This window comes from Burkholderia catarinensis (assembly GCF_001883705.2).
GTDB classification, from domain to species: domain Bacteria; phylum Pseudomonadota; class Gammaproteobacteria; order Burkholderiales; family Burkholderiaceae; genus Burkholderia; species Burkholderia catarinensis.
Genome location: NZ_MDEQ02000036.1, coordinates 1 through 57,671 on the forward strand (window position 1 = coordinate 1; position 57,671 = coordinate 57,671).

Annotated in this window: 44 protein-coding genes and 2 pseudogenes (1 of these 46 running past the window's edge); 20 read left to right on the forward strand and 26 right to left on the reverse strand. The window is 60.5% G+C overall.

All coding sequences use genetic code 11. From position 1 onward, the window contains the following. A pseudogene (locus BFF94_RS33825) lies at window positions 1-385 on the reverse strand (L-dopachrome tautomerase-related protein); the annotation flags it as partial. A gap of 777 nt (window positions 386-1,162) precedes the next feature. Then, a complete protein-coding gene (locus BFF94_RS33830) occupies window positions 1,163-1,720 on the reverse strand; it encodes a TetR/AcrR family transcriptional regulator (protein ID WP_246637475.1) in 558 nt (185 codons plus the stop codon). 166 nt (window positions 1,721-1,886) lie between these two features. Between BFF94_RS33830 and BFF94_RS33835 the strand changes: the two genes are divergently transcribed. From BFF94_RS33835 to BFF94_RS33855, 6 genes are all read left to right on the forward strand, one after another. Beyond that, on the forward strand, window positions 1,887-5,078 hold the full coding sequence (locus BFF94_RS33835) for a bifunctional cytochrome P450/NADPH--P450 reductase (RefSeq protein WP_219140336.1): 3,192 nt from the start codon (window positions 1,887-1,889) through the stop codon (window positions 5,076-5,078). Window positions 5,079-6,049: 971 nt separating this feature from the next. Further along, window positions 6,050-6,925 carry a phytanoyl-CoA dioxygenase family protein gene (locus BFF94_RS33840; RefSeq protein WP_128841944.1) on the forward strand — a complete coding sequence of 292 codons (876 nt, stop codon included), beginning with the start codon at window positions 6,050-6,052 and terminating at the stop codon, window positions 6,923-6,925. 103 nt (window positions 6,926-7,028) lie between these two features. Then, on the forward strand, window positions 7,029-8,006 hold the full coding sequence (locus BFF94_RS33845; protein ID WP_128841943.1) for an SDR family NAD(P)-dependent oxidoreductase: 978 nt from the start codon (window positions 7,029-7,031) through the stop codon (window positions 8,004-8,006). Between the two features lie 5 nt (window positions 8,007-8,011). Then, entirely contained in the window at window positions 8,012-8,146 is a 135-nt protein-coding gene (locus BFF94_RS38255; protein ID WP_281426430.1) for a hotdog family protein, read from the forward strand. A gap of 92 nt (window positions 8,147-8,238) precedes the next feature. After that, the gene (locus BFF94_RS33850) at window positions 8,239-10,062 is read left to right on the forward strand and encodes an acyl-CoA dehydrogenase (protein ID WP_128841942.1); all 1,824 of its coding nucleotides are present in this window, start codon (window positions 8,239-8,241) and stop codon (window positions 10,060-10,062) included. A gap of 54 nt (window positions 10,063-10,116) precedes the next feature. Further along, on the forward strand, window positions 10,117-11,301 hold the full coding sequence (locus tag BFF94_RS33855) for an acetyl-CoA C-acyltransferase (RefSeq protein WP_128841941.1): 1,185 nt from the start codon (window positions 10,117-10,119) through the stop codon (window positions 11,299-11,301). A 243-nt stretch (window positions 11,302-11,544) separates the two neighbouring features. Here the strand turns inward: BFF94_RS33855 and BFF94_RS33860 are convergent, their stop codons facing one another. After that, window positions 11,545-11,838: a hypothetical protein gene (locus tag BFF94_RS33860; RefSeq protein WP_128841940.1), complete on the reverse strand. Its 294-nt coding sequence runs from the start codon at window positions 11,836-11,838 to the stop codon at window positions 11,545-11,547. A gap of 470 nt (window positions 11,839-12,308) precedes the next feature. Between BFF94_RS33860 and BFF94_RS33865 the strand changes: the two genes are divergently transcribed. After that, window positions 12,309-13,577 (forward strand): aminotransferase class III-fold pyridoxal phosphate-dependent enzyme, encoded by a 1,269-nt coding sequence (locus BFF94_RS33865; RefSeq protein WP_128841939.1) that lies wholly within the window; start codon window positions 12,309-12,311, stop codon window positions 13,575-13,577. Between the two features lie 406 nt (window positions 13,578-13,983). On the opposite strand, the gene BFF94_RS33870 is transcribed toward BFF94_RS33865, so the two are convergent. The 5 genes from BFF94_RS33870 to BFF94_RS33890 all read right to left on the reverse strand — a co-directional run bounded on the left by BFF94_RS33870 (window position 13,984) and on the right by BFF94_RS33890 (window position 18,763). Continuing rightward, window positions 13,984-14,280, reverse strand: a complete 297-nt coding sequence (locus BFF94_RS33870) for an EthD family reductase (protein WP_128841938.1) — start codon at window positions 14,278-14,280, stop codon at window positions 13,984-13,986. 51 nt (window positions 14,281-14,331) lie between these two features. Next, the gene (locus BFF94_RS33875) at window positions 14,332-15,021 is read right to left on the reverse strand and encodes a hypothetical protein (RefSeq protein ID WP_128841937.1); all 690 of its coding nucleotides are present in this window, start codon (window positions 15,019-15,021) and stop codon (window positions 14,332-14,334) included. Window positions 15,022-15,218: 197 nt separating this feature from the next. Next, a complete protein-coding gene (locus BFF94_RS33880; protein ID WP_246637476.1) occupies window positions 15,219-16,370 on the reverse strand; it encodes an MFS transporter in 1,152 nt (383 codons plus the stop codon). Window positions 16,371-17,006: 636 nt separating this feature from the next. After that, on the reverse strand, window positions 17,007-17,885 hold the full coding sequence (locus BFF94_RS33885; RefSeq protein WP_128841935.1) for a phytanoyl-CoA dioxygenase family protein: 879 nt from the start codon (window positions 17,883-17,885) through the stop codon (window positions 17,007-17,009). A gap of 17 nt (window positions 17,886-17,902) precedes the next feature. After that, window positions 17,903-18,763 (reverse strand): NAD(P)-dependent oxidoreductase, encoded by an 861-nt coding sequence (locus tag BFF94_RS33890; protein ID WP_246637477.1) that lies wholly within the window; start codon window positions 18,761-18,763, stop codon window positions 17,903-17,905. Window positions 18,764-19,623: 860 nt separating this feature from the next. Here BFF94_RS33890 and BFF94_RS33895 point away from each other — a divergent pair. Both BFF94_RS33895 and BFF94_RS33900 read left to right on the forward strand, forming a co-directional pair. Beyond that, entirely contained in the window at window positions 19,624-20,253 is a 630-nt protein-coding gene (locus tag BFF94_RS33895; protein WP_128841933.1) for a TetR/AcrR family transcriptional regulator, read from the forward strand. 593 nt (window positions 20,254-20,846) lie between these two features. Then, window positions 20,847-21,446: a TetR/AcrR family transcriptional regulator gene (locus tag BFF94_RS33900; RefSeq protein ID WP_128841932.1), complete on the forward strand. Its 600-nt coding sequence runs from the start codon at window positions 20,847-20,849 to the stop codon at window positions 21,444-21,446. A gap of 175 nt (window positions 21,447-21,621) precedes the next feature. Here BFF94_RS33900 and BFF94_RS33905 read toward each other — a convergent pair whose 3' ends face one another. Beyond that, complete coding sequence (locus tag BFF94_RS33905) at window positions 21,622-23,082, reverse strand: aldehyde dehydrogenase family protein (protein WP_128841931.1); 1,461 nt, start codon at window positions 23,080-23,082, stop codon at window positions 21,622-21,624. 567 nt (window positions 23,083-23,649) lie between these two features. On the opposite strand from BFF94_RS33905, the gene BFF94_RS33910 reads away from it, so the two are divergent. The 5 genes from BFF94_RS33910 to BFF94_RS33930 all read left to right on the forward strand — a co-directional run bounded on the left by BFF94_RS33910 (window position 23,650) and on the right by BFF94_RS33930 (window position 31,472). Then, entirely contained in the window at window positions 23,650-24,630 is a 981-nt protein-coding gene (locus BFF94_RS33910) for an aminotransferase class IV (RefSeq protein WP_128841930.1), read from the forward strand. Window positions 24,631-24,893: 263 nt separating this feature from the next. After that, window positions 24,894-26,351 (forward strand): DUF1329 domain-containing protein, encoded by a 1,458-nt coding sequence (locus BFF94_RS33915; RefSeq protein ID WP_246637478.1) that lies wholly within the window; start codon window positions 24,894-24,896, stop codon window positions 26,349-26,351. 16 nt (window positions 26,352-26,367) lie between these two features. Continuing rightward, a complete protein-coding gene (locus tag BFF94_RS33920) occupies window positions 26,368-28,074 on the forward strand; it encodes a DUF1302 domain-containing protein (RefSeq protein WP_128841929.1) in 1,707 nt (568 codons plus the stop codon). Between the two features lie 7 nt (window positions 28,075-28,081). Continuing rightward, window positions 28,082-30,481, forward strand: a complete 2,400-nt coding sequence (locus BFF94_RS33925) for an efflux RND transporter permease subunit (RefSeq protein ID WP_128841928.1) — start codon at window positions 28,082-28,084, stop codon at window positions 30,479-30,481. A gap of 16 nt (window positions 30,482-30,497) precedes the next feature. Continuing rightward, the gene (locus BFF94_RS33930; RefSeq protein ID WP_128841927.1) at window positions 30,498-31,472 is read left to right on the forward strand and encodes a WD40/YVTN/BNR-like repeat-containing protein; all 975 of its coding nucleotides are present in this window, start codon (window positions 30,498-30,500) and stop codon (window positions 31,470-31,472) included. Window positions 31,473-31,601: 129 nt separating this feature from the next. Here the strand turns inward: BFF94_RS33930 and BFF94_RS33935 are convergent, their stop codons facing one another. From BFF94_RS33935 to BFF94_RS33970, 8 genes are all read right to left on the reverse strand, one after another. Continuing rightward, the gene (locus BFF94_RS33935; RefSeq protein WP_128841926.1) at window positions 31,602-32,291 is read right to left on the reverse strand and encodes a response regulator transcription factor; all 690 of its coding nucleotides are present in this window, start codon (window positions 32,289-32,291) and stop codon (window positions 31,602-31,604) included. A gap of 351 nt (window positions 32,292-32,642) precedes the next feature. Next, a complete protein-coding gene (locus BFF94_RS33940; RefSeq protein ID WP_128841925.1) occupies window positions 32,643-34,262 on the reverse strand; it encodes a GMC family oxidoreductase in 1,620 nt (539 codons plus the stop codon). A gap of 222 nt (window positions 34,263-34,484) precedes the next feature. Then, window positions 34,485-35,435, reverse strand: a complete 951-nt coding sequence (gene lipP1, locus BFF94_RS33945; protein WP_128841924.1) for a LipP1 family hormone-sensitive lipase — start codon at window positions 35,433-35,435, stop codon at window positions 34,485-34,487. A gap of 33 nt (window positions 35,436-35,468) precedes the next feature. Continuing rightward, complete coding sequence (locus BFF94_RS33950) at window positions 35,469-36,959, reverse strand: flavin-containing monooxygenase (protein ID WP_128841923.1); 1,491 nt, start codon at window positions 36,957-36,959, stop codon at window positions 35,469-35,471. A gap of 526 nt (window positions 36,960-37,485) precedes the next feature. Continuing rightward, the gene (locus BFF94_RS33955) at window positions 37,486-39,108 is read right to left on the reverse strand and encodes a long-chain-fatty-acid--CoA ligase (RefSeq protein ID WP_128841922.1); all 1,623 of its coding nucleotides are present in this window, start codon (window positions 39,106-39,108) and stop codon (window positions 37,486-37,488) included. A 168-nt stretch (window positions 39,109-39,276) separates the two neighbouring features. Continuing rightward, entirely contained in the window at window positions 39,277-40,260 is a 984-nt protein-coding gene (locus tag BFF94_RS33960) for an alpha/beta hydrolase (protein ID WP_128841921.1), read from the reverse strand. 12 nt (window positions 40,261-40,272) lie between these two features. Further along, on the reverse strand, window positions 40,273-41,736 hold the full coding sequence (locus tag BFF94_RS33965; RefSeq protein ID WP_128841920.1) for a flavin-containing monooxygenase: 1,464 nt from the start codon (window positions 41,734-41,736) through the stop codon (window positions 40,273-40,275). 52 nt (window positions 41,737-41,788) lie between these two features. Next, window positions 41,789-42,949, reverse strand: coding sequence for an iron-containing alcohol dehydrogenase (locus BFF94_RS33970; protein ID WP_201260358.1), 1,161 nt, complete (start codon window positions 42,947-42,949; stop codon window positions 41,789-41,791). A 294-nt stretch (window positions 42,950-43,243) separates the two neighbouring features. Between BFF94_RS33970 and BFF94_RS33975 the strand changes: the two genes are divergently transcribed. The 6 genes and pseudogenes from BFF94_RS33975 to BFF94_RS34000 all read left to right on the forward strand — a co-directional run. Then, complete coding sequence (locus BFF94_RS33975; protein ID WP_128841918.1) at window positions 43,244-44,401, forward strand: efflux RND transporter periplasmic adaptor subunit; 1,158 nt, start codon at window positions 43,244-43,246, stop codon at window positions 44,399-44,401. A 20-nt stretch (window positions 44,402-44,421) separates the two neighbouring features. Then, window positions 44,422-47,565 carry a multidrug efflux RND transporter permease subunit gene (locus BFF94_RS33980; protein WP_128841917.1) on the forward strand — a complete coding sequence of 1,048 codons (3,144 nt, stop codon included), beginning with the start codon at window positions 44,422-44,424 and terminating at the stop codon, window positions 47,563-47,565. Window positions 47,566-47,569: 4 nt separating this feature from the next. Next, window positions 47,570-49,012, forward strand: a complete 1,443-nt coding sequence (locus tag BFF94_RS33985; protein ID WP_128841916.1) for an efflux transporter outer membrane subunit — start codon at window positions 47,570-47,572, stop codon at window positions 49,010-49,012. A 113-nt stretch (window positions 49,013-49,125) separates the two neighbouring features. Further along, window positions 49,126-49,815, forward strand: a complete 690-nt coding sequence (locus BFF94_RS33990) for a response regulator (RefSeq protein ID WP_128841946.1) — start codon at window positions 49,126-49,128, stop codon at window positions 49,813-49,815. Continuing rightward, window positions 49,816-50,070: a hypothetical protein gene (locus BFF94_RS33995; protein ID WP_128841915.1), complete on the forward strand. Its 255-nt coding sequence runs from the start codon at window positions 49,816-49,818 to the stop codon at window positions 50,068-50,070. A 368-nt stretch (window positions 50,071-50,438) separates the two neighbouring features. Next, a pseudogene (locus BFF94_RS34000) lies at window positions 50,439-51,050 on the forward strand (integrase arm-type DNA-binding domain-containing protein); the annotation flags it as partial. On the opposite strand, the gene BFF94_RS38050 reads toward BFF94_RS34000, so the two are convergent. The 9 genes from BFF94_RS38050 to BFF94_RS34045 form a co-directional block, all read right to left on the reverse strand. Continuing rightward, complete coding sequence (locus BFF94_RS38050; RefSeq protein WP_246637480.1) at window positions 51,024-51,275, reverse strand: hypothetical protein; 252 nt, start codon at window positions 51,273-51,275, stop codon at window positions 51,024-51,026. The pseudogene BFF94_RS34000 and the gene BFF94_RS38050 sit on opposite strands and share 27 nt — an antisense overlap. 71 nt (window positions 51,276-51,346) lie before the next feature. Then, complete coding sequence (locus BFF94_RS34010) at window positions 51,347-52,489, reverse strand: acyl-CoA dehydrogenase family protein (RefSeq protein WP_128841914.1); 1,143 nt, start codon at window positions 52,487-52,489, stop codon at window positions 51,347-51,349. 12 nt (window positions 52,490-52,501) lie between these two features. Beyond that, window positions 52,502-52,975 (reverse strand): YbaK/EbsC family protein, encoded by a 474-nt coding sequence (locus BFF94_RS34015; protein ID WP_128841913.1) that lies wholly within the window; start codon window positions 52,973-52,975, stop codon window positions 52,502-52,504. Window positions 52,976-52,981: 6 nt separating this feature from the next. Continuing rightward, complete coding sequence (locus tag BFF94_RS34020) at window positions 52,982-54,547, reverse strand: amino acid adenylation domain-containing protein (RefSeq protein ID WP_128841912.1); 1,566 nt, start codon at window positions 54,545-54,547, stop codon at window positions 52,982-52,984. Between the two features lie 4 nt (window positions 54,548-54,551). Beyond that, window positions 54,552-55,325 carry a thioesterase II family protein gene (locus tag BFF94_RS34025; protein ID WP_128841911.1) on the reverse strand — a complete coding sequence of 258 codons (774 nt, stop codon included), beginning with the start codon at window positions 55,323-55,325 and terminating at the stop codon, window positions 54,552-54,554. Continuing rightward, a complete protein-coding gene (locus tag BFF94_RS34030; protein ID WP_128841910.1) occupies window positions 55,322-55,579 on the reverse strand; it encodes a phosphopantetheine-binding protein in 258 nt (85 codons plus the stop codon). Before BFF94_RS34030 ends, BFF94_RS34025 begins: the two co-directional genes overlap by 4 nt. Window positions 55,580-55,599: 20 nt before the next feature. Beyond that, the gene (locus BFF94_RS34035) at window positions 55,600-56,559 is read right to left on the reverse strand and encodes a chlorinating enzyme (protein WP_128841909.1); all 960 of its coding nucleotides are present in this window, start codon (window positions 56,557-56,559) and stop codon (window positions 55,600-55,602) included. Window positions 56,560-56,686: 127 nt separating this feature from the next. Further along, window positions 56,687-56,968 (reverse strand): XRE family transcriptional regulator, encoded by a 282-nt coding sequence (locus BFF94_RS34040; protein WP_372454363.1) that lies wholly within the window; start codon window positions 56,966-56,968, stop codon window positions 56,687-56,689. Window positions 56,969-57,068: 100 nt separating this feature from the next. Beyond that, a protein-coding gene (locus BFF94_RS34045; RefSeq protein WP_128841945.1) for a branched-chain amino acid ABC transporter substrate-binding protein crosses the window boundary here: on the reverse strand, window positions 57,069-57,671 show its 3' portion. 507 nt of this gene lie beyond the right edge of the window; only the last 603 of its 1,110 coding nucleotides appear in the window; its start codon lies off the right edge, out of view — the gene reads right to left on this strand; it ends in the stop codon at window positions 57,069-57,071.

Genomic DNA, 57,671 nt, shown 5'->3' on the forward strand with positions numbered 1-57,671 from the left:
CGCTAATGAAATGCCCCGCGGGCGAATCCGTCGCCGCGCGATTCGTCTGCGCATCCGGGTACGCGACCACCTTGTCGCCGACGATTTCGCCGACCGTGTACGGCACGTCGTCGCCCCAGCGCGGGAAGTTGACGAAGATCCGCCGCGAGTGCGGGTCAACCGCGACGCCCGTCGGCATCGCGCCGGTAAACGAGAAGACCTGTTCAAGTGCGCCGACGCTGCGATCGGCCGCCTGACGCTCGGTCACGTGCGGCGACGCGGCCTCAACCGCTACATCGCTCGTCGCCGGCTGCGCAATGGCTGCGCCGAACGGCAGCGTGGCCAGCGCGGCCGCAAGCAGGACGCGCCGCGTGAGGTACGGCATGTGAATTGAGTCAAATGTCATGAGGATGGATTTCGTATTTTCTGAACGCCTCGCGGCGTGACGGCGGCGGACAACCGCGTATCCGGCTGGTCCCGCGACAACGGACGGGGCCGAGCACCACGCATTGTTCGCCGGGATATGCCAGGACGGAAAACCGGCCCGTTGCCATGCTTGTTGATTATATTAGACCAGTCGTCTATAACGAGGTACAAAAAAACGACGGCACAGGGATACACGTGTCGTCGCAGCTCTCATGCGCTGGGAGCTCAAGCATCCGCCGGGTGGTTGCCATCGCCGCGATGCGCCAACTCTGTCCGCGCATTCAGCGTCCCGCCCTGGAGAAGCTGTTGTCGCGTCGCGTCTGGTCGTCTCGAGAGCAAACGAGATCGCAACAACGCGCTCAACGCCCCTGCAGGAATCGTAGACGCTATCCGAGCGCCCCTGCTTGCGCGCCGCGGACTCGACCATCGAGCCGAACCCGTCCGACAGCGTCGGTCCCGGCAGCGCCGCATTGACCGTCACACCGCTGCACCTTTCGCTTGCGCGACAACGCATACGTTCGACACGTGTGCGGTGCGTCAAACATGCATATGTCAAGCAATGCAAACTACATCACCAGTCGAAAATCATGCCGATCGAAACTTGTGACCAACGGCATAGATAAGTGACTGTAGGCTAGTGCCGTTGCAAAAGACGACGTGCGGCACGTTCGCATGCAACACCATCGACGAACGTTCGATTCGGCACTTGAGCGGCGCAAGTCGAGCAACTTGACCGCTTCCCGCGCCTCCCCTGCAGCTAATTCGAATCCGCCTGTGCGAACCCGGTAGTAAGACCGAAAGCGTCGAGGATCGTCACCGATGTCTTGGCCATTCGCTTCGCCATGACCTCCGGGGTCTCGCGCGTGGTGCCCTGGCGAAGCCAGTGCACTACCGCCCAAACCAATCCACCACCAAGCACCGTCAAGCAATCCTGCTCTGCTTCCGTGCGAACCCCTTCATAGGGTGGAAGGATGCGGCCGGCGACGAACGTCACCAGATCATCAAAAAACGCCGATGTCGCCGCGTCGTTGAATACGGTCAGATAGAAAGACTGATGGGCATACAGATGCTCAAGAATCAGCGCAGTTTCCACTTCCATTGACTCGACGAAGGCGACGTTCGGCGGGTTCAGCAGCTTGCCTTGCTCCTCGACGAACGTGAAAGCACTGTCGAGCCTCACCAACGCCGCCCGCTGAGCGGCCGCCTGGAGGTCGGGAAAGTGTTGATAGAACGTGGGGCGAGCAACGCCAGCGCGCTGCACCAGTTGAGCAATGCTGAGTTTGTTCAGGGGCGCCTCGTCGAGCAGCTCGGTCACGGCACGGACAAGGGAATCGTAACTCCGCTGAAAGCGAGGATCGGCAGGATTAGGGCTTACATCAGGTGGCATAAAAAGCTCTGGACACGTCATTTTGTCTATTTTACATTTGTTCAATAGATTGAGATGCGATGTTCTGACATGCCCCTCGTGAAAGGTTATTGAAATGAAATCCTCCGCCCTCGCCCCCCAGCCGCCCCTGAAACCCATCATCGGTCATCTGATGGAGGTTCTCGGGCCGTCGCCGCTTGCAAAGATGATGGATCTCGCACGAACTTACGGGCCGGTCTATTGGTTCGAGGTGTTCGGCCAAGGTTACTACGTTGTCAGCGGACAAGCGCTTGTGGATGAAGCGTGTGATGAAAGCCGATTTCAGAAGTGTGTACACCAATCGCTGCTCGAACTTAGACCCGCGATCGGGGACGGGTTATTTACGGCATTCGGTGACGAACCGAACTGGGCCAAGGCGCATCGTGTGCTGATGCAGGCGTTCGGTCCGCTCAGTATCTGGTCGATGTTCGACAAGATGGTCGACATCGCCGACCAGATGTTTCTCCATTGGGAGCGGTTCGGCCCGGAGACGCCGGTCGATGTGTCCGATCACATGACGCGGCTGACGCTCGATACGATTGCCCTTTGTGCGTTCGATTGTCGTTTCAACAGCTTCTACCGTGAAGACCAGCATCCGTTCGTCGATGCCATGGTCAACACCCTCAGCGAGGCGGGAAAGCGCGAACTGCGGCCAAAGCTTGTGTCGAAGCTGATGGTCAATCGCAGTCGAAAGTTCGACGCGGACATCGAAGTCATGCGATCGCTCGCGACCAAAATGATCGAAGACCGGCGGAAGAACCCGCACGTCAACGAAGAGTCGATGGACCTGTTGGACCGAATGCTGAATGGCGTCGATCCGGTAACGGGAGAAAAACTGGATGATGAGAACATCGTCTTCCAGATGATTACATTTCTCATCGCCGGACATGAAACGACAAGCGGGCTCCTGTCCTTTGCCACCTATTTCCTCCTCAAAAACCCGGACATCCTGCAAAAAGCACGGGACATGGTCGACGAGGTTGTTGGCAGCGAGACACCGCGGATCGAGCATCTCGCACGACTGCGCTACATCGAACAAATCCTCATGGAGACGTTGCGAATCTGGCCGACAGCGCCGGGATTCGCCGTGAAACCGCTCGCCGACACCACGTTCGGCGGGAAATATGCCGTTTCTCCCGACGACATCATCATGATCTTGACTCCCATGTTGCATCGGGATGTGAGCGTCTGGGGCGAGGACGTCGAGGCGTTTCGTCCGGAGCGATTTGCCCCGGAGAATGCGGAGCAACTCCCGCCCAATTCATGGAAACCTTTCGGCAATGGTGCACGTGCCTGTATCGGCCGTCCTTTTGCCATGCAGGAAGCCCATCTCGTCCTGATCATGCTGCTTCAGCGATTCGATTTCTCTTTCGCGGATCCGGACTACGAGCTGGACGTCGCCGAAACGCTTACGCTGAAGCCAGCCGGTTTCCGGGTGAACGTGAAACCGCGAGCCCGAGGTGCACTTAAAGTTCCCGATACGGCCCTTCGCACCCGCTCGAGCGCTCAAAGCCCCAGCGTCGCTCCGGTTCAGTCGATCCCTACCGGCGAAGATGTGTCGAATATGCTCGTGCTCTTTGGGGGAAATACGGGCTCCGCCGAATCCTTTGCAAGACGCATTGCAGGCGACGCGAGTCGTCACGGATTTCACGCCACGTGCGCGCCCCTCGACGACTTCGCAGGAAAAATCGACGGATATCCTGCAATCGTGATCGTCACCGCTTCCTATGAAGGACAGCCGCCCGACAACGCCAGATCATTCGTCCCGTATGTCGAAGCGCTGGACGAAGGTGCGCTGGACGGCGTCCATTTTTCGGTTCTCGGGTGCGGCAACAAACAATGGGCACGGACGTACCAGGCGATTCCCAAGCGGGTCGATGAAGCGCTCGAGAAGGCCGGTGCTACGAGAGTGCACTTCAGAGGCGAACTCGATTCCGGTGGCGACTTCTTTGGTGAATTTGACCGTTGGTACACCGAAATGTGGAATCGCTTTGCGATTAGCGCCGGGAAGGAAGTCTCGGTTATTCAACGTAACGATGTCGCATTGAAAGTAAGTTTCGCCGAGAATACTCGTGAAAAATTACTCAATTTCGGCGACATGGCGCATGCATCCATCGTCGACAATAGAGAACTGGTTGATATTAGCGTGGCTGGCAGCCGTTCTAAAAAGCACATTGAATTGAAACTTCCGGAAGCGATGACCTATCGATCGGGAGATTACCTGGCCGTTCTGCCTCGCAACTCAAAAAACAACGTCGATCGCGTCCTGCGACGGTTTCGCGTGAGCTGGGACACGCAGGTGGTGATTGAAGGAACGTCAAGCAATCCACGCCTTCCGCTCGGCCAGGCAATTGGCTGTGGCGAACTGTTTTCGAGCTATGTCGAACTCGCCGTTCCGGCCACTCGATCACAAGTGTCCAGCCTGGCCGCTGCCACGCGCTGCCCCCCCGAAAAGGTCGAGCTTGAGCGTCTGAGCGCCGACGATTTCGAACGCGAGATTCTGGAAAAGCGGACCACCGTCATGGATCTGCTCGAACGCTTCGGATCCGTCGATCTGTCATTCGAAAAGTTCCTCGATATGCTGCCGGCGCTGAAAGCACGCCAGTATTCGATCTCGTCGTCCCCGCTTTGGAAAGCGGATCACGTGACGCTGACGGTAGCCGTGGTCGATGCACCGGCGCTCTCCGGCAATGGCCGTCATGAGGGGGTAGCGTCTTCGTATCTGGCGCGACTCAACACGGGGGACAGCTTGTCCGTTGCGGTCAGACCATCGAATGCACGCTTTCGGCCACCAGTCGAACCCCATCTTCCGATGATCATGATCTGCGCCGGTTCCGGTATCGCCCCATTCCGCGGTTTTCTGCAAGAGCGTGCTTTACAGAAACAGCGGGGAGAAAACGTTGGCCCGTCGTTACTTTTCTTTGGAATTGATGACCCTGACGTTGACTTTCTCTATCGCGATGAACTCGACGAATGGGCACGCTGCGGTGTGGTCGAAGTGTTGCCGGCTTATTCCAACCGCCCGGAGGAAGGTGCTCGCTTTGTTCAAGACAAAGTCTGGCTTGAACGAGAGAAAATCGCCGCACTGTTTGCGCAAGGTGCCACTGTCTATGTATGCGGGGATGGAAAGAATATGGCACCTGCCGCGCGTGCCACGCTGGGGCGCATTTATCAGGATGCAACTGGCGAGAACGATGAAAACGCCAGCGCGTGGATTGACGCGATGGAGCGCGAGCATGGCAGGTATGTTGCCGATGTGTTTGCATGACGGTGGCAAGATTCATGCAGCTTCCGGTTGCCTTGGAAAGCAAAATGAAATCTTGATCTAGCCGCCACCGCTTCCCGGAACTCACGCGACCAGCGCGTCAATCCCGGCCCGCGCCCTCTTTCCCTCGCTTCCCTCAATCGGGTTCCTGTCGAGTTCTGACAGGAACCCGTTTGGCAACTTTCCGCTCGCTTCGAAACGGCACCGCCATGACGGGTAAGGTGGCGTGGGAGCATGGCACTGCAGCCGCATGCAGCTTCGGATCTCGATCTGTCAAAACATCCGGATTCCTATAAAAATGATCGGTGCCGTACATTCGGCGTCCCGCCCTGGATAAGCTGTTGTCGCGTTGCGTCTCGCTGTCTCGAGAGCAAACGAGATCGCAACAACGCGCTCAGCGCCCCTGCAGGAATCGTAGACACCATCCGAGCGGCCAAGCTTCGCTCACGAGCTTCCTTCCCAAGTCGAAATACGTGCCTCGGTTGTACGTATGTCGCCCCCGGTCCACGCCTCGTCTCGTCTCGTTTCGTTTCGTTTCGTCTCGCAGCTTGGGGAGTGATCACATTCTGCTCATCCACGTCAGAGCGGCCTCTCCTCTTTCAATGTCTACACCATCCGGATAGCGAACGGGTTAACCATGATCGACCGTCGATGGACGTCATGATAATTTCTGCGATCATGTGACTTGGTCATTTGATCCGCTTCGCCATGAATACGCCAGTTCACCGGAAGCCTCAGCGAATGGCTCCATGTCTGCCGCGTCCGGAACATGTCATGGATCACTCGGATGTCGCGACAACGGCGGGAAGAACGCGCACGTTCCGTGGGCTAGCGTGAAAGGAATGTATGGCACAAAGCCACGACATAGCCGGTCAAACGATCAAGTCAAACATTCAACTTGATGTTGTGATCACCCCCGAGTCAGAACGCGACGCCGCTTTTGATTGACCAATCCACACAACTTTGAGGTAAAAATGAGCGCAAATATTCAGAACATTCAGGACTCCATCCCCACCGTCCCCAAGGAGACCAGCGCACAAGAGATCGTGTCGCTCATGAATCAATACGGCGGAGTCCGGATCAAGGGATATCTGACCCAGGAGCAGGTCGCGAACATCAATCGCGAGGTTGACGGTCCGCTCGAAACGCTTCGCGAGGGGTCGTCTCACGAAAATGAATTGATCAAGGAATTCCACGGCACATATACAAAGCGCCTGACGAACATGGTCACGCACAGCAAGACCTTTGGAGGTGTGCTGGACGATGACCTCTTTCACGCGCTCGGTGAAGTGCTGTACCGTGAAGAGTCCGGCGATTGGTGGCTGTCGACCGCGCAGGTCATCGACATCGGCCCGGGCAACACCGCACAAATGCTGCATCGCGATGTCGGCAATTTCCCTCCGCTGTGCGCTCTCGGAATCAAGGGGCCGACGGTGTTTACAAACCTCATGATTGCCCTTACTCGCTTCACCGAGGAAAACGGTGCCACCCGAATTATTCCGGGGAGCCAAAACTGGGACGAGGACTACTTCGACAGCAAGGGTACGCCCGAAATGACCATTGCCGTCGAGATGGACGCCGGCGACGCCTTGCTGTTTAGCGGAAAAGTGATCCACGGCGGCGGCGCGAATGTGACGAAGAACGAGCGCCGACGCGGGCTCACGCTGCCGATGCAACCGTCCTACCTGACTCCGGAGGAGGCGTATCCCTTCATCGTGGGCATGGACATCGTGAGAGGCCTGTCAAAGCGCGCTCAGCGAATCATCGGCTTCCGCTCGCAATATCCGGCTGGTACGCCAGGCCTGTGGCAAGTCGACTACGACGATATCGCGACGCACCTCGGTCTTTAAGCCAGGACCAGAGTCCTGCATCGGTCCGGGATGGGGCAATGCCCCCTGGATTACGCCATGCACATTCGCAGGCACTACAGAATCACCACCGACGAGACAACCCATGAAGATTGACCTGACGAATCGCGTTGCGATCGTGACCGGCGCCGGCGCTGGTCTCGGGCGCGAGCACGCGCTGTTGCTTGCCCGGCTGGGGGCAAAAGTCGTGGTCAACGATCTGGGCAGCGACGTGAACGGCAGGGGCGGCTCCGCCACGGCCGCACAGCGAGTCGTCGACGAAATCGTCGCTGCCGGCGGCGAGGCGGTCGCGAACTGCGCATCGGTTACCGATTCCGAACAGGTTCGGCACATGGTCGACCAAGCGCTTTCGCGCTGGGGCCACGTCGATATCCTCGTCAACAATGCCGGCATCCTGCGCGACAAGAGCTTCAGCAAGATGACGCTCGACGACTTTCGCGCGGTGATCGAAGTTCACCTGATGGGCTCGGTCATCTGCTCAAAGGCCGTATGGGAAACCATGCGGGAACGACGGTACGGCCGCATCGTGATGACGACCTCGTCGTCGGGCCTGTACGGCAATTTCGGGCAATCGAACTACGGTGCCGCGAAGATGGCGCTGGTAGGCCTGATGCAGACACTGGCCATCGAAGGCGAGCGATACGACATTCGCGTGAACTGCCTTGCGCCGACGGCCGGTACACGCATGCTCGAAGGCCTGATGTCGGCGGACATCCTCGACACGCTGTCGCCTGCGTCCGTCAGCCCCGCGGTCGCGGTACTTGCCGGCGAAGAGGCGCCCAATCGGATGGTCTTGTGCGCAGGCGCGGGCAGCTTCGAGGCCGCACATATCACACTGACGCCCGGCATCCATCTCGGGACCGGCGACCAGGCCGCTCACCAGCTCGCCCGACGCCTCGCCGAGGTGGCGAACCGAAGCGGCGAGACGGTTCCTTCATCCGGTGTTGCCCAGGGCGATCTCGAACTTAAGAAGGCCCGCATCGCCTCTGCGAATACGAAGGAGCATTCCGATGCGTTCTCCCCGAGGTCGAAGGACAGCAGAACTCGATCAATTGCGGATTGAACAGCGTGCGCTTCACGTTGAAGCAGATCACCGAGCGAGACGCCACGAGCATCCGGCTGACCATTGGCCCGGTGGTGGAAATCGAAAACCATCACAAGCCCGCCCTCGTGGCGGAGTGGCTGATGCCGATCAACACATGACGTCCTGCAATGCTCCCGGGATTGATCGCTTTGCCAAAATATTTTGGTATCCAAAGCTCGCGAAGGTTGTATAAACCCACTCACTCGATTCCATGACTAGCGAACTCACCCTCTCCCGTCGCGACGTGGAGTTCATTCTTTTCGACTGGCTGCAGGTCGAGTCCCTTGCTCGCCGGCAACGGTATGCCGGGCAGGACCGATTCGACTACACGTCCGTGCTGGATGTCTACGAATCGCTTGCCACGGATCTCTTCAAACCTCATAACAAGAAGAACGACAGCAACGAACCCGCCTTTGACGGAGAACGCGTCACCATCAACCCGGAAGTGGGTGTCGCATTGCGTGCATTTTCGGACGCCGGCCTGATCAGCGCCTCTTTCCCCGGCGAGTGGAACGGCATGAGCCTGCCGAGCACCATCGAGCGGGCCGGCATGGCCTATTTGCTTGCAGCCAATCCGGGAACCGCCGGCTATGCGTTTCTCACCATCGCCAACGCCAATTTGCTGATGGCCCACGGCGAACGGTGCCGGGTGGAGCACTACGTCAAGGCCATGTCGGAAGGTCGATGCTTTGGCACGATGTGCCTGTCGGAACCGCAAGCCGGGTCGAGTCTTGCCGATATCCGCACACGTGCGGTCCCGAGCCAAGACGGCCGCTACCGCCTGTTCGGCAACAAGATGTGGATCTCCGGTGGCGATCACGAAATTTCCGAGAATATCGTCCACCTGGTGCTGGCGAAGATTCCCGACGAGAACGGCCAGCTCCCTCCAGGAATCCAGGGCATCTCGCTCTTCACGGTTCCGCGCAAGTTGATCGGCGCCGACGGGCTGCCAGGGCAGCGAAACGACGTCGTCCTCGCCGGCATCAATCACAAGATGGGTTACCGCGGCACCGTGAATTGCCTGCTGAATTTCGGCGAGGGTCGCTACCGTCCGGAAGGCGAGGCTGGCGCAATCGGAGAGATCGTTGGCGAGCCCGGCAAAGGGCTGGCTTACATGTTCCACATGATGAACGAGGCGCGTATCTCGGTCGGCCTCAGCGCCGCCGCGATTGGTTATACGGGCTACCTGCACGCGCTCGATTATGCGAAGACGCGCCTGCAGGGGCGGACCCGCGGTGACCGATCGCCCGCATCAGGCCAGGCCCCCATCATTCGTCATGCCGATGTCCGGCGCATGCTGCTGGCACAGAAGGCTTATGTATCCGGCGCGCTGGCATTGTGTCTGTATGCGGCTCGTCTCAGCGACGATATCCATTCGCTGGAAGACACCCACGGCCGCGACGAGGCACATTGCCTGCTTGACCTGCTCACCCCCGTCGTCAAGAGCTGGCCGTCCCAATGGGGCCTCGCCGCCAACGATCTCGCCATTCAGGTTCACGGTGGTTACGGGTACACGCGCGAATACAACGTCGAGCAGTTCTATCGCGACAACCGGCTCAATCCGATACACGAAGGCACATTCGGCATTCAGGCGCTCGACCTGCTGGGTCGAAAGACCCGTGCAAACGGCAGTGCCGCCATGACGGCCCTCGACAGGAAAATCGCCGCAACGGTATCCAGAGCGCGGTCGACCGATACACTCCAGCGCCATGCCGGCACGCTCGAGTGCGCGTGGGAGCGCATCCGCATCGTCACCGACAAGTTGCACCAGCTTGACGACCCTGAGGTCCAGCTGGCGAATGCGGCTGCCTACCTTGAAGCATTTGGACATGTCGTCGTCGGCTGGCTTTGGCTCGATCAGGCGATTGTGGCCAACACGCTCGAGCACGGCCCTGCCGGAAGTGACTTCCACCGCGGCAAGCTCGCGGCGTGCGACTACTTCTTCGGATGGGAAATGCCCAAGGTGGCTGCGTGGCTCGCCGTGCTCAATCCGGTGGAAACAACCCCTCTGACCATGCCGGAACATTGGTTCTGACCCATACACGACGCCTCCATTTCATGGCCGTCGCTCTATCTCTTAGGATGCCATATGACTGATGCTGTCATCGTTTCCACCGCACGCACGCCGATCGGCAAGGCGTATCGTGGCGCGCTCAACCTCACGCACTCGCCCACCCTGCTCGGTCACGCAATCCGGCATGCGGTACTGCGTGCCGGCATCGAGCCGGATCGCATCGAGGACGCCGTGATCGGTTCGGTACTCAACGCGGGAACCGCCGGCGGCAATATCGCCCGACAGGGTGTTTTGGCAGCCGGACTGCCGCCTTCAGTCGCCGCGCAAACGCTTGACCGGCAATGTGCGTCCGGCCTGATGGCGATCGCGACGGCCGCCAAGCAGATCATGTGCGACGGGATGCAGGTCGTCGTTGCGGGCGGCCAGGAAAACATCTCGGCGGTACAGACCCGCTACTTCGAGTGGACGCGCGCCGACCAGGACCCCAACGTGCTGGCCGTGCAGCCCGCGGCATACATGCCGATGCTCGAGACCGCCGAGTTCGTTGCCCGCAAGTACGGGATCTCCCGGGACGTGCAGGATCAGTACGCGCTCGATTCCCAGCTTCGCACTGCAGCGGCACAAGCCGGAGGCCGCTTCTCGAGCGAAATCGTCCCGATCACGACGCAGATGCTGGTCGTCGACAAAGCGACCGGCAAAACATCGCGGAAAGAGGTCACGCTCACGCAGGATGAGGGAAATCGTCCCGGCACGACGCTCGAATCGCTTGCCTCCCTCGCACCGGTGGTTGACGGCGGGGTTGTGACGGCCGGCAACGCGAGCCAACTTTCGGACGGCGCAAGCGCCTGCGTTCTGATGAACGGAAAAACCGCCGAACAGATCGGCGCAACGCCTCTCGGTATCTATCGCGGCATGACCGTCGTCGGCAACGCGCCGGAGGAGATGGGCATCGGTCCCATCTATGCAATCCCCAAGCTGCTGAAGCTTCATGGCCTGAAAGTCGACGACATCGGATTGTGGGAGCTCAACGAGGCATTTGCCTGCCAGGTACTGTACTGCCGCGACAAGCTGGGAATCGATCCGGCCCGGTACAACGTCAACGGCGGCAGCATTTCGATCGGCCATCCATACGGGATGACCGGCGCCCGTATGGTCAGCCATGCACTGATCGAAGGCAAAAGACGCGGCGCGCGCTACGTCGTTGTGTCGATGTGCGTGGGGGGCGGAATGGGCGCAGCCGGCTTGTTCGAAGTTGTCTGACACGACGTGCCAGTGCCCGCAACACGGATGGGGCTACCACCCCGCGAATGCGAGCACTGCACTTCCTTCCGGGGCTGCTCGCCGAGTATCGACATTCCACTGCATCCCACCAAACTCAGGAGCGAGATCATGGTGAAGCGTTTATTTGTCGCAATCTCACTTATTGCCGGGATACTTCTTGTATTAAGCCCGGGATTCATGGTTCTGTACCATATCGAGCATTACGACTCGACCCAATAGGGTTCATGTGGAAAGATCGAAAATACCGGCGTAGCCTTGCGCGCGGATCGTGTCGAACACGAGCCGCGTCGTGCATTGCTCGCGCTGCGGTCGATGGTTTTCGGTCTTGAGCCGGCTCGACAGTTCGTTGGCCAATATGTCGATGGCGCAGGGGCTCGAGCGCTTCGGATACTTCGGTTCGATCGTTTCCGGCGGGTGTAGCCATGCGCACCATGTTTCTGAACATGCCCGCACGCCACTCGATCTCGCGCGGCAAAACCTTCTGCCGGACAGGTACCGCCGGATCCTGGCCAGCATGCCCACAGTGATCGCCTCTGCACCCCTGCTCCGGAGTTGAGCACGGACTTCCATCACGTGGGTCAAATTTCGATGCAAAAGACAGGCCTCGGTGGGGCATTCCGGGTGAACGTCAACAACCAAAGACTGCACCCCACCTTCGCCGTGACATTCCTGACGTGACGCTGCTCCACTGCTGCGTGGAGCTAGTGGAAAACTCCAATTCCCGTCGGGAAGACATTTTCAGACACTCAACTTGGTCAAATGACCAACTTCTATGAAACGACGACAGCCGTTCAAGCGCGCGACGTAAGGATGCAGCATTCGTGGCGACAGGCTATACGGCGTGTCGATCCGTCGGCGAGACGCGAGATTTCAGACGGTGCATTCCTCAAATTTGGGGGCACCTGAATACACGGTCATTTGCCTCAGTCAATTGAATGGATGGCACCTCAGATGTTCCGAAAACGAATTTTCACAAGGAGTCGAGCATGGACAGGCTGGCGAAGAAGGACGAGTGGTTCGCAAGAGCCGAAAAGGTAATCCCTGGCGGGATGTACGGTCACCAGAGCGTCAAGTATTTGACGGAAGATTTCCCGCTGTACTTTGCAAAAGCGAAAGGCACCTACCTCTGGGACGTCGACGGCAATAAGTACATCGACTACGTGTGTGGTTACGGCACGAATCTGTTCGGCTACGGCAACGATCGGATCGATCAAGCTGCGGCCCTTCAGTTGCAGAAGATCGATACTGCGACGGGTCCCAGCGAGGTGATGGTTCAACTCGCCGAGGCGCTCACTCAACAGGTCAGCCACGCCGATTGGGCGATGTTTTGCAAGAACGGCTCGGACGCCACTTCAATGGCCATGGTGATCTCGCGAGCCTATCGTGAAAAGCGAAAGATTCTTGTTGCGCGAGGCACGTACCATGGTGCGTCTCCGTGGAACGTGCCCTATACGACGGGGATTACCAAGGAAGACCGAGCTCACGTCGTCTACTTCGAGTACAACGATATCGAGAGTCTCAATGCCGCTGTCAAGAGCGTCGACGGTGACGTAGCGGCCATCTACGCAACGCCGTTCCGGCACGAAGTGCTCTACGATCAGTTTTTCCCCTCGATCGAGTACGCCAAGGAATGCCGTCGCCTTGCGGATGAGCAGGAAGCGCTGCTGGTCGTTGACGAGGTCCGTACGGGGCTGCGCCTGTCGCGTGATTGTTCATGGTCGGACTGGGGCGTGCACCCGGATCTCAGTTGTTGGGGCAAGGCCATCGGCGGCGGCCACGCGATCGCCGCGGTTCTCGGTTCGGACAAGGCACGAGAGGCTGCGACGAATATTTTCGTCACGGGCTCCTACTGGCTCTCGGCTGTGCCAATGGCCGCTGCCATCGAAACGCTGCGCCTGGTACGAGAGACGGACTACCTCGAACACACCAAGCGGTTGGCGGACACGCTGCGCGCCGGCATCGCCGAACAAGCCGAGCGTCATGGTTTCGAACTCAAGCAGACCGGGCCGAGCGTCATGCCCCAGATGCTTTTCGCGGGTGACGACGAGCTCGTGTCGCGTGGCCGGGCGTGGACTTCGGAAGTCATTAAAAATGGCGTCTATCTCCACCCGTGGCACAACATGTTCTTCACGGCGAGCCACACCGACGAAGACATCGCGCGCACGCTTGAGGCGACCGAATCGGCGTTTGGCACAATCAAACAGAAGTCGGTTGCATTGAATCGCCTGGATATTCTGGATACCGTGCAGCGTTAGTGCCGGATGTTTCATGAGCCTTCGGCCTACGGCCGAAGGCCGTATTGCCGGGCGAATTCGCCCGGCGTCAAAGCCCCGAGTGGCCGCTCGAGCAATCGATACGCCCGGCTTCAGGCCCGTCTGCGGTCGATCGCCATTCTGCTTCGAAGGTCTTGTTTCCCTGTCATCAAGGGCCGAGTGCATGTGTCCAGGCGGACACTTGGCATCTGACCTTCAGTCCGTCATTGGAAGGGTGTCGTTCATTGACGGCTGACCATGAAGTCACCCTTACTCCCCGCAATGCAGCGTTTGATACATCCTCGACAGCAACAACGCGCTCATTGCCTGATATGCGTGCGACAACGCTCCGGCACTCCGCCACGCGCAAGCCGCACTCACTTCAGCGCAAAAAATCAAGCCGCTTCAGTCAGTTGCCTGCACGGAAGATTGTCGGTTGGACATGGGTGAAGTTCGGTACATCGCCGACCACTTCGGCTGTTCTGGCGGAAGACAACGCAGCATCGATTCCAGCCTGGTCGCTGAAACGCAGTACCGTTACGCATGCAAAGGGCTGTGGACCTGACGCCGGCAACAGAACCTCCGCCGACTGCAGGCCAAACTCGCCCCACGCTGCTCGCACAAGCGAGACATGGGTCGAAAGATAGTACTCGCGGTCAAATACCACACCCTCTACCGCGGGATAACTCACGATTAAAGTGGCCACATCTATTCTCCTGCATGAATGGCTAAAGGTATTTCGGCGGGGGCACGGCAATCACTGCGGATTTCGCTCCAACGCGCCAAGGGTATAACTTCGATTGAGGTGCACTTCCCTTTCCCGTGCGCGCTCCAACGCACAGTAGGCGTAATACAACGAAGCGGACATGTAAGACCAGGAAAACAACGCGAATATATAAAAAATCATGTGATCGTGGTCGCCAGGTATATGGTAGAAGTCGTAGGTGCTTGCAATCGCCTGCGTGGATACCAGTGCCAGGATCACACTCACGGCGTTACGCTTCTCTCCAGCGCTCAGCAACCTCTTGACAACGAAAACGAGGTAAACCGAAAAAATCGACCACATCACCAGATAGAAATAGGGCTTTGGTTCGACCATAAAATCTGCCGTCCACACAACAACGGTTCCCGCCAGTGCGCCCACCATATACACGACATCAGCAACAATCGATGGTTTATATCGATGCGTAACAGCCATCAGGCCCGCGACGGCGATAACCGGTACGCCAAAGCCTCTGGAAAATGCATCGCAAAAAAGCGAGATGCTGAAAAAGACATGCTCTCCGGTTAAGGCATTGATCATTAAATTCGTTGCCGAGAACGTCACCACCAGCCACTCGAACCCGAGGAGGTAGTTGCGCTTCTTGAGAAGCTTCACACCATAGACGAGGGAAGTCGATATCAGTGCAAGATCAGCAAGACAATAAAGATAAAATTTGAGTTCCATGACAAATTCCAATGATCATCAAGAATTTGATTCACTGTTACGCTTGCCCACGCCAACACCACGCCTTGCATCACCTCTCGACGCGAGATGGCGCTACCGATATAGGTTGGTTTCGCACTGGCATGTCAAGCGACCGGCGCCACCCCGGCGCCCGCGAGGGCCGGAGCGCGTTCGCATAGCAAGCTGATAGCTTCGCGTCAAGCGATAGCTGCCTGGGAATGTCGCGACTTGAACTGTCGGATCGCAACGCTGGTCAGAAAGATCGGCACCACCAGCAACCCGACGGAAAGCCAGCCGACCGCGCGCAAACCGGCCACACTGAACACCGTGCCGGCAATCGCGGGGCCAACTGCCAAGCCAAGATTGATTGCTGACGCGCAGGTCGCCGTACTTCTCCCGCTGGAATCCATTTTGGAGAGTGCCGCCACCATATAAGGGGCAACCAGTGTCGCACCGGCACTGGTGAGGGCCGTTGACACGAGAAACGCCCACTTGCCGCCCACGCAATACATTCCCAAGCTGCATACGATCAACAGGACGAGTCCAAAGGCGATCGGCTTGAACAAACCAAAACGATCACCCAGCCAGGTGACCGCTACCCCAACCGGCAATTGGGCGGCAGCATTGACCATGAACAAAATGCCGAGTTGCTCCGCTTCAACGCCCCGGGTTGCGGCAATCTCTGCGGCGAAACCGATGAGGGCAGTCTGCGAAACGTAGATGAAAAACGCGCTCGCCAGAATCCCTCGGACTGCATTGGATTTGATGGCATCCTTCGCGACATCTTCCTCGCTTTCGTTAATAGCGGGATGCATGAATGCACCGAGAAACAGGGCCACTACGACAATCGCGAACTGGACGGCATCCACGCCGACACTACCGATCTTCATATTCACGATTGGCACAACGTACATCGCAACAGAAAAAATTACGGCCATCGCCACAGCCACTTGAGCCGCGATCTTCTCCGGATGCTTGACGTGTGAAATCACACCGTACGCGCAAACGCAACTGACGCCCAAAGCAACCCCGAAGATCAATTTTGCGGCGACAAATATATAAAAATTGCTTGAAAACATTGCGCAAGTCGACAGAACGGCAAGCGCGGCCGCAATAATGGCGCCCGTTCTCTTGTTCAACGTCGCCGTGCGTCGCCCAAAAATGATGATGGAGAGAGAAAGACAAAGAAGTACCGCGGACGCAAGCCATCCCGCGCTGCTTTCGGCAAGCCGGAACCGGGCCATCGATTCTTCGATGTTAAATGGAAGCAAGTAGGTTGGAGTCCAGACCACAGCCCCCGTATAAAGCAGAGCGATTTTTCGGATTCCCTTAATTTCGTAACTCACCATCTACTCCTTATCGTTTTCATGAATGCGAGATCGCGTCGAGGCATTGAAATCACCCTCCTGCTCGCATCCATGCTTGCACTGTTTCGAAGACGACCTTATCCGACTGAAAAATCGCAAGACCAAACTTGCTCGCTCTTCGCCGACCGAGGTATTAACGAGCCTGGCAATTCTCACTGCCAGTCAAGATCGATACCGATGAGGCAATAGACAATACGAATTCCACGCCATGCCGAATCCGGAATAGCTATAGTCCCTAACTTCTATAAACTTTTGAAAGCACGCCCCGTGAACGCGAGAGATAGTCATCCCATGAATCCCTATGTTCGGAATGACGAACCTCACCCTTCTGTTGCCCTTCCATGCAACCTGGTATCCCGGGATTGTCGGTGATGCACGCACGCCATCAACCGTAGCGGCGAGCACCATCGACGTTCGACTCTGTCCGGCAAGCGGTCCTTACATGTAGGGCGTGCTTGGCGGCCCGCAATGCCGGCCTTCCCCTCTTTCTCGGCATGGATGCACACCCTGCCGGCCGACTCCAGCAATGGTGCCGACCAACTACGATGCCCTCAGGTGATGGAATTGCCCGGTGTTCACCTGAAAACCAGGCCTGGATCCCACCACTCGTCATGTCCGTTAATCGAAGTGCCCGACCTCGAGAAAATCGTTCTTTTTCAACAGATCATTCGGATCCGACATTTGCCCGTTACGCTCGACAAAGCCGGCAAAAGTAGTGCCGTACGTCCAGCCTAGCAATCGCTGCAACTCTTCCGGAAAGCTCTTCACTCGCTCAATGGGCAACGTCAGGTATTGGTTTTCTTCCTGCCGGAGGATCGCCAGATCGTACGACATCGTCAGGCCGGTTCTCGGCGCATCGCTGGTATTCTTCCCGCCACCGTGATAGGTGGAGCCAATGAAAAAGAGGGCATCGCCGGCAGCCATTACCGCGGGAATGGCTTCCTCCGGCTTGGGCATGCGCTCGTCATCCCACTTGTGGCTACCCGGGATGACAAGAGTGGCACCGTTTTCCTCCGTAAAGTCGGATACCGCGACCATGACCTGAAACCTGGCTTCACGCCCATAGCTTGGGTGCCGCCAAAGCCAGACGGAGTCGTCACGATGCAAGGGCTGAAGACCTTGACCCGGTCGAATCTGAATGGCTTGCGTAACACCCACCTGAATATCTGGAGCAACATCGACCTGATTCTCACCGCTCCAGATCTTGATCGGCGTTTGCAGAATATTCCGCGCTGCGCCCAAGTAGAGCGGATGCAAAGCGACCTCTGCCATCCAGTCAGTACGCGCGAAAAGGCGCGAGACTCGCCGCGTCTGTGTACCCGCAAAATATTCGTCTACTCCGTTGGGAGCGGACTCGAGCACGTCAAACAGCGTACTTCTGATACGCGCGAGCAAGTCCGAGCCGAGAAAATTCTTGACGATCGCGCCACCGTCTTGCCGAACCGCACGCGCCAGATCATCAGGACTACTATTACTTGAGAGATGTTGCAATGACATATCGATACCTATGAAAATTATTGATGGTTAAACAGTGCGGAAAGCCCCCGATCACCCCCACCCTCTTCAATGGAGGACAGGATTCGCTCTCGTAACGCCTTCAGGATTCGAGGCTCTTGCCCGATATCTTCCTGAGATTGCTGAAACAGCTCGGTCGCTCGTGCGTAGATGTATAGGTCAGCACCCCTTGCCTGATAGTCTGAAGCCGCCACGGACTCGAACAGACCTGCGATGAATTGGCTCTGACCTGCGATATAGGTTGGGATGAGGTCACGTATCTCGTCGATCGAAACACCAGAATTCACCACGAACCTGAGACCTTCCAGGAAGGCTGCGCCGGCACCAAAAACGAATGTGCCCGTCAACCCCGCATCGAGCACGTTCGGAACATCAGGCCGCGTACCAACGTATGTCGATTGCGGCGCGATCTTTCGAAGAATGGGTTCGACTTCGCTCCAGATCTTCTCATCGCCCCCAAAAAGAACGACTGCACTCTCGCCACCGATATCGGGTGGGAAGCATTGAATCGTTCCGTTGACAAATTTTGCTCCAGCTCCAGTCACGATTTGATCCAGCTTCCGGACCTCGGACGGGCGCCCCGTTGCCAGATTGACAACCGTTTTCCCTTTCAGGCGATCGCCCAATTCCTGGAAGTCTGCTGCAAGGTCGATCGGCGTTGCAGTCACCACGATGACAACGTCTGCCTGACCACAGGCTGCCGTGGCACTATCGGCAACTCGGGCCCCCAACTCCTGCATGCGCTTCGCCTTTTCCGCCTTTCTGTTCCAGACGACGACCTCCGCGCCATCTTCAATCAGGCAGGCCGAAATGGCAGACCCCATGGCTCCCAGGCCCAGGACAGCAATCACTTTCTTCATTCGCATACCCTATCGTTTTCGTTGACCACGCTACCAACGGATATCTACGCTTCAAATCAACCACTCAAGTCATATGACTTGGTCATTTGACTACAAAGCAAAGCACATGCCAGCCGGTTCCGTGTGTTCATCCTTGCCTGCATTGCGGCTGACGCGCCCTGGAGCGTGACGCGTGCCCTGGAGCGAGGAATCATCTGCACCAAGTGATGCTCGAAGGCCCGTTAGCGGTGCAGACGAACAACCTGATCAAATGACCATGTTTCCACAGCCACGAGTCTTATGCCGCAACAGGACATTTGGAATACGGGGTTTCCATTAGCACCATGATGAAAGCACGTCCCAAGCCAACGCAGCTCCACTCGTTCAACGCGACGCATGGCTGGCCTTTTCATGCATCCACGTTAGCTACCGTACCTGCGCACCTTCCGGAACAGCATCGGCAAAGCAGGAGCCCGCGTGACACGCGATAAGCGGAGTGCCGCTCGATGTGCCGGATCGATGCCTGATGAATGAGTCCACCCTGGTTCCCGATGGATGCTGCCGAATCGCCTCGGCTTCGTGGTGTTCGCGTGGCGCCGCGACGCACCGACAACGCAACGCGGGTGCCGGACGAACTGGTTCCGACCGGTTGCATTGCAACGCGTCGACCGGCGCCCTTACCCGGCGCGGAGCGTCACGGGCATGCCCGGCAGATACCTGCGAACTGCATTTCTCGCGCCGCCAAAGCGTCGCAACACCCATGCAGGACAATGCCTGACCGTTGCTTGCGGAATGCCGTCGATCGTCATGCTAATATCGCGGGATTCGACTACCCTGCACGGGTAGCACCTTGACGAAGACAAGAAACGGAGCTCTGGCCTATGCAGAGAGTACGGGCTGAAGTCCGCCGCCAGGACCTCGTAGCGGCGACTGTCGCGGTTATTGCAGAGCACGGTGTGAAGGGAGCCACGACCCGTCGCATCGCCGAGGCTGCGGGTTGCCCGCTCGCTTCCCTGCACTACGTTTTTCACTCAAAGGACGAGCTGTTATTCGCCGTCTATGAGTCCTTGATCGACTTGATCCGTTCGGATAGCCCGGACGCTCCGGAGCACGGCACCCTGTCTGACCTGGCGGAGTTCAACCTGCGCTCCGTGATAGCCTGGTTCGAAGCAAATCCGGCATACGCAAAGACCCAGTCAGAATTGTATACATGGGCGCTCAGGCATCAGCCCGACGTGGCCATTGGCGCCCTTCGTATATCCCTGGAAGGCGCGCGCGCCAACCTGTCCTCCGCCGAGCCTCGCCCGGATGCCAAGGCGCTGGATGCCATCGCGCGGCTGACCATTATCCTGATCGACGGGATACTTTTTTCATGGTTTGCCCAGGAAGATTCGAAACGTCTGGCGGCTGATGTCGACCACGCCAGCAAGATGCTGGCCTCCTATGCGGCAACACTTTCGGACGCTCGCCCTACCGCGAAGACCGCTCGCAAGTCAGCACGGAAGCAGTAAGCTGCCGTGGCCTGTCCCGAGGCACCGACTCCCCCGGTCGGCCTCACCGCAGCAACGTTCGCATCGTCTTTTCAATGTGTCTGCGCAGTTCGCGGCGCATGGCGCTTGCGACTTCGTCCCATGTGCCGCCCCACCTGCAAGCTCTGCTCGAAGGTGCTTTCAGCAACCATCACTCGCGCCGGACAACAACGGGCGTGACACGATGTACTGAGCACCGCTGACAATCCGGACAGACCGCTGCCAGGCATCCCGCTTCAATACGGATAGAGAGACCCGATGCTCCAGGCAGGGGGCCCTCGGACTTACGTTGCGCCCCTCCCGCCCGCGGGTTTACCTCCATCGACAGCAGACCGTCGTCCACTTAACTTTGATTTGGTCAAACGATCAAGTCGTGCGATCAAATTCTCTCGGCAGCGACTCAACCGGGCGAACCGGATCTTCAGAGCACCAGCGACCCTGCTCGTCCATAGACAGACTTTCAAGAAGCCGACATAATTACAAGCTTTGTGGTCATTTGACCATATATCACGGACGATCGCTACACGGCTATATGACGTGGACGGAAGAGGATTTTCGGGTACCGGAGTTTACCAATGACAAGAGTTCGCGCTGCGTTGCGGCGACAAGACTTTGTTGACGCTGCCGTTGAGGTCATCGCTGCGCATGGCGTCGCTGGCGCCACAACGAGGCGAATCGCTCAAGCCGCGGGCTGCCCTCTGGCATCGCTGCATTATGTATTCCACACCAAGGACGATCTGTTCGACGCTGTTTACGAATCCTTGTTTGATCTTCTCGCCACGAACGTTCCCGCTGATAGTACATTTCAGTCTTTCGGCGAATTCGCCGGATGGCAGTTGCGCAAGATGGTCGAATGGCTCGTGGAGAATCCATCGTACGCCCGAGCGCAGTCCGAACTGATACAGTGGGCAGCGCGTCATCGCCCGGATTTCGCGTTGAGAACCTATGTCCAGACTGTCGAGCGAACGATCGCTTACTTCGGCAAGTGCGCCCCACAAGTCAGCAATGACATGATTGAACCCGTAGCCAGAATGAGCCTCATCCTGATCGACGGATTGCTTAGTAGTTGGCTTGCTGAACCGAATACCCGCAGGCTCAGGGCAAACCTGAATAGTGCGAGTTCAGCTTTGGAGGCGTTTGCAACCGCCATCTCGAACGCCGCAATACAGGCCTGAAAATCGACACGGCGCATCATTGCGCCAAAAGCCGACAACCTGACAGAGCCCATGCAATGCATGCTCGCTCAGCACCCCGTCCCGTGGCAGGCCTCGATCTTGTCACCGTACCGTAGACGCACAACGGCACACTGCCGGGCGCCCATCCGAGATGGGCGCCCGCCCTCGATTCCAGCTAGCTGACGGCGCCCGGCGTCGCGCCGAACATGGACTTCGTCTCCAGGAACTCCTCGATGCCGGCGTAGCCCCATTCTCGTCCATTGCCGGACTGCTTGTACCCACCGAACGGTGCCGCGATGTCGACGGCCGCACCGTTCAAATGCACCATCCCGGTCCGCAATTTTCTTGCGACACGCTCCGCCTGTTCGATCGAGTCTCCATAGACGTAGCCGGACAATCCGTACGGCGAGTCGTTGGCGATGGCGACGGCGTCTGATTCATCCTGATAGGGGATGATCACCAAGACGGGGCCGAAAATCTCCTCGGTTGCGATCTTCATGCGATTGTTCACGCGGCTGAAGATCGTCGGCTTGACGTAGTAGCCTCGTTCAAGCCCGGGCGGATTGCCGAGCCCGCCCGAGAGGAGCACTGCGCCCTCGTCGAGGCCAACCCGGATCATTTCCTGCACCTTTTGATGTTGACGCTGGTTCGCCATGGGCCCCATTGTTGTACCGGGATCGCGCGGATCGCCGACTACGACCTGGCCGCACGCAGCGACTGCAATCTCTTCCGCCTCCTTGAGACGATGCTCCGGCACCAGCATTCGTGACGGCGCGGTGCATGTCTGACCGGAGTTGGCCATCATCTGGAGCACCCCGTGCGTGACGCCTTGCTGAAAGTTTTCACTATCCAGAATGATGTTCGCCGATTTTCCGCCTAACTCCAGCGTCACCCTCTTGATCGTCGTCGCTGCTGCCTGAGCGACCTCCACGCCGGCGCTCGTCGAACCCGTAAGCGACACCATGTCGATGAGCGGGCTGGAAGCAATGGCCCTTCCCAAGCGCTGCCCGGAGCCCTGTACGAGATTGAACACACCGGGAGGTACGCCTGCCTTCTCAAGGATCTCGGCGAGAACGATTGCCGAGTACGGTGCATTCTGACTGGGCTTCAACACGATGGTGCAGCCCGCCACCAGCGCCGGCGCAACCTTGCACATGACCTGGTTCATTGGCCAGTTCCATGGCGTAATCAACCCGCAAACCCCCACCGGCTCCTTCACGATCCGCGACGTGCCTTGGGTCCGCTCGAACGGATACTGCTTTGCAACTTCCAGGGTCGTATGGAGGTGCCAGAGTCCCAGCGCGGCCTGAAGCGGACGAGAAATAGCGTCCATCGGTGCGCCCATCTCGAGCGTGATGGCGTCCGCCATATCCTGCAACCGCTCGGTGTATGCACCGATCACGCGTTCGACCATCTTGAGCCGCTCGACCAGGGGCGTGTTCGAGAATTCTGCAAAGGCGTCGCTCGCCGCCTTCGCAGCCAGGTTCACATCCGCTTCGTCGGAGAACAGCAACACCCCGGAGACTTCACCAGTCGCCGGATTGATGATTTCGTGCTCAATGCCGCCGTTCGCCGGCTCCACCCATCGCCCGCCGATGAACGCCCGGCGTAGATGGTCTGCTTCAAAAATTGGCATCATCCAGCTCCATGTCAGTTGGTCTCGGGGCGAGTCTTCAGTCTTCGGAATCGCCCGGGAAGATCCATACTATCGTCTTTTTTGATCACTTGGCCAAGTCACGTGACTCAGTAATAATCAGTATTGCCACCGGCACTTCAAAGTAAGACGCTCCAGGGAACGAACAGCAATGCTGTTGAAAAAGGTCTGCAGTAAGCACGACCGGACGACGATGAACACGACCCCACGAGACGGCTTCCAGCGACGCTCACGCCGAGCGGAAGCCACTTTTCCTGGGCAGATCGGTTCGGTCTACCGGCGCAAACGTCCGACTACCGCCGGACGGTGAGTTCAAGCCTGCTCGTCGCTCGAGTACCCAAGCGTGCATCACAGAGGGTTAACCTTCATCGACAAGGAATTTTTCGAGCAATACTTTCTACTACACGGTCATTTGATCAAGTCACACGACAGACTTTATCCCGGATAGTCAGGAAGTAAGCAATCCGCAAAGTAGCGCACCGCGATCCGGTCGCTTTTTGACGTCAACGTCGAACGACAACTCTCCTTCAGGAGCGAAAGGTAATTACCATGGCAATCATTCAAGTACAGCAGATCATGCATGAGAACCCGTTGCATGCTCGCGCTCCACATGAATCGCGCTACGAAGATGGCAGTGCTTTCTGTGACGGCAACTATGTCCCCATCACCGAAGCGACCGTCCCGCTCGTTGACGCGGGATTCCTGCATGCCGACGCTGCCTACGATGTCGTCACCGTCTCGCGAGGCAACTTCTTCCGGCTCGACGATCACCTCAGCCGCATGGAAGAGTCGTCAGCGAAATTCTTCCTCGAGAATCCGTTCAATCGCGATCAGGTCAAGGAGATTCTCCACAATCTCGTGCGAAACGCCGGCCTGAAGGACGCGTACGTCTGGTGGTGCGTCACCCGCGGCCCCCTGAGCGTCGATCGCCGCGACCGCAGCGCGATGAAGAACGCCATGTTTGCCTTTGCCGTGCCGTTCTTCTTCCAGGCGGACGACGAGATCCGCACGCGAGGCTCGAACCTGCTGATCAGCAAGCGGTACAACCGGATTTCCGCGAAGGCTGTCGATCCGACGGCCAAGAACTTCCACTGGATGGACATGAAGCTCGCCCTCTTCGAGGCCATGACACAGGAAAAGGACTGGGCGATTCTGGTCGATGAAAGCGACAACCTCACCGAAGCAGCCGGTGCGAACGTCTTTTTCATCAAGAACGGGGAGCTCTATACCCCCGCTGAAGGCTGCCTGTTGGGCATCACGCGCCAGAGCGTCTTCGATATCGCCGCCGAGCTCGGCCTCAAGGTGAACATCGGCAAGTACACCGCGACCCAGTTGCGCGAGGCCGACGAGGCATTCACCTCGTCGTCGGCAGGCGGGATCATGCCCATCAGCGCCGTCGACGACCAACCGCTTGGCAACCGCAACGGCCCCGGCCCGATCTCCGAGAAGATTCACAACCTCTACTGGGAGAAGCGCTGGGCCGGATGGCACGCGCAGCCGGCTGAATACTTCTCGTCGGTCCCGGCATAAGCCGGAAGCCACTCGAAAGCGGCGCGCGTATGGAGCCGGTCCGGTCTGACAAGCCACATCCTGCTTCGGCGGGCGCCCAATTGCTGCATGTATTAGCGATACCGCCCGGCACGCCACAAGGGTGCCGGGCAATACGAACGCCAGCGTGACGACGATGACCTGGAGTTCGTCGATTCAATAAAACAAAGCACGAACGCACCTTCATTCATTTCGCATAGCTAAAAAACGGACAGAACTTCAAGACCGTTCATCCGCATTCGCTCATGCACAACCCTTTGGCGGGCGCACGTTACCTGGTCAAGGTCAAGGAGATAGCCGTGGTCAAGACTCATGCTTTCAAGAAATCTGCTTCGCTCATCCGATCGGCAGCGAAATTGTCCGTCATCGCTTCCGCGGTCGCGATGTCTTTGACCGGGGCGCTGGCGGAAGGTACGGATGCATCTCATACGCCGTCGGGCGCCGAAGTCGCCGGCACCGCGAATGGAATTCCCGCATGGACGCCTGTAGGCAACGTCGGAGCGGGCTGGACTTACGGCAAGCGTCGCGCGGATTTCTTCAAATACAAGTCCGACAAACCCTTGTACACGATCGACTCCAGCAATGTCGACAAGTACGCGGACAAGCTCAATCCGGGCCAAATTGCGCTGTTGAAGAACCTGAAGGGCTTCACGATGCCGGTCTATCCGTCCCGGCGCACGTGTGGCGCCCCCGATTTCGTCGCGGAGAATACGAAGAACAACGTGGGCTTCGCCAAGATGTCGGCGGACGGATCGGAAATCGCCGACGCGCATCTTCCCGGCTACCCGTTCCCTGCGCCCAAGACCGGCGCGGAAGTGATGTGGAACGCGAAGCTGCACTATCGCGGCGCCGGTATCGAGATGCGCGACATCATCACGGTCGTCTCCCCCCGGAAGGGTGCGTCCGACTGGATCAAGAATGTGTCCGACGCGTGGATCTACCAGCCGTGGGGTGACAAATCCGGCACGACGTTCGCGAAGATCAATCAAGTCGAAGGCAACGCCTACTACGCGTACAAGTCCCCGGCGGCAATTGCCGGCCAGGCCGCGATCTTTACGACCTACGCAGGCAAGCCGACCGAAGTCTTCTACTACTTCCCTGGGCAGCGCCGAACCCGTCGCATGCCGTCGTATGCCTACGATGCGCCCCAGATCGGCTTCGACAACCAGTACAACATGGATGAAGCGCTGGTCTTCTCCGGACAGACGGACCGATTCTCCTGGAAGCTGCTCGGCAAGAAGGAAATGATCGTTACCTATAACGACCTGGGCATGTACGACTTCGCGGATAAATTCGAAGATGCCTACGGCCCCGACTTCGTGAACCCGTCGAAGCGTCGCTACGAACTCCATCGCGTGTGGGTCGTGGAAGCCACGGTCAAGCAGGGGATGCGCCATACCGCTCCCAAGCGCCTCTTCTACGTCGACGAAGACAGCTGGAGCTACCTCGGCGCGGTGGATTACGACGCGCAGGGCAACATCTCGAAGGTCCGCGAGGGTTACATCATTCCGGTGTATGAGACGGGGAGCTGCGACACGCTCGCATTCGCTCAATACAACCTCGTCGACGGCCGGTACCTCGTGGACGGTTCGATGCTCGCGGCCGGTCGGGACGCGAAGTGGTCGGTCGACTCGTCGGCGGACCAACACTACAAGCCGAGCTTCTACAACGCCGATAATCTCCGTGCGTTGAGCGAGCGTTGACAGGGGCCGAAACAAAATGGCTACCACCTCCTCATTACAGCCCCGCTCCAGCGTGGTGTTCGTGCGCGCGGCGATCGCGGCGCTTGTCGCCGTCGGGTGCGGCAGCGCGCACGCCTTCACGTTCACGATCGGGAACGTTGAAGGCAGTTTCGATTCGACGATATCGGCGGGCGTCGGCATTCGAACTGCCTCGCCGAGCAGCAATCTCGTATCGCCGACCTACAACGTGGCCACCGGTGCGCAGACCGGTGGCGGCCGCCTAGGTCAATTGAGCGGCCTCTCCGATCAGGGCGACATCAACTACGGCAAGGGAGATCCGTTCACGAGCTATCTCAAGGGCAACCACGAGCTGGTCCTGAAGATGCCGTCGCAAGGGCTCACGTTCATGGCACGGGGTACCTGGCAATACGACTACTCCGGTACCCGCACGACAGGCGCAACCAGCGGACAAGACCTGTTCTACAACCCGTCGCCCAACCTGAGCGGCGGGCTCCCGTCCGATGCCGAGAAAAACATCCGCTTCAAGCCGCGCTTGCTCGACCTGTGGGTCAGCAAGCAGTTCAACGTAGGCGACCAGATTGCACGCGTCCGTGTGGGTAATCAGGTCGTCAGCTGGGGCGAAAGCATCTGGGAAGTCGGGGGGATCAATGCGACTAACGCGATCGATGTGAATCGCGCCTCCCAACCTGGCGCGCAGGTCAAGGAATTCATCCTGCCTGCACCGATACTGAGCGTCGCGTCCGGCGTGGGTCACGGCGTGAACGTCGAAGGGTACTTCCAGAGTAACTGGAATCAGAATTACCTTCCCCCGGTTGGCAGCTATTGGTCGAATCAGATCGTAGGGCCCGGCAACAACACTTATGGCGTCTCGACCATCCATCCGAAAAACGGCGGGCAGTATGGTTTTTCCATTCGCTACCAGCCCGCGGGAACGGACCTGAATCTCGGCTTCTACACGATCGCGTACCACGACAAGTTCCCGCAAGTCTCGCTGAGTTCGACGGGCGGGACGGTCTTCAGATTTCCGGAAGACCGCCACATGATCGGTGTCAGCGCCAACTTCCCCGTTGGCGACTGGGCAATCGGTACCGAGCTGTCGTACCGTCCGCGAGATGCCGTTCCGCTGAATCCGGCCAGTGGATGCGTCGCGCAAGGGGGGAACTGCTGGGTCGACGAGAAGCGATTCCAGTGGCATCTGACGACCCTCTACTCGCTCCAGCCAGGCAATTCCGGAGCATTCCTGAAGCTGCTCGGCGCCCAGACCGCCACCCTGACGACCGAGACGGTGATCATTGCTTATCCCGGGCTTCACAAGAGCTACGGCGGGTCGCCGATTTCTCCCGGCGCGCTTCTGTGGGGGAACGAATTCAATGACTTGTTCGCGACCGGCGCACTCAACTCTCCCGGTAGTGCACAGGGAACGAAATACTCCGGCGGGATTGACGTCGATTTCAACTGGGTTTACGACGGCACCCTCATTCCCGGGTGGCAGGTCAATCCGGGGATATTCGTCCGATACGGCCTCTTCGGCAATACGCCGAACGTGAATGCCCAGTTCATGCGCGGCGTGACGGCCATGAACCTGTATGTGAACTTCATACAGAACCCGGCGAACTGGCAGGTCGGATTGAACTACACCCGTTTCATGGGCCCGACCAACCCGCTCGCCAACCCGCTTCGTGACAGGGACTTCGTGGCAATCGTCGCATCTCGAAATTTCTGAGGTCAATATGAATCAAACGCCTGTTTCCGACGCAGCCCGACCCAGCAAGCTGCTAAGAATTCTTCATTCGCTGGAAAATACGCTGTTCGGTCACAGGCGTCTCGTGCTGGGGCTTCTGGTTCTTTTCACGGTCGTCATGGCCTGCTTCGCCGTCAAGTTGCGCATGGATGCCGGGTTCGAGAAGCAGCTTCCGCTGGGCCACGAATACACGCAGACGTTCAACGAGTATCGCGGTGACCTGCTCGGCGCCAACCGCTTGATCGTCGTCGTCAAGGCCCGCAAGGGCAGCATCTGGACGCCGGCTGCGTTGAAGCGCCTGTACGAAGTCACCCAGGCGGTCACCTTCCTGCCGAACGTGTCTCGCAGCAGCGTTCAATCCCTCTGGACTCCGAATTCATTCGTCAACGAGATCACCGAAGACGGGTTCCGGGCGGACCCGCTCATTCCCGGCACCGTGACGCCCGATCAGCTCGACAGCAACACGGTCGGTGCCATTTCGCGCTCGACCGCCCAGGGCGGTTTCGTCGGCAGTCTCGTATCGCGCGACCAGAGCAGCGCAATGGTCACCGCCGATCTCAACGAGCTGGATGCCAAAGGTGAGCGGGTCGACTACGTTGCATTCGATCAGGCGCTCGAATCGCAATTGCGAGCCAAGTTCGAGGATTCGAACTATGAAATCCAGATCATCGGTTTCGCGAAACAGATTGGTGATATTGCAAACGGTGCATCATCCGTCCTGAAGTTCTGCGCGATCGCCCTGCTCCTGACCGCGTTGGCCGTCTACTGGTACTGCCGCTCCGTTCGCCTGACGATCCTGCCGCTGACCTGCTCGCTCGTCTCGCTCGTCTGGCAGTTCGGCACGCTGCATCTCCTCGGCTACGGGCTCGACCCGTTGGGCGTGCTGGTTCCGTTCCTGGTATTCGCGATCGGCGTTTCGCACGGCGTCCAGCAGATCAACTTCATCGTCCGCGAGATCTCCCACGGGAAGTCGGTGGAGCAAGCCGCTCGATCCAGCTTCAGCGGGCTGCTGATCCCTGGCACGCTCGCCCTGGTGACCGCGTTCGTTTCCTTCGTCACGCTGATCCTGATTCCGATCCCGATGGTGCGCGAGCTCGCGATCACCGCTTCGCTCGGCGTCGCGTACAAGATCGTCACGAACCTGGTGATGCTCCCGCTGGCAGCGTCCCTGCTCAAGGTCGACGGCAACTATGCAAAGAATGCGGAGCTGCATGCCGCTCGTCGCGGCCGCGTGCTGCGCGTGCTCGCACGCGTCGCCATTCCGCGCAATGCGGCGATCGTCCTGCTCGCTGCCGTCGTGGTGTTCTGCGTGGCGGCCTGGGAAAGCCGGGATCGCGTGGTCGGCACGCTGCAGGCAGGTGCGCCCGAGCTTCGTGCCGACGCCCGGTTCAACAAGGATTCGGTTTCCATTGCGTCGAGCTACGACGTCGGCCTGGACTGGATCTCCATCGTCTTCGAAGCGCCGCCCCAGTCCTGCAACAACGTGGAGGTCGGCGCCTACCAGGATCGCTTCGTCTGGTCGATGCGTGCCGTCCCCGGCGTATTGTCGGTCGTTTCGTTCTCGTCGTTGCTGCGGCAATACAACGAGGGGTACAACGAAGGCAATCCGAAGATGTCCGCGATCCCCATCGACCCCGACAACTATTCATCGTTGGCCGGCGAGGTGGCCCGCACGCCCGGCGTGATGCGCAAGGACTGCAGCATGACCGCGGTGAACATCTATCTGGCAGACCACAAGGCGACCACGATCACCCAGGTGATCAACGCCGCGAAGCATTTCCGCGATACGAACAAGCTGCCGGGCGTGAAGATCCGGCTCGCCTCCGGAAACGCCGGCGTGCTGGCCGCGGTCAACGACGAAATCGAGCGCAGCGAACTGCCGATGATGCTTTACGTCTATACGACGATCGTGTTGCTCGTCCTCGTCACGTACCGTGACCTGCGTGCCGTCCTCGCATGCTGCCTGCCGCTGACGATCGGTACGTTCATCGGATATTGGTTCATGAAGGAGCTGCAGATCGGCCTGACCGTCGCCACGCTACCCGTGATGGTGCTGGCAGTGGGCATCGGCGTCGACTATGCGTTCTACATCTACAACCGCCTGCAACTGCATCTCGCCAACGGTGTCGGCATCGTCAAGGCGCTCGAGCAATCGATCCTCGAGATCGGGACGGCCACCATCTTTACCGCGATCACGCTCGCGATCGGCGTCGCCACCTGGTCGTTCTCCGAGCTCAAGTTCCAGGCGGATATGGGCAAGCTCCTGGCCTTCATGTTCATCGTCAACATGGTGATGGCCATGACCGTTCTGCCCGCCTTCGCCGTCTGGCTCGAGCGCATCTTCCCGCGGCGCCGGCCCGCCCGTGCCCCCGGCCTGCTCGCCCATTGAAGAAAAAGAGGATTCCATGACCCTGTATCGCAAGGTTCTCTCCATGTCGGCCGGTGTCGTCGTCTTTGGCGCGCTGCTGGGCAGCATGCAAAGCGCGGTATCCGCATCGGAACTCCGGCCCGTTCCGGCCGTCCAGTCCAGCATCGCGACCCAGTCCCCCGTGCTGGACGCCACCTGGGCAGGCCAGCGGGTCGTGAGTGTCGGCGCGAACGGCATCATTCTCCTGTCCGACAACCGCGGTGCGACGTACCGCCAAGCCAAGGCCGTACCCGTGAGCTCGACGCTGACGTCCGTCAGCTTCATCGACGCCCGAACAGGATGGGCGGTCGGCCACTGGGGCGCGATCCTGAAAACGACCGACGGCGGCGAGACATGGGAGATTCAACGGCTCGCGACGACCGAGGATCGCCCGCTGTTCGGCGTGCACTTCATCGATGCCAACCACGGCGTGGCCGTTGGACTCTGGTCGCTGATCCTCGTCACCGATGACGGCGGCAAGACCTGGACAAAGAAAGAAGCCGTTCTCCCGAACGGCAAGAAGTCGGACCTGAATCTGTTTGGTCTTTTTTCGAACGGCAACGGCGAGATCTTTGCTACGGCCGAGAAGGGACAACTCCTTGTTTCCAGGGACAAGGGCAACACGTGGGAAAACGTGGAGACAGGCTACAAGGGGTCGTTCTGGTGCGGCGTGGCACTCCCCAACGGCGTGCTGCTGGTCGGCGGGCTGCGCGGCACGTTGATGCGAAGCGAGGACAACGGCCATACCTGGTCACGCGCGACGCTCGACACCAAGAACTCCATTACCGCGCTTGCGTCCCGAGGCGCCACGGTATTGGCGGTGGGTGTCGACGGGTTACAGGCTCAAAGCACCGATGACGGAAAGACGTTCCAGCGCCTGCACACCGGGACCGGGACGACGTACACCGCGGCCCTCCCGTCACCTGGCGACAAGTGGCTGATTTTTTCTCGCGACGGGATCGTCGCGCAGTAACTGTCTGATGCCTGATTCGCGCAGCGGGCCGTGATCGTGAAACGCGGCCCGCTGTGTCGAAGCCTGCCTGACCTGAAACGGACGGTGGAGCCCAACGGCGAATTCGACCACCGAGCGACGCCCTCCCCGTCAGCCGGGTTTCCGAAGACGATAGCCGACGCCGTGCACGCTTTCCAGGACACCCGACGCTCCTGAGGCCATCAACTTTCTCCGCAGCCGGCTCATGTGGCCATCCACGGTTCGTGTGGATGCGCTTACGTCCGTCATGCATGCGTTGAGCAATTCGATGCGCGTAAACGCACGATCCGGCAGCTTGGCCATGTGAGCCAGCAGGCGGAATTCCACGAGCGTCACGGGAACGGGCGCTTCACCGGCGGACGTCCGCACGCACGCCATATAGCTCTCCGTATCGATCTCGAGCGTCCCAACCCGAAGACGGCGCTCGGGAGCGAGCGCACCCGAGCGGCGAAGCATCGTCAGCAATCGCGCGACGACCACTTCCGGGTTGAATGGCCTGACAAGGTAATCGTCAGCGCCGGCGCGCAGGGCCCGCAACCGATCGCTGTCCAGGTCACGCGCCGAGACGACAACGATGGGAGTATCGCTTTGTCGTCGAAGCCTGGCGAGCATGTCCACGGTCTCCGCGCGCAGTTCATGGACGTCGAGGATGACCAGATCAGGCTTCAGGTTCAGTTGCATGGCGAGCACCGTCTGCGAAGCATCGGTCTGAAACGTGCGAAAGCCATGGCGAGTCAGGCAGGTATCGAGCGTCGACGACATTTCCGGCGCGTCATCTGCGATGAGTATGAGCGAATGCATGATGGAATTTCCGAGTCGTTGCCTTTCGTGCGCGCGAATACCTTCCGGACAGGATTCCCGGTTCACGGGCAAGACTCGATGAATCGAGGACAGCGTTCGGCATGACACGCGCCGAAGCCTCGGGGAGAGAGGCGGGTGAAGAATCTGTCCTGAACCCGGACTGGGCCGGACGCCGAGCGGGCACGATCGGTTGATGGGTTCGCTCGTTGATGCAGCTCATCGGCACGAAGCAAGCACCGGTCTTTCTCCGGTTGCGGGCGCACATAGGTCGGCACCCGGCAGCTCGGCCGCAGGTGGCGACATCGTTGCCTCGTGCCCCCTTGCTCTCCAACGAGCAAGGGGGCACGGCTTTCACTTCGACATCGCGGCCGGGAATCTCGAGATCCTCCGAATCAGATCCGAGGCTTTCTCTCCAATCATGATCGTTGGTGCGTTCGTGTTTGCACCCACCAGCGTCGGCATGATGGAGGCATCCACCACACGCAAGCCTTCCGTCCCCCGTACGCGCAATTGAGCGTCGACGACGGCGAGCGCGTCGTTCCCCATCCGACAGGTTCCTACCGGGTGGTAAACCGTGTCGGTCCGCTCGCGCAGCAACGCACGAATGTCGTCGTCGGACCGCGACCGGGACTCGAGCAGATCCTCCGTCACGAGCTCCGACATCGCCGGCGCCGCCATCAACCGCCGAGTCAGCTTGTATCCGTCGACCAGGACATCGAGATCGTCCGCATGCTCGAGGAACGCCGGGTCGATCAACGGCGCATCAAGCGGATCCGCGCTTCGCAGCTTCACCGATCCACGGCTTTTCGGCCTCAACAGGCACACGTGACAGGAAATGCCATGGCCGAGCTGCAACTTCCTTCCGTGATCGTTGACGGGGCCGACGACGAAGTGCATCTGAACGTCCGGCCGCTCCAGATCGGGACGCGTCTTCAGGAAGGCGCCGCCTTCGGCAAAGTTGGTCGTCATCGTCCCGTTCCGCAAAGCCCGGTATTGTCTGATGTCGCGCAGCGTCTTCATTCCGCCGCGTACCGATAGGCCGAGCGCATCCAGGCTGTTCGTCTTGTAGCCGACAACGAAGTCCGGGTGATCCTGCAAGTTCTCTCCCACGCCCGGGAGATCGGCTACGACGTTGATCCCATGACGCTGAAGTTCGTCTTTCGGCCCGATGCCGGACAACATCAGCAACTGAGGCGATTGAAACGCGCCCGCGGAGAGGATCACCTCTTTCTTTGCCCAGACCGTCTCGACACTTCCCGCGCGCGTGACTTCGACACCAACGGCCCTTTTACCGTCGAACACGATGCGCCTGACCTGCGCGCCGGTCTCCACCGTCAGGTTGCCGCGAGCCTTCAGGTGCGGAAACAGATAGGCACGTGCCGCACTGCAGCGCTCGCCATTCTTCTGGGTCACCTGGTAAATGCCGACGCCTTCCTGCTCCGCACCGTTGAAATCGTCCGTGATGGGCAGGCCGCACTGTCGTGCCGCCTCCAGCCAACGGCCCTGAAATGGATTACCGGTCCGCAGGTCGCTGACCCACAGCGGGCCGCCGCGCCCGTGCCATTCATTGCCAAGGCGCTCGTTGTGCTCGCTTCGCTTGAAATAGGGGAAGACGTCGTTCCAGGCCCAGCCTTCGTTGCCAAGCGAGGCCCAATCGTCGTAGTCGGCATGATGGCCACGCGTATACACCATCGCATTGATCGCCGACGATCCGCCCAACGCCTTGCCGCGCGGCTGGTAGCCGCGCCGTCCCAGCAGCCCCTTCTGGGGCACCGTCTCGAACGCCCAGTTGTTCAGCCGGGACGGGACCATCAGCACCAGGGCAGCCGGAACGTTGATGGGCCATCCATCGCCGGCGCCGCCGGCTTCGAAGAGGCACAGCGTCACATCAGGGTCTTCGGTCAAGCGCGAAGCCAGCACACTGCCTGCCGAGCCGCCACCTACAACAAGATAATCGAATGAATTCTTCACGGGTCTGTGTCCTGGATAGATGCTTGAGCGCTTCACAAGCAACTACCTGATGCATCCATTCCACCACTCACGTCATGGCCCCACCGAGCCATTGCGCAATCGGCTTCATTCCGTCATGCATCAGAGCTGCGTGGCCGCATCGGCAACGTTGGGGGTCACCCATCGAGCCGCGTGCGGCCACGGAATGGCGAAAAGCAGAATCAAGCCGCTACCGCCAACGTATCAATGGTGCTGCGCGCTGCCTAGCGCCTTTCGAAAACTCGCGATGCCCTTCTCGATCCACTCTTGGGCGCCCGGGGAGATCCCCCCCATGTCGAAGAACCCGTGAAGCATTCCATCGCACCTGATCGTTTCGACCTTGACGCCACTCGCGTGAAGCAAGCGACCGTATGCTTCGCCCTCGTCGCGCAGCGGGTCGTATTCCGCGGTAACGATGACCGCTGGCGGCAACCCTGCAAAGTCCTTCGCACGGATCGGGGCCAGTCGCGCATCCTCCCTGTTCGTCCCGTCGAGCACGTAATGCCGATCAAACCAGGCGATCGTCTCGAGGTCGAGCAGGTAGCCCTCACCGTTTTCCTTGAAAGAAGGAAAGCCCGAGCGGTCTTGTGCTACCGCGGGGTAGATCAGGAACTGAGCGGAAAGCGAAATTCCCTCGGCGTGCAGTTGTTGGGTCACGACGGCCGCGAGATTGCCGCCGGCGCTATCTCCGGCCACCGCCACTACGTCGTTTCCGCCCAACTCACCTGCGTTCGCGATCACCCATTTGGTCGCGGCAATCGCGTCGTCCGCCGCGGCCGGATACCGATGCTCGGGAGCCAATCGGTAGTCCACCGAGACGACTACCGCGTTCGCACCACGAGCCAGCTCTCGACAAATATTGTCGTGGGTATCCAGGTCGCCAATGACAAACCCGCCGCCGTGGAGATAAACGACCGTCGGCAGATGACTCTCCCGGGTCGGACGATAGAGCCGCGCCCGCAGCGGTCCGGTCGCGCCAGGAACCGTCAAGTCTTCCACGCTGTGAATTTCGACAACGGCCTCTGGTGCATGAACGGCGCGTGCCAAATGCTGCATCAATACGCGCGCCTCTTCCGGGGTTGACTGCGGCAGTGGTTTCGCGCCGGACCCGGCAAAGGATTCGAGAAAACCAGCGAGGTGCAAATCGAGTGCCATAACATCACCTTGTAATCGAACGTTGCTTGGAGATCAGCGATACACGAGGACTTCGGAATCCGGGCTCAATTCCGGAATGGTCTTGCTTTCCTCCTCGTACTCGAAGTGGTGCTGCCACGGCATACGATCGCCACGCGAGTGCATCTGGTGTTGCGACCGCATGACGTACCCGGCATTGAAGTTGTTCGGGTCCGTCCAGGGCAGCCGCTGCATGTCGGCGTCTTCGTCACGCAGGCACGGCTCGACCGTCTTCGCACCAACCTTTTCCATATGTGCAAGTACGCGGCACGTGAACTCGCAGATCAGATCGGCGCGGAGCGTCCAGCTCGAACGGTAGTAGCCGTAGATGAACGCCATATTCGGGATGCCCTCGATCATCATTCCTCGATACGAGACCCGCTTGGTCATGTCGACCGGATCTGCATCGACGCGAAAAGCGATCTGGCCGAAAGCACTCATGTCGAAGCCGGTCGCCGTCACGACGATGTCCGCCTGCAGGTGCTCGCCCGACGCCAACGTAATGCCGCTTTCGTCGAACGATTCGATGGTGTCCGTCACGACCGATGCCTTCCCTTCCCGAATGGCCGTGAAGAGGTCTCCCTCGGGGACCGCGGCCACTCTCTGCTGCCACGGGCGATAGCTGGGATTGAAGTGCTTGTCGACGTCAAAACCTTCCGGCAGCTGTTGCCGGGTCTCGTTGATCAGCCAGTCGCGAACGGCGTCCGGGTTCGCTGTGGACAGGTTGATCAGGTCAAACGTCTGCTTCAGGTGCGCACGCCGCAGAATCTCCGACCGCCATTCTTCGGGAAGGTTGAGTTCGCGAAGCGTAGTGTCCAGCTGGTGGGTCCACGGAACCGCGGTGAAGAACGTCGGCGACCGTTGAAGCATCGTCACATGCGCTGCGGTCCCGGCCATCGCCGGAATCAGCGTCGCGGCGGTCGCGCCCGAGCCGATCACGACCACCCGCTTTCCTGCATAGTCAAGGTCTTCGGGCCAGTGCTGCGGATGAACGATCGTTCCCTTGTAACGATCGAACCCGTTCCACTTTGGCGTAAAGCCCTGACGATGGTCGTAGTACCCCGCCCCCAGCCACAAGAAGTCGGTGGTCATCGAGAAGCGTTCGCCCGTCTCGTTGCGCGATACCTCGACCGTCCAGCGCTTTTGTTCGCTCGACCAGCTCACCGTTTGAACACGATGCCCGTAGCGAATCCTCGAGCCGAGGTCATATTCCTCGATGACCTCTCCCAGATAGCTGTGGATCTCCTCCGCCGTGGCGATCGAGCGACCCTGCCACGGGCGAAATCCGAACGCATACGTGTACAGGTCGCTGTCGGAACGCGCCCCGGGGTAACGGTGGGTCCACCACGTACCACCGAATCCATCCATTGCTTCCAGGATGGCGAACGAGCGACCCGGCAAATGCATGCGGAGATGACAAGCGGCATCGATTCCCGAAATTCCGGCCCCAATGATCAGTACACCTACGTGCTCAGGCGAACCCGAATCCGTTCGTTGAATAGTCATGAGATCCCTCCGATGACCAATTATTGAAAATATCCGTAACGCCGCACGACTAGATCCATTGACTTGGTCATGCGACCACTAAACAAAGAGACGCCCACACGTGTATGCCAGCGACAACGAATCAAACCAGCACGAGACTACCCCGGGGAAGATCATCTACACACCCGACCTGACATGCACGCGGGTCATTGGCGTGCGCATCCCGGTATGACCGGTCACCCTGAACATGGTCATTTGACCAAGTTCCACGGTTCCCAGTCTTATGCAGTCGAGGGACAATTTGAATAAGGGGTTTCCATTACACGATCGGTTGCGACGGTTGCGATGCTCGGTACTGGTCGCGCAGCGCGCCGAATGCACCGTCGCGCCGGATCCACGCGGCTCCTGAAGTGAGGTCAAGGTGCCTCGCGAAACTGCAAGCAGATCCCGCGACGGACGTTTCCCGCCGCGTCATGCGTGTGCCGGTTCGGGGACGTGCGATGGAGAGCTGGCTCGACCGCGGAGGCATCGGCCCCTGACGATGACGTCAATCCTTCGGCACCCGCAACTCTCGCCGAAGGATCTTCCCGACGTTGCTCTTCGGCAGGCTGTCGCGAAACTCGACGCTTTTCGGGCGCTTGTAACCAGTCAGCTGGCCTTTACAGAACGCCATCAAGTCTTCGAACGTCAGCTCCGGATCTTTCCTGACCACGAACAGCTTGACGGCCTCGCCGGAATGCTCGTCGGGTACGCCGATGGCCGCGACCTCGAATACACCAGGGTGGTTGGCAACGACCTCTTCGATCTCGTTCGGGTAGACGTTGAAGCCGGACACGAGGATCATGTCCTTCTTGCGGTCGACGATTCGCACGAAGCCCGCTTTGGAGATCGACGCAATGTCACCCGATCTGAAGAAGCCGTCCGCGGTCATCACCTTCGCGGTCTCGTCCGGCCGCTGCCAGTAACCCGCCATCACCTGCGGGCCACGAATGCACAGCTCTCCGGCTTCGCCGGGCGGCAATTCCTTGCCGTCGTCGTCCCGGATCGACACTTCGGTGGAGGGTAACGGCAGGCCAATCGTGCCGTTGAACTCACCACCGGCCACGGGATTGACCGCGACGCAAGGTGATGTCTCGGACAGCCCGTATCCGTCGATGATCGGCGCGCCGGTCATCTCCTTCCAGCGCCTTGCGACAGCTCCTTGCGTGGCCATCCCGCCACCGCTGGCCAGCAGCAGATTGGAGAAATCGAGGTGCGAGAATTCGGGATGATGGAGCATCGCGTTAAAGAGCGTGTTGACTCCGGGAAAGCTCGTGATCTTGTATCCGGCGAGCGACTTGATCATCCCGCCGATGTCCCGCGGATTCGGCACCAGTACGCAAAGCCCACCCGTGTGAATCGTCAACAGGCAGCAAACATTGAGCGCAAAGATGTGATAGATCGGAAGTGCCGCAACCGTGATGAACTGCGTCACGTCAGGGCGCAAATCGCGAGCCGGTTTGAGCCAGACGTCCGACTGCAATACATTCGCGACGATGTTCCGATGCAACAGCGTCGCGCCTTTCGACACCCCGGTTGTCCCGCCCGTATATTGGAGAAAAGCGACATCGTCCGGCGACTGGGAAGCCGGTACGAATTTGCCCCGACGTCCCTCCTCAATCGCGTCGTCAAATGTCGCATGCGGGCTCGGCTTCTGTTCCGCGCCGGAAGCGTTGCCCTGCGCGGCAACCAGAACATGCTTCACCTGCGTGTGCACGATGATTGCATCCAGCGTTGCCGTGCAGCCGTCGAGAATGACGATCGCCTCCGCGCCACTGTCATTCAGCTGATGTTGCAGCTCGCGGGGCGTATAGAGCGGGTTGACGTTGACGACAACGTAGCCGGCGCGCAGGACCGCACAGATCGAGATCGGGTACTGCAACACATTCGGCATCGTGATCGCGACGCGCGCACCACGCCCGAGCCCCCGCGATTGCAACCACGTAGCGAGTGAGCGAGACATGACGTCGAGTTCGCCATACGTGATCAGCTTTCCGTCGCACGCAAAAGCGGGATTCCCCTGAAACTTGCCGAAACTTTCTTCAATCAACGCACTAGCGGATCGATACGCGTTGGAATCAATCTCTGCCGGGACCTCCGGCGGATAAGCATCAAGCCAAATCTTTTCCATACCCAATCTCCTCTGTCCTGTTGAAATAATCGCGCGACGCCAATCCCCTCATCACGCTCGTGAACAAGCCAGAGCGCCTCGAACTACGCGAGATTCATCCCTGGCGAACTCGACGCAGGCACGACCGCGTCATACGGCGATGCTCCAGCCCGCGCGAAGGTCAAAGCGTCAAACATCGAAACCGTCTTTTTCGGCAAGCCGCCGGACAAAGGAAACTGCGCGGTCCAGCAGATATCTCGCAGCCGGGATATTGCGGGCCGCGGTGATGATGCCGTGATGATGCCCGGGTAGATGGTGATGCTCGACAGTGCTCCCGGCGCGTGCCGCGCACGACGCGTAGGCAATGCCCTCGTCGCATAGCGGATCCAGCCCCACCGTTGCAATGAACATCGGCGGCTGCCGCCGGCCTGCTGCATGCAGCAGCGGGGACAGGCGTGGAAGGTCGAACGGAATGCCGGCCGGCACGTAGTGATCCCGGAACCAAAGCATCGATTCGGCGACAAGCGGAAAGCCACCTTGAATGCGCTGATATGACGGGAGCGACGCCGTCAGGTCCGTCACCGGATAAAACAGGATCTGCCCGATGATTGCGGATCCAACTACCGATGCCGCATTGGCGATAATGGTCGCCATATTGCCGCCGGCGCTGTCGCCCGCCAGGACCACCCGGGACGCGTTGATGGAGAGCGCGGGAGCGTTGGTGATCAGGTAGTCCAATGCCCGCTCGCAGTCTTCGAGCGGGACCGGCCACCGGTGCTCCGGCGACCGCCGGTACTCCACCGAAGCGACAGGACACCCGCTATGCCGTGCGAGATGACGGCAGATGCCGTCATGCGTGTCCACGCTCCCGATCACCCACCCGCCCCCGTGAATGAAGACCACCAGTGGATTGTCCTCGACGCGGTCCCCGTCGCTCGGACGATAGAGCCGCACCCGAATGCTGCCGTCCGCTACGGGAACACCTATATCGTCATGGGCAACAGCCTCGTCACCTGTGATGCCGTTCAATTCGCAAGCACGCGCGAAGTTCACACGTGACTGGTCGACGGAAAAGCTGCCGTAGTGGCGTCCGCCCAGTTCGCGGAACGCCCGAACGGCGTCCCGGGCATCTTCAGCAACCTCCGTCAGCGGCAACCAGTGCACTGATGTCATGTGCATCCCCGCTCAGATCGCACCGAACACGCTTTGATCCCATTGCGTCGCAGCGCGGTATTCGTCCACTGTGCCGGGCCAGTTGTTGATCACCTTGCCTTGCGCGTTCTTGTACCAACTTGAGCAGCCCGCCGAAAACGCCGAGCCGGCCATCGCCGACTGCAGCCTGCCGTTGTATTCGTCAAACACGGCCCTATCGACGTCTACTGCCTTCACGCCGGCCGCAGCCAGGCCACCGATCGCGTCGATGATGTAGTTCTGCTGGATCTCGAGCATCGAAACGATGGAGTTGTGGTTCAGATTCGTGTTCGGCCCATACAACATGAACATGTTCGGAAAGCCCGGCACGGTCATGCCGAGATACGCTTCCGGGCCGTCTTCCCACGCCTGCGCCAACGTGCAGTCGGTCCCGCGAACCTGCAGGCTGCCCTGGAATGCCTGACTCTCGAATCCCGTTCCGAACACGACCACGTCGAACGGGAGAACACGGCCGTCCCGGGTCACGATACCGTCCTCGACGAGCGCCTCTACGCCCGCCGTCTCCAACGCGACGTTGTCGCGCATGAGAGCCGGATAGTAGTCGTCCGATCGCAGAATCCGTTTGCAGGCGTATTCATAGTCCGGCGTCAGCTGCTGGCGAAGTGCCGGGTCGGACACCTGCCGATGAAGGTGTGCCAACGCCAGGCTCTTGCCTTCCGTCTGCGCGTTGGAACCAATCCTGGTGCGCTCGAACCCCGCTTCACGAAAAGCGTGCAGCGATTTCCTGCTTTCTTCGAAAAGATGAGGCTCACGCTCGTACGTGTCGAGCTGCTCCGTCGAGAAGACGATCTGATTGCGCGGCATGATCCAGTTTGCGCTTCGCTGGAACACCGTCAGTTGCGCGACCTTCGGCGCGATGACCGGCACATACTGCACGGCGCTTGCGGCGTTTCCGATGCTTGCCACACGCTTGCCACCCAGGTCCACGTCATGCCGCCACTCCGCGGAGTGGAAATAGTCTCCCTTGAAACTCGTCAGGCCGCGAACCGCGGGAATCATCGGACGGTTCAGTTGCCCCCAAGCCGGCACAAAGAATCGAGCGGTCAACCGCGAACCATCGTCCAGCTCGAACCGCCAGAGGCTTGCGTCCACATCCCATTCCGCACTGCGAATCTCGCAGTTGAACCGCAGGTGTTCTGTCAAGTCGAACCGCGTGGCAAGCGATTTCAAATAATTGAGCAGTTCATTCCTGCCGGCATACATGGCGCTTACGCGCAAATGCGGATGGAAGCTGTAGCAATACAGGTGCGATTCGGTATCGCATGCTGCGCCAGGATACGAATTGTCAAGCCAGACGCCGCCGAGTTCGGGACGCTTCTCCAACACGACAAAATCGTCGATGCCCGCGATTTTCATGCGAGCAGCCATTCCGAGGCCTCCGAAGCCTGCACCCAAAATGACGACCTCGTGGTGCTCAATCCTTTCTACATTGTTCACGGTGCACTCTCTATATTTACGTTACGGCGACTACAGATTTGCCTGCCTCGGTTCAATAGGCCTGTTCATACAGGCGCAATGCGTCTGAATCCGTTACAACGACTGGATTGTTCAACAGCAAGCGCTGCTGCTTCATGGCATCTGCCGCCAGGGCTGGCAGACTCGAACGCGTGACACCCACGTCGCGGAGACGACGCGGCGCGCCGGATCGGTCCATCAGGTCATCCATGAATCCGATGAACGCGGCAGTGCGCTCCGTGGCGTCGCCTGTTCCACCCGCGCCTACGATGTCTGCCAGTTCCGAATATTGCGAAGCTGCCGCTTCTGCGTTGAAACGCAGCACGGGCGCAAGCATCAATGCGTTGGACAAACCATGCGGGATATGGAAATGGCCACCCAATGGGTACGCCAGCGCATGGACCGCAGCCACCGGGGCATTGGCGAAGGCTTGTCCCGCGAGGGTGGCGCCCAGCAGCATTGCCTCGCGCGCGCGCCGGTCTTCGCCATTTTCGCAAGCCGGGATCAGGTTGCTCACCAGCAATCGCAGGGCCTCACGCGCAAGGGCGTCGGAAATGGCATTCTTCTTGTGCTTGCTGGTATAGGCCTCGATGGCGTGGACCATCGCGTCGATGCCTGTCGCCGCGGTATGACTGCGTGGCAGGCCGACAGTCAGTTCGGCGTCCAGGATCACTCGGTCGGCATACAGTTGACGTGCGACGATCCCCATCTTGTTTGTTTCGTTAACCGAAACGATGGAAATGTTGGTGACTTCCGACCCGGTGCCGGCCGTCGTGGGAATTTGCACCAACGGCAGGCGCGCGCCCTGGACGTTGCCGATTCCGTACATTTCTGCGAGCGATTGCTGCGAGACGGTCAGGACGGCGGCCAGTTTTGCAATGTCCATCGACGAGCCGCCGCCCAAGCCAATGACGACGTCTGCCTCTGCGCTGCGCGCGAACTCGACGCAGCGCGATACCACGATCTCCGGCGGGTCGGCCACGACCTCGTCGAAAACCGCCACGCGGAATCCCCCCGCCGCCAACGATTCTTTCGCCGGCTCCAACACGCCGGCCTTGTGCAGCCCTGCGTCGGTAACGATCAGGACATGACGGCGATCCGTCCATGCCGCCATCACTTGACCCAAGCGGCGCACACAGCCCCATTCCTGGAGAATTGACGGAACAGTTTCGAAGAGCATCGACTGCGGGGACATTTCCATTGGCGTTTCCTTCATGCAGACGTTGGCAGTTAGATCTGGGTACACATGTACTGTCGTCACCTCCCCTCCGCTTCCGCCGAACCCAGCCCAGCACGCAAATGCCCCTGAGGACGAGACTTCCGGTTTTGGGATAGACTACGCACCCTTGGTCAATTGACATAGTCATTTGACCACAACCGAAAACTTGCGGCAACTTAGTAGTTGCACGGGGCTGCGACGCGGGAACCGTCGACGCCATACTCGAACCGAAAATGCGGGCCATTGGCGCCTGCGTCCCAAGGAGTCCACATGAAAAATCAGAAACGGGGCTGCTACAGCGCCGTATGCGCGCTGGCGGCGGCGATGCTGGCGGGCTGCGGCCCCGCCGAACAGCAGGCCGCCGCGCCGGCCACCCCGGTTGCGGCGATGACGCTGGCAGGCTCGCGCCTCGATCTGACCGAAGACTTGCCCGGCCGCGTCGCAGCGGTCCGGATTGCCGAGATCCGGCCCCAGGTCAGCGGCATCGTGCAGCGACGGCTGTTCGAACAGGGCACGGAAGTGCGGGCGGGCCAGCCGCTGTTCCAGATCAACCCGGCGCCGTTCAAGGCCGACATGGATACGGCCGCGGCGGCCCTGCAACGCGCGCAAGCCGCGCTCGAACGGTCCAAGGTGCAGACCACGCGGCTTAAACCGCTGGTCGAGGCCGACGCGATCAGCCGGCAGGTCTATGACGACTCGGTGTCCCAACGCGATCAGGCCGCCGCCGACGTCGCGCAGGCCCGCGCGACGCTCGCACGACGCCAGCTCGACCTGAAGTTCGCGACCGTCGAGGCGCCGATCACCGGCCGCATCGACCAGGCCCTCGTCACCGAGGGTGCGCTGGTCGCGAGCAGCGACAGCCAGCCGATGGCACGCATCCAGCAGATCGACCAGGTTTACGTGGACGTGCGCCAGCCGGCCGCATCGCTCGAATCGCTGCGCGGCGCCCTCGCGGCCCAGCCGGACGCGACGGGTAATGGCCTGCCGGTCGACGTGCTGCGCGGCGACGACTCGCGCTACGACGTGAAGGGCCGCATGCTGTTCTCGGGCGTCAACGTCGATCCGGGCACCGGCGACGTACTGCTGCGCGTGCTGGTCGACAACCCGAAGCGCGAGCTGCTGCCCGGCATGTACGTGCGTGCCCGCATCCCGCGTGGGCACTACGACAACGCGCTGACCGTGCCGCAACAGGCGATCGTCCGCGCGGGCGGCAAGCCGCAGGTCTGGGTGCTCGACGCGAAGAGCCAGGCGCATCTGAAGGCCGTCGAGGTGGGCGAGCTGACGAACCGCAGCTACCGCATCAAGTCGGGCCTGCAGGCGGGCCAGAAGGTCGTCGTCGAAGGCATGGAGCGCCTGAGCGACGGCGCGACCGTGACGGCGACCGCATGGAAGGCGCCTGAAGCGGTCAAGACCGCTTCCGCGCACTGAGTCACGGGGAGCCTCCAGTCATGTCCCAATTCTTCATCAGGCGCCCGGTTTTCGCGTGGGTGATCGCCCTCTTCATCATCCTGCTGGGCCTGATCGCCATCCCCGAACTGCCGGTTGCGCGCTATCCGTCGGTCGCGCCGCCGACCGTCACCATTACCGCCACCTACCCGGGCGCCACGCCGCAGACGATGAGCGACAGCGTGCTGAGCCTCATCGAGCGCGAGCTGTCCGGCGTGCGAAACCTGCTCTACTTCGAATCGTCCGCGGATACCTCCGGGCAGGCGCAGATCACCGCGACCTTCAAGCCCGGCACCGATTCGGCGATGGCGCAGGTCGAAGTACAGAACAAGCTCAAGTCCGTCGAACCGCGCCTGCCCCCCGTCGTGCGGCAAAACGGCGTGATCGTGCAGTCGGCCGCCACGGGCTTCCTGTTGTTCGTCGGCCTCAAGTCGGAAAGCGGCCGCTACGACGAAAACGCGCTTGCTGACTACATGGCCCGCAACGTCGTCGAGGATCTGCGACGTGTCGAAGGCGTCGGCAAGGTGCAACTGTTCGGCTCCGAACAGGCGATGCGCATCTGGGTCGATCCGCAGAAACTGATCACCTACGGCCTGTCGATGAACGACCTGACGACGGCCGTCAGCCAGCAGAACGTGCAGATCGCCCCGGGCAGCCTCGGTGCGGCGCCCGCGCGGCCGGGCCAGCGCGTCACGGTGCCGCTCACCGCGCAAGGTCAGCTCACGTCGCCGGAGCAGTTCGCGAAGATCGTGCTGCGCGCGAACGCGAACGGCTCGAAGGTCGTGCTCGGTGATGTCGCGCGGGTCGAACTCGGCCCGCAGGCGTTCACCTTCGTCAACAGCGAGAACGGCAAACCCGCCACCTTCGCCGGCGTGCAACTGGCGCCGGGCGCCAACGCGGTGAAGACCGCGGAGGCCGTGCGCGAGCAACTGGACATGATCGCCAAGACGATGCCGTCCGGCATGACCTACTCGATCCCGTTCGATACCGCACCGTTCGTGAAGATCTCGATCGAGAAGGTGATTCACACGCTGCTCGAGGCGATGGTGCTCGTGTTCCTGGTGATGTACCTGTTCCTGCAGAACGTGCGCTACACGCTGATCCCGGCGATCGTCGCGCCGGTGGCGATGCTCGGCACCTTCACGATCATGCTGATGACAGGCTTCTCGATCAACGTGCTGACGATGTTCGGCATGGTGCTCGCGATCGGCATCATCGTCGACGATGCGATCGTCGTCGTCGAGAACGTCGAACGCCTGATGGTGGAAGAAGGCCTGTCGCCGAAGGACGCGACGATCAAGGCGATGAAGGAAATCACGGGCGCAATCATCGGCATCACGCTGGTGCTGACGGCCGTGTTCCTGCCGATGGCGATGTCGAGCGGCTCGGTCGGCGTGATCTATCAGCAGTTCACGCTGTCGATGGCCGTGTCGATCCTGTTCTCGGCCCTGCTCGCGCTGACGCTGACGCCGGCCCTGTGCGCGACGATGCTCAAGCCGGTCGAACACGGGCACCATGAAAAGCGCGGCTTCTTCGGCTGGTTCAACCGCCGCTTCGACCGCCTCACGCAATGGTACGAAACGCGCGTCGGCCGGCTGGTCGGCCGCACCGGGCGCGTGATGCTGGTGTTCGTCGCGATTTCCGCCGCGCTGGTGTTCGGCTTCCGCATGCTGCCGTCATCGTTCCTGCCCGAGGAAGACCAGGGCTACTTCATGACCGGCTTCCTGCTCCCGGCGGATTCGACCGTCGAGCGCACGGGTGACGTGGTCAAGGCGCTCGAGAAGCATCTCGCGTCGCGTCCGGCCATCGAGTCGAGCATCTCCATCATCGGCTACGGCTTCTCCGGCCTCGGCTCCAATGCGGCACTGAACTACGCAGTGCTCAAGGACTGGGACAAGCGCGAGGGTTCGTCCACGCTGGAAGAAGCGATGCACGCGCAGGCAGCGATGGGCGGTGTCACAGAAGGCACGGTCATGAGCCTGTTGCCGCCGGCGATCGACGGGCTGGGCACCAGCTCGGGCTTCACGATGCGCCTGCAGGATCGCGCCAACCAGGGCTACGCGGCGCTCAAGGCGGCTGAAACCAGGCTGCTCGAACTGGCCGCGCAAAGCAAGGTGGTGACCGGCGTCTATCCGGACAGCCTGCCGACCGGTACGAGCGTGAAGCTGGACATCAACCGCGACAAGGCCGAAGCGCTCGGCGTGTCGTTCACGAGCATCAGCGACACGCTGTCGGCCGCGATGGGTTCGACCTACGTGAACGACTTTCCGAACGCAGGCCGCATGCAGCAGGTGATCATCCAGGCCGATGCGCCGGCACGCATGCAGATCGAAAACGTGATGAAGCTCTACGTGCGCAACGCGACCGGCGGCATGGTGCCGCTGTCCGAAGTGGTGCGTCCGGTCTGGTCGGAAGCCCCGCTTCAGATGGTGCGCTTCCAGGGTTATCCGTCCGCGCGCATCTCCGGCGGTTCGGCACCCGGCTACTCCAGCGGCGCGGCGATGGCCGAGATGGAGCGTCTGGCCGCGCAGTTGCCGCCGGGCTTCACGGTTGCCTGGACCGGCCAGTCGCTGCAGGAGCGCGAGTCGGCATCGCAGGCGCCGATGCTGATGGCGCTGTCGATGATCGTCGTGTTCCTGGTGCTCGCGGCGCTCTACGAGAGCTGGGCGATTCCGTTGTCGGTGATGCTGGTGGTGCCGCTCGGCCTGATCGGCGCACTCGGCGCCGTGATGCTCCGCGGGCTGCCGAACGACGTGTTCTTCAAGGTCGGGATGATCACCGTGATCGGCCTGTCGGCGAAGAACGCGATCCTGATCGTCGAATTCGCAAAGCAGTTGCGCGAGGAAGGCAAGGGGCTGATCGAGGCTGCCGTGCTGTCGTCGAAGCTGCGCCTGCGCCCGATCCTGATGACGTCGCTCGCGTTCGGGCTCGGCGTGGTGCCGCTCGTCATCGCCTCCGGCGCCAGCTCCGAGACGCAGCACGCGATCGGCACCGGCGTGCTGGGCGGCATGATCACCGCCACCGTGCTGGCCATTTTCTTCGTTCCGGTTTTCTTCGTGTTCGTGATGAGCATCCAGGAACGCATCTCGGCATGGCTGGCACCCGGCAAGAAGCCCGCCACCGTGACCCACGAACAAGAAGGTTGATGCCATGCGATTGCTTATTCTTTCCGCTGCGGTTTCCGCCGCCCTCGCGCTATCGGCGTGCTCGATGGCGCCGAAGCTGGTCAAGCCCGAGATGCCGGTGCCGACCGCCTATACGACCGTTGCCGCGGCCGATCAGCACGCAAACGCGGCCGATCTCGGCTGGCGCACGATGTTCGGCGACCGTCGCCTGCAGCGCCTGATCGAGCTCGCACTCGACAACAACCGCGACCTGCGCCTGGCCGCGCTGAACGTCCAGGCTGCCGAAGCGCAGTACGGAATCCAGCGTTCCGCGCGCCTGCCGTCGATCGGCGCCGGCGCGAGCTTCACGCGCCAGCGCACGGCGGCCGACTCGCAATCCAACCCGCCGCTGCTCGAAAACACGCAGAACCAGTACGGCGTGAACATCGGTGTCAGCGCATTCGAGATCGATCTGTTCGGACGCGTGAAGTCGCTATCCGATGCGGCGTTCGCGCGCTACCTCGCGACCGATCACGGCCGCCGCGCGGTGCAGATCGCGCTCGTCGGCTCCGTGGCCAACGCGTATTTCGCCGAGCGCCTCGCGCAGGAACAGCGCGCGCTGTCCGAACGCACGCTGAACGACTGGCGTCAGTCGCTCGATCTCGCGCGCCGGCTCAAGCTCGCGGACCAGGCCAGCGGCGTCGACATCGCGCAGGCCGAAGGCCAGGTCGCGAGCGCCAGTGCCGATCTCGAAGCGCGTTCGCGCGCCGTCGAGCAGGCGGGCAACGCGCTGCGGCTGCTGGTCGGCACCGACCTGCCGAAGAACCTGCCCGACCCGCTGTCGCTGGAACGCCAGCCGGTGATGACGCAACTGCCGGCCGGACTGCCGTCGGAATTGCTGTACCGCCGGCCGGACATCCAGCAGACCGAGCAGAATCTCGTCGCCGCCAACGCCGACATCGGCGCGGCGCGCGCGGCATTCTTCCCGCGCCTGTCGCTGACCTCGTCGATCGGCTTCCTCAGCCCGGGGCTGGGCAGCCTGTTCGACGGCGGCCAGCGCGTGTGGAGCTTCGCGCCGCAGGTCACGTTGCCGATCTTCCAGGGCGGCCGGCTGCGTTCCGAACTGAATCTCGCGGAAGTGCGCAAGTCCAGCGCGGTCGCCGAGTACGAACGCGCGATCCAGACCGCGTTCCGCGAAGTGGCCGACGGCCTCGCCGGGCGCGAGACCTTCAGCCGCCAGATCGACGCGCAAACCCGGGTCGTCAAGAGCGCCGAGCGCCGCACCGATCTCGTAAACCTGCGTTATCGCGCCGGCATCGAGGATCGGCTGGAACTGCTCGACTCGCAGCGACAGCTGTACGCCGCGCGTCAGACATTGCTGGATCTGCGCAACGCCGAACTGGACAACGCGGTCGCGCTCTACAAGGCGCTCGGTGGCGGCCTGACCGACACCGACGTGCCTCTCGCCAACAGCGTGGCGAACAACTGAGCCATGGGTCGTCGCCCGTCCGTTCGCGACGACTGAAAGCACGGTGAAGCCCGGCGGCGCACGTGCCGCACCGCCGGCCCGCCTGCCGGTTACGCTCCCTTCCAGTGAACCCGATGAACCCTCTGATACTCATTGCCGAAGACGATCCGGAGATCGCCGACATACTCGACGCCTGCCTCGCTCACGACGGCTTTCGCACCTACCGCATCGGTCACGGCCACGCCGTGCTCGACGTGCAGCCCGTGCTGAAGCCCGACCTGATCCTGCTCGGCGTCAGGATGCCGCAGAAGGACGGCTGGGAAGTCCTGGTCGAACTGCGCCGCCGGAGCGACACGCCGATCGTCGTCATCACGTCGCTCGACCGCGAGATCGATCGCTTGCAGGGGCTGCGGTTCGGTGCGGACGACTACATCACAAAGCCGTTCAATCCGGCCGAGGTGGCCGCGCGCATCCGTGCGATCCTGCGTCGCATCGAGACGGCCGCCTCGGGACGCTTCATCAAGGTCGGCAACCTTGAAGTCGATACGCAAAGCTATCTGACCACGGTCCGCACGAACACCGGAGAAACCAGCGTCGCGCTGACACTGACCGAATTCCGGCTGCTCGCCCACTTGGCCGGCTCGCCAAGCCGCGTGTTCACGCGCAGTGAACTGATCGACGCCTGCCTCGCCGACGTCGATGCGCAGGAACGTACCGTCGACAGCCATATCAGCCGGCTGCGCAAGAAGCTCGAATGCGCCGGCGCGCCCGGGATGCCCGAAGTGATGCGTGGCGTCGGCTATCGACTGCGCGGCGCCCAGTAAGTGCGTGTCACCGACCGTGGCTGCGTGGTGCGGGTTTTCGGACTGCTGACAGCCACTATCGCCCTGACCATTCTGAACGGATGGTTCGTCGTCTATGGCTTGATCGTTGTAACTGCGTCTCCGGTGAGCAACAACCCGATCGCGGCCGTGATCCGGGAGACGCCGAGCTATCTGATCCTTGCCGCCCTGCTGCTGGCCGGGCTGGTCTCGACGGTGATCGAGCTTGTGAAGCTGGGTCGCAAAGCAGGTTTGTAATCCGTTTGCTCCGCATTCGCCGCCGCCTCCCGTCCCCCGGTGAAAGGATATTTCCTGCAACTCCCCGGCAGATGGGATAGCGCTATCGATGCCTGGGCAAGTGCGCGGGCGACAACGGCTTCACTTCTTTGCGTCGGATACAGGTTCGCCGCCTACACGGGCAATTCATCCAAAATACCCTGAGCACCCTCAAACATCCGGATCCGGAATCCGAGTGTCTTTATATTCCTCGGCATGGATCGACATCCATGCAAGCACTGACAAACCCACTCTACAAGGATTCTGTGGGAAACCCTCCGAATTTCAGATTGACTGACGTAGATCGACTTCCGCAGCATTTGCCTACACGGCGCCTACGTGGACGGCACATGACCAAACAAAACTTCACGGTCACTCGAGTCGAGGGGCTTCAGTGCGAGCCCGGCAAGCAGCAAACGATCTACTGGGATGCGAAAGCGCCTGGTCTCGGCCTGCGCGTCACAGCCGCGGGCGCGCGATCCTACATATTCGAGTCGCGCCTGTTCGGCAAAACGGTTCGCGTACCCATCGGAAACGTCAGAGCCTGGGATTTAGGTCGGGCACGCACCGAAGCCGCCCGACTGAAAACGCTTGTCGACGATGGTAAGGATCCGCGCGAATTGCGAGCGGAACAGCAAGCCGCCCACGAGGCTCGACAAGTTGAGGCGCGGCGGCGAGACGTTACTTTCGGCGAGGCATAGGACCCGTACGTGGAAGTTCGTAGACCGTTTTGGAGTGAGCGGCATTACCTCGACCATCTGCAACACGCTCAGGTGGGTGGTCTCCCCAAAAAACGCGGAAGAGGAACAACGCACCCAGGCGCACTGGCTGAACTGCGCCCGCTGAAGATGTCCGAATTGACTGCCAATCGGATTGCAAATTGGTTGGCTTCGCAAGCTATGCACCGTCCAACCGTGTCAGCACTTTCGTTTCGGTTACTGAGGGGGTTTATCCGCTGGGCGGAAATACGGGATGTCGTGCGGTAACTGGAGCGTCCAGTGACGACTCGCCAGGAATGCCAGGCCCCCGAGCTTGAACCGAAACGCCGTGAAGTCATGCAGTGCGAGCGGGCCCAGTAGGATGCCGCCGACGATCTCGCCGATCACTTTGCATTGCCCCATCAGCTCGGCGATTGCGCCGCAGCCGTTGCAAACCAGAACGACGACGGCCACTTGTATCAACCACATGACATGCTCCGCGCGCAAGAAAGGAAAAGTGGCCTCAAGGCACTGCAAGCCGGGCGGCGCGCCCGGCACGCTCAGTCGAGCAGAGACTCCGAGTCGACGCTGTCGAAGATGATCTCGCGCATGAGTTCGCTCGCGCCGGCAGCAATCGTTCCAGCCGTCGCATCGCGATAGAGCCGCGCGACATCCGATTCCGACTGGTAGCCGCGCGCGCCGTGAAACTGCGCGCCCAGATGCGCCGCGCGCTTTGCGAGCTCGGTGCTGCGTAGCTTCAGGATCGCCGCGTCGCCGCTGCCAAGTTTTCCGCCCGCATACTGCTGGACCAGTCGATAACCGAAACTGCGAAGCAGCCGCAGTTCGGCGATCAGATCGGCCAGTTCGTGCCTGATTGATTGATTCGCGCTCAGCGGCGCGCTGCGCACCATGCGCTGACGCACGAAGCGATCGCCGAGCCGGATGCTGTACGCGGCGCCACCGAGCGCAAGCATGCCAGCCACCATGCGCTCGAAATCGAGGCATCGCATCAGATAGGTGAACGCCTTGTCGGTCTTGCCGAGCACATTATCGTGGGGCACCGCGACGTTCTCGAAGCGGATATCACAGACGTCGGCGCTGCGCCATCCCAGCAGGTTCAGCGGCATGCGCGTAACGCCGGGCGCGTCGGCATCGACCAGCATCAGGCTGCACCCGCCAAGCGCATGCCGCTGCGCGTTGCTCCGAACAAGCGCGACGATCAGCGCGGCCTGCGAACCGTTGGAGATGAAGCGTTTCGTACCGTTGATGCGCCACGCGTCTCCGGCCGCCTCGGCGGTGCATTGCAGACCGCTCAGGTCGCTGCCCGCCTGATCCTCGGTAATGGCAAGCGCGGCCACGGCCGTGCCGTTGCGCATTCTCGCGAGATAACGTTCACGCTGCGCGTCGTTGCCGAACCACGCGAGGTAGGATGCGGCCATGAACACATGCACACCGACGGCTGCACGCACGCCCGCGTAACCGAGGCGCCCCAGTTCCTCGAGAAACACGGCGCTACGCACAAAGCCTTCGCCTTCCAGCGGAAAATCTAGCAATTCCGCGCTGGCCAAAGCGCGCCAGACGGCTCGCGGAAGATGGCCGCGCGCCTCGGCGGCCTCGGCCTCGGGCAGCAGGCAGGCGCGCAGCCGCTCGCGAACCTCGGCGGCGAACGCGTGGTATTGCTCGGCCGGATAGGGACTAGACATGGGCGTGCTTTGTCATTTCACCGAGACCACGCGATGCGGGGGCAGGATGTCCGTGAAGCGGCCCGAGATCTTGAAGACCGCGTTCGGCGTACCGGCCGCCGCCCAGAGTTCGTCGAACTTGAGCAGATCCTCGTCCACCAGGAGCGCGACCTCCTCCCTGTGCCCGAGCGGTGGTACGCCGCCGATCGCAAAGCCAGTCGCCTCCTTGACGAAGTCGGCGTCGCCCTTGACGATTTTCGCGCCGATCAATTGCGAAATCACCTCCTCGTTCACGCGATTCGGCCCGCTGGCGAGCACCACCACCGGCCGGTCGTCCTCCATCGATCGAAACACCAGCGACTTGACGATCTGCGCCTTCTGGCAGCCGAGCGTCTGGGCGGCGTCGTCGGCGGTACGCGTCGAGGCGGGCAGTTCGAGAACTACCATCTCCAGACCGCGGTTCGCCAGCACGTCCTGGAAATATTGGGCGCGTTTGCTCAGACTCATGCTCGATCACTCCAATGTCTGTTTAAGATGTCGATGATCGATCTTGCCGTTGGCCGACATCGGCAGATCATCGCAAAGATGGATTTGCGCCGGCACCATGTACGCGGGCAGCACCTCGGCCAATCCGGCGCGGATTTGTTCGGGGCGGCAGCTTTCGTGTTCGGGTACGACGAACGCCACCAACCGCTTCTCGATGCCGTTGTCATGCATGGTCACGTAGCTGCGCCGCACTTCAGGCCTGCATTGCAGATGAAACGAGATTTCGCCGAACTCGATCCTGAAGCCGTTGATCTTCACCTGATCGTCCTTGCGCCCCTTGAAGACAAGCACGCCGTCCTCGCGCAGGTAGCCGATGTCGCCGGTGTGGTAGAGACGCTCGTGCCGCCCGCCGATGTCGTACTCCACAAAACGCTCGCGAGTGATGTCCGGCATATCTAGATAGCCCGGCGTCAGGCCCGGCCCGGCTACGCATATTTCGCCGGGCTCGCCGGCCCCGCAAAGCGAATCCTGATCGACGAGATAGATGCGCGTGTTCTGGATCGGCAGCCCGATCGGCAACATGGTCTCGTCGGCCCGGATTTCGCGCACGGGATACCATGTCGTGAACGTCGTGCATTCCGTCGGACCGTAGACGCTGACGATCCGGTCCACGCCGTAGCGGCGTAGCGCTTCGCCCATGTGATGCAGCGAGTGCGCCTCGCCACCGGTCAGGACGGTTGACACGCTCGCAAGTGTCGCGGGAGCTTCGTCGACCAGCGCGTTGAACAGCGCCGTCGTCAGGAACAGCAGGTTGACCCGCTGGCGCTCGATTAGCTCGCGCAGGCGTGAGGCTCGCACGAAGCCGTCCTCGTAGACGATGCAGGCGCCGCCATTGAGCAGCGGCCCCCAGATCTCGAAGGTGGCGGCATCAAACGCGACCGACGCCATGTGCAGGACGCGGCTCTTGCGATCGAGTCGCGCATAACGCGCGCCGAACACGAGGCGCGCGATCCCGCAGTGCTCTATCGGCACGCCCTTGGGTTGTCCGGTGGAACCTGAGGTGAAGTTGATATATGCAATCGACTCTGCCGTTGCCAGCCCGTGAGGCGCCTCGCACCGGCCCTCCTCTCGAAGCTCGTCGAGCGACATCGGCACCACGCGGCATGTCTCGAATGCCGCGTTCATCACGCCGGATGCGCCGCAGAGCACATGCCGGCAGGCGGTCTGCCCGACCAGATGAGCGAGCCGCTGCGTGGGCCATGCCTCGTCAAGCGGCAGATAGGCCGCGCCTGCCTTGAGTATCGCCACCAGCGCGACAATCAGATCCGCACCGCGCGGCAGGCTCAGCGCGACTACGTCACCCGGGCGCACATCCTGCGAGATCAGGCGCCACGCCAGAGCGTTGGCGCAGTCGTTCAGTTCGCGATAGGTGCAGGTTCGGGTTGCCGTGATCACGGCTTCCTCGTCGGGCCAGCGCGCGGCGGCGTCCTCGAACAATTCTCCGACGCTCGCGTCGTCCGGATATGGCACGAACGTCTGATTGATCCGCTCGTGAAGCGAAAGCGCGGCTTCATCATAGCGAAGCGATTTCATCGGGCTAGCTCCTCAAACGAGTGGCCATGTGTGCAAGCAACAGTTCGCGATGGCTATCGAGAAAAAAATGCGCCCCGTCGATACCGAACAGCTCGCATCCGGAAGTGGTGAAGCTTCGCCAGCCGGCCACGCTAGCTTCGCCATCGATCGGATCCGCTTGGCCGTAATAGACGTGCAGCGGTACATTGAGCGGCGTCCGGTGCCAGTCGCCCCATAGCTCCGCGAGCCGCATGTCGGCGCGCAAGGCGGGCAGCATCAGCGTCATCAGCCGCTCGTTCTCGAACACCTCGGCTGGCGTGCCCCCCATTGTGCGCACTGCGACGCGGTACTCCGATTCCGGCAGATCATGCAGGTAAGGCCGAACCTGCGGACTGTCGGGACTGCGGCAACCGCCGAGGAAAAGCCGCCGGCACGTGCCCGGCGGCACCATCGAGCGGGCCCGCTGCGCGATCTCGTAGGCGAGCCGACCGCCGAAGCTATGCCCGAACAGCGCGTGCGGCTCGCCGAGATACGGTGCGAGAACGCTCGTGCAATCCTCGACCAACGCAGGCCACTCGCTATAGAGCGACTCGCGCAGACGCATGCCCCGGCCGGGAAGACGCACCGCCACCAGTTCGACATCGAGGTCGAGATACTCGACCCAACTCCGGAACAGGTCGGCGCTGCCGCCGGCATAAGCAAAACAGATCAGCCGCAGGCGAGGATCGGCAACGGGTCGCGGAATCAGACACCAGCGTGACGGATCCGGGCCCCCTTGCCGGGAGCGTGGCTCCGTCACGAGGCGCGCGTCTCAAGATGCTGCACGATGTGGCTCGCGATGTCGGAGAGACGGCTCTGCTCGAACAGTGCCTCCGGCGTCAGCGCATCTTCGCCGAAGTGCCCTTCCACCCGTGACAACAGCTTGACCGCGGTGATGGATGTCCCGCCTGATTCGAAGAAATCGCTGTCGGCATTCTCGACCCGCAGACCCAGAGCACTGCAGGTATCCACTAACCAAGCCTGGACGTCGGCGATATCGTTCCGATTGCTCATGATGTTTGTTCCATTCTGGATTAGCGTGCCCGGAAACGGAAACCGTTGACGTTCTCGCTGACGAAATGGTTGTGGCCGAAGGTGTCTTGGCCAGCCACCTGCACACAGCCAAACTTGTCGAGGTTGGCGCTGCCGCCGAATTCCTCCAGCGTGTTGGAGTACGGATAGACGCGCACCGAATTGGGTAGATAGCGCGCGGCGAAGCCCAGACGCATCTTGTCGGTCAGCCCGCTATGCGGATGCGAGGCGTGCATCAGCGTCGACCAGAAGATGATGAACTGGCCTTGGCGCATGACCATCGATTTGGCCTGGCTTTCGTCCGGGCTCCAATTCGGATCCTTTTGAAGCTGCCGATAGTCGTAGCCGAAAAAGCCGCGGCGGACGCCCTGCTTTTCGATATTGTTGATGGCATCCTCGCGATATTCCATGGCCTTCGACTCATCGTAGTTCATGGTGCGATGCGTGCCGGGAATAAACTGTAGGCAACCGTTCTCGACGCCCGCTTCCGTGAAAGCCGACCAGACCGTGATGGTACCGCCGAACTGCGCATCCTCGGGCCACACGATTTGCGGATGCTTGGAGCCGGCCACGTTGGAAAAATTGTCCGCCTGATGCCAGTCCGTGCCCTCGTCGCCGGGGTACTTCGGAAAGAATTCCGTGCGCCAGCACAACACGTCCGGGCCGAGAATGCTCGCTACCCGGTCGGTGATTTCAGGGCGCATGATGTGCGATGCTAGGAAGTCGACATCAAGGTGGCGATCATAATTGGCCAGGTTGGTCACCCCGGAAATGGATTTTTCCTGGCTGTAAATGGCTTTTTTCGTGTTGAGTAACTTGGGCCGCAACGCCTGGAGACTGGCCTCCATCTCGTCGCTGGGGTAAGCATCGAACGGCCCAATATAGCCATTCCGATTAAAATCCTCTATCTCTTCCTTACTTAACGAAAACTTAGAGTCGCCTACTTCGATTTGGTCGACCACGATTAGCCCTCGCAATTCTGATTGAAAATAGAATTTCTTATATGCGCAAATAATTTCGACTTGCTCTTTGACGTGAAAACCGAACAACGGCCTGCGGTACGCATGCCACAGAGGCGTGATGGACAACTCAACCCTGCAGCGCCGATTTGGTCGCAGCGAGACCTCGCTTGACTGGCGCGCCACGCGGTTTCTTGTGCGTGATTTCCATCTGCCTGATAATGTCGCGAAACTCGATCTGATGATTCGCCATCTCGCCCATCAGCAACACAATCACCGCGAGATGTGATGGAACCACTCCCTTCTGCGAATAGTTCGTTATGGAATTCTCATTCATCCTTACTAGATTCGCGAATTCCCGAGCGGTCAGCTGCGCTCTCCTGAGCTGATCGCGAAATTCGCAATACGTCATTACGGACACAACGGCTCTCCTTAAAAAAGATCCGCAGTTCAGCCGAAACCGATTCACTGTGCCAAATTTCTTGATTTCGCGATCTCGGCCATATCCCCGGTTACATCTTCACCTGGTCGAGAAACGTCTTCTTGCCTGCCTTATAGACATACAACGAAATCACGCCGCGCGCGAGATCGCCATGGGAGTCGAACGTGGTTTCACCGATCACGCCGTGGTAGTCGGTAGCCGGCATCGCCGCGAGAACCTTGGCCGCGTCGGTGGACTTCGCGCGCTTCATCGCATCGACAATGATGTTCACGGCGTCATAGGCGAACGGCGCATCGTATTCGACGACCTGCCCGAAGCGCTTCTTGTACTTCGTCTGGAACGCCGCCCCGCCCGGCATCGTCTCGATTGCCGCGCCGGCTTGCGAACACACGACGTTCTCGGTCGCGTCGCCAGCGAGATTGGCCAGCGATTCCGTGCAGACGCCGTCGCCCGTGAAAACGCGTACGCGCAAGCCGAGTTGCTTCGCCTGCTTCGTGAACGGGCCGCCGGTCGCGTCCGAACCTCCATACATGATCGCGTCGGGCGTCTCGCCCTTGATCTTGGTGAGCACCGAGCGGAAATCGACGGCCTTGTCGCTCGTGGCATCGTGCGACAGCACGGTAAGCCCCAGTTCCTTCGCGCGCTTCTCGAATTCGTTAGCCAAACCCTGGCC

Bases quoted from the DNA above. Each gene is read 5' to 3' on its own strand.
- BFF94_RS33875 (WP_128841937.1), bottom strand. From the start codon at position 15,021: ATGGAACTCAAATTTTATCTTTATTGTCTTGCTGATCTTGCACTGATA.
- BFF94_RS33900 (WP_128841932.1), top strand. From the start codon at position 20,847: ATGACAAGAGTTCGCGCTGCGTTGCGGCGACAAGACTTTGTTGACGCT.
- BFF94_RS33980 (WP_128841917.1), top strand. From the start codon at position 44,422: ATGTCCCAATTCTTCATCAGGCGCCCGGTTTTCGCGTGGGTGATCGCC.
- BFF94_RS33920 (WP_128841929.1), top strand. From the start codon at position 26,368: ATGGCTACCACCTCCTCATTACAGCCCCGCTCCAGCGTGGTGTTCGTG.
- BFF94_RS33925 (WP_128841928.1), top strand. From the start codon at position 28,082: ATGAATCAAACGCCTGTTTCCGACGCAGCCCGACCCAGCAAGCTGCTA.
- BFF94_RS33960 (WP_128841921.1), bottom strand. From the start codon at position 40,260: ATGACATCAGTGCACTGGTTGCCGCTGACGGAGGTTGCTGAAGATGCC.
- BFF94_RS33840 (WP_128841944.1), top strand. From the start codon at position 6,050: ATGAGCGCAAATATTCAGAACATTCAGGACTCCATCCCCACCGTCCCC.
- BFF94_RS33860 (WP_128841940.1), bottom strand. From the start codon at position 11,838: ATGCTGGCCAGGATCCGGCGGTACCTGTCCGGCAGAAGGTTTTGCCGC.
- BFF94_RS33985 (WP_128841916.1), top strand. From the start codon at position 47,570: ATGCGATTGCTTATTCTTTCCGCTGCGGTTTCCGCCGCCCTCGCGCTA.
- BFF94_RS38050 (WP_246637480.1), bottom strand. From the start codon at position 51,275: ATGTGGTTGATACAAGTGGCCGTCGTCGTTCTGGTTTGCAACGGCTGC.
- BFF94_RS33915 (WP_246637478.1), top strand. From the start codon at position 24,894: ATGCACAACCCTTTGGCGGGCGCACGTTACCTGGTCAAGGTCAAGGAG.
- BFF94_RS33855 (WP_128841941.1), top strand. From the start codon at position 10,117: ATGACTGATGCTGTCATCGTTTCCACCGCACGCACGCCGATCGGCAAG.
- BFF94_RS33880 (WP_246637476.1), bottom strand. From the start codon at position 16,370: ATGGTGAGTTACGAAATTAAGGGAATCCGAAAAATCGCTCTGCTTTAT.
- BFF94_RS33930 (WP_128841927.1), top strand. From the start codon at position 30,498: ATGACCCTGTATCGCAAGGTTCTCTCCATGTCGGCCGGTGTCGTCGTC.
- BFF94_RS33895 (WP_128841933.1), top strand. From the start codon at position 19,624: ATGCAGAGAGTACGGGCTGAAGTCCGCCGCCAGGACCTCGTAGCGGCG.
- BFF94_RS33935 (WP_128841926.1), bottom strand. From the start codon at position 32,291: ATGCATTCGCTCATACTCATCGCAGATGACGCGCCGGAAATGTCGTCG.
- BFF94_RS33970 (WP_201260358.1), bottom strand. From the start codon at position 42,949: ATGTCCCCGCAGTCGATGCTCTTCGAAACTGTTCCGTCAATTCTCCAG.
- BFF94_RS34030 (WP_128841910.1), bottom strand. From the start codon at position 55,579: ATGAGCAATCGGAACGATATCGCCGACGTCCAGGCTTGGTTAGTGGAT.
- BFF94_RS33975 (WP_128841918.1), top strand. From the start codon at position 43,244: ATGAAAAATCAGAAACGGGGCTGCTACAGCGCCGTATGCGCGCTGGCG.
- BFF94_RS33910 (WP_128841930.1), top strand. From the start codon at position 23,650: ATGGCAATCATTCAAGTACAGCAGATCATGCATGAGAACCCGTTGCAT.
- BFF94_RS34020 (WP_128841912.1), bottom strand. From the start codon at position 54,547: ATGAAATCGCTTCGCTATGATGAAGCCGCGCTTTCGCTTCACGAGCGG.
- lipP1 (WP_128841924.1), bottom strand. From the start codon at position 35,435: ATGGCACTCGATTTGCACCTCGCTGGTTTTCTCGAATCCTTTGCCGGG.
- BFF94_RS33955 (WP_128841922.1), bottom strand. From the start codon at position 39,108: ATGGAAAAGATTTGGCTTGATGCTTATCCGCCGGAGGTCCCGGCAGAG.
- BFF94_RS34040 (WP_372454363.1), bottom strand. From the start codon at position 56,968: ATGACGTATTGCGAATTTCGCGATCAGCTCAGGAGAGCGCAGCTGACC.
- BFF94_RS34010 (WP_128841914.1), bottom strand. From the start codon at position 52,489: ATGTCTAGTCCCTATCCGGCCGAGCAATACCACGCGTTCGCCGCCGAG.
- BFF94_RS33835 (WP_219140336.1), top strand. From the start codon at position 1,887: ATGAAATCCTCCGCCCTCGCCCCCCAGCCGCCCCTGAAACCCATCATC.
- BFF94_RS33885 (WP_128841935.1), bottom strand. From the start codon at position 17,885: ATGTCATTGCAACATCTCTCAAGTAATAGTAGTCCTGATGATCTGGCG.
- BFF94_RS33850 (WP_128841942.1), top strand. From the start codon at position 8,239: ATGACTAGCGAACTCACCCTCTCCCGTCGCGACGTGGAGTTCATTCTT.
- BFF94_RS33845 (WP_128841943.1), top strand. From the start codon at position 7,029: ATGAAGATTGACCTGACGAATCGCGTTGCGATCGTGACCGGCGCCGGC.
- BFF94_RS33950 (WP_128841923.1), bottom strand. From the start codon at position 36,959: ATGACTATTCAACGAACGGATTCGGGTTCGCCTGAGCACGTAGGTGTA.
- BFF94_RS33990 (WP_128841946.1), top strand. From the start codon at position 49,126: ATGAACCCTCTGATACTCATTGCCGAAGACGATCCGGAGATCGCCGAC.
- BFF94_RS34015 (WP_128841913.1), bottom strand. From the start codon at position 52,975: ATGAGTCTGAGCAAACGCGCCCAATATTTCCAGGACGTGCTGGCGAAC.
- BFF94_RS33890 (WP_246637477.1), bottom strand. From the start codon at position 18,763: ATGAAGAAAGTGATTGCTGTCCTGGGCCTGGGAGCCATGGGGTCTGCC.
- BFF94_RS33905 (WP_128841931.1), bottom strand. From the start codon at position 23,082: ATGCCAATTTTTGAAGCAGACCATCTACGCCGGGCGTTCATCGGCGGG.
- BFF94_RS33865 (WP_128841939.1), top strand. From the start codon at position 12,309: ATGGACAGGCTGGCGAAGAAGGACGAGTGGTTCGCAAGAGCCGAAAAG.